This is a genomic window from Mucilaginibacter sp. UYP27, assembly GCF_040547175.1.
In the GTDB taxonomy this organism is placed as follows: Bacteria; Bacteroidota; Bacteroidia; order Sphingobacteriales; family Sphingobacteriaceae; genus Mucilaginibacter.
The window spans coordinates 401,834-459,504 of record NZ_JBEPPE010000003.1; the positions used below are offsets into that span (position 1 = coordinate 401,834).

Annotated in this window: 47 protein-coding genes and 1 pseudogene (2 of these 48 running past the window's edge); 21 read left to right on the forward strand and 27 right to left on the reverse strand. The window is 41.5% G+C overall.

Annotated features, from left to right (window positions below):
* On the forward strand, positions 1–991 hold the end of the coding sequence (locus ABIB39_RS13490) for an alpha-2-macroglobulin family protein (RefSeq protein ID WP_354430682.1). It extends 4,631 nt beyond the left edge of the window; only the last 991 of its 5,622 coding nucleotides appear in the window; its start codon lies off the left edge, out of view; it ends in the stop codon at positions 989–991.
* Between the two features lie 111 nt (positions 992–1,102).
* Here ABIB39_RS13490 and gloA2 read toward each other — a convergent pair whose 3' ends face one another.
* From gloA2 to ABIB39_RS13515, 5 genes are all read right to left on the reverse strand, one after another.
* Entirely contained in the window at positions 1,103–1,495 is a 393-nt protein-coding gene (gene gloA2 / locus ABIB39_RS13495) for an SMU1112c/YaeR family gloxylase I-like metalloprotein (RefSeq protein ID WP_354430683.1), read from the reverse strand.
* Position 1,496: 1 nt separating this feature from the next.
* Complete coding sequence (gene purL / locus ABIB39_RS13500; RefSeq protein ID WP_354430684.1) at positions 1,497–3,722, reverse strand: phosphoribosylformylglycinamidine synthase subunit PurL; 2,226 nt, start codon at positions 3,720–3,722, stop codon at positions 1,497–1,499.
* A gap of 229 nt (positions 3,723–3,951) precedes the next feature.
* Positions 3,952–4,773, reverse strand: a complete 822-nt coding sequence (locus ABIB39_RS13505; RefSeq protein ID WP_354430685.1) for an energy transducer TonB — start codon at positions 4,771–4,773, stop codon at positions 3,952–3,954.
* A 175-nt stretch (positions 4,774–4,948) separates the two neighbouring features.
* The gene (locus tag ABIB39_RS13510; protein WP_354430686.1) at positions 4,949–5,530 is read right to left on the reverse strand and encodes a DUF4468 domain-containing protein; all 582 of its coding nucleotides are present in this window, start codon (positions 5,528–5,530) and stop codon (positions 4,949–4,951) included.
* A gap of 71 nt (positions 5,531–5,601) precedes the next feature.
* Positions 5,602–6,660: an outer membrane beta-barrel protein gene (locus tag ABIB39_RS13515; protein WP_354430687.1), complete on the reverse strand. Its 1,059-nt coding sequence runs from the start codon at positions 6,658–6,660 to the stop codon at positions 5,602–5,604.
* A 541-nt stretch (positions 6,661–7,201) separates the two neighbouring features.
* Here ABIB39_RS13515 and ABIB39_RS13520 point away from each other — a divergent pair.
* Positions 7,202–9,376: a glutamine synthetase III family protein gene (locus ABIB39_RS13520; RefSeq protein ID WP_354430688.1), complete on the forward strand. Its 2,175-nt coding sequence runs from the start codon at positions 7,202–7,204 to the stop codon at positions 9,374–9,376.
* A 120-nt stretch (positions 9,377–9,496) separates the two neighbouring features.
* On the opposite strand, the gene ABIB39_RS13525 is transcribed toward ABIB39_RS13520, so the two are convergent.
* A complete protein-coding gene (locus tag ABIB39_RS13525; protein WP_354430689.1) occupies positions 9,497–10,900 on the reverse strand; it encodes a chloride channel protein in 1,404 nt (467 codons plus the stop codon).
* A gap of 116 nt (positions 10,901–11,016) precedes the next feature.
* On the opposite strand from ABIB39_RS13525, the gene ABIB39_RS13530 reads away from it, so the two are divergent.
* The gene (locus ABIB39_RS13530; protein ID WP_354430690.1) at positions 11,017–12,198 is read left to right on the forward strand and encodes an AIR synthase related protein; all 1,182 of its coding nucleotides are present in this window, start codon (positions 11,017–11,019) and stop codon (positions 12,196–12,198) included.
* Between the two features lie 128 nt (positions 12,199–12,326).
* Here the strand turns inward: ABIB39_RS13530 and ABIB39_RS13535 are convergent, their stop codons facing one another.
* Positions 12,327–15,647 carry a TonB-dependent receptor gene (locus tag ABIB39_RS13535; protein WP_354430691.1) on the reverse strand — a complete coding sequence of 1,107 codons (3,321 nt, stop codon included), beginning with the start codon at positions 15,645–15,647 and terminating at the stop codon, positions 12,327–12,329.
* A 317-nt stretch (positions 15,648–15,964) separates the two neighbouring features.
* Here ABIB39_RS13535 and lpdA point away from each other — a divergent pair, with 317 nt between their 5' ends.
* On the forward strand, positions 15,965–17,353 hold the full coding sequence (gene lpdA, locus ABIB39_RS13540) for a dihydrolipoyl dehydrogenase (RefSeq protein WP_354430692.1): 1,389 nt from the start codon (positions 15,965–15,967) through the stop codon (positions 17,351–17,353).
* A 66-nt stretch (positions 17,354–17,419) separates the two neighbouring features.
* Here lpdA and ABIB39_RS13545 read toward each other — a convergent pair whose 3' ends face one another.
* Positions 17,420–19,045 carry a carboxylesterase/lipase family protein gene (locus ABIB39_RS13545; protein WP_354430693.1) on the reverse strand — a complete coding sequence of 542 codons (1,626 nt, stop codon included), beginning with the start codon at positions 19,043–19,045 and terminating at the stop codon, positions 17,420–17,422.
* A 120-nt stretch (positions 19,046–19,165) separates the two neighbouring features.
* On the opposite strand from ABIB39_RS13545, the gene ABIB39_RS13550 reads away from it, so the two are divergent.
* Together ABIB39_RS13550 and ABIB39_RS13555 are read left to right on the forward strand one after the other, a co-directional pair.
* Positions 19,166–19,450, forward strand: coding sequence for an Rdx family protein (locus tag ABIB39_RS13550; protein WP_354430694.1), 285 nt, complete (start codon positions 19,166–19,168; stop codon positions 19,448–19,450).
* Positions 19,451–19,515: 65 nt separating this feature from the next.
* The gene (locus ABIB39_RS13555; protein ID WP_354430695.1) at positions 19,516–19,953 is read left to right on the forward strand and encodes an RrF2 family transcriptional regulator; all 438 of its coding nucleotides are present in this window, start codon (positions 19,516–19,518) and stop codon (positions 19,951–19,953) included.
* 100 nt (positions 19,954–20,053) lie between these two features.
* Here the strand turns inward: ABIB39_RS13555 and ABIB39_RS13560 are convergent, their stop codons facing one another.
* Both ABIB39_RS13560 and ABIB39_RS13565 read right to left on the reverse strand, forming a co-directional pair.
* Entirely contained in the window at positions 20,054–21,526 is a 1,473-nt protein-coding gene (locus ABIB39_RS13560; protein ID WP_354430696.1) for a tetratricopeptide repeat protein, read from the reverse strand.
* An 86-nt stretch (positions 21,527–21,612) separates the two neighbouring features.
* Positions 21,613–22,332, reverse strand: coding sequence for an RluA family pseudouridine synthase (locus ABIB39_RS13565; protein ID WP_354430697.1), 720 nt, complete (start codon positions 22,330–22,332; stop codon positions 21,613–21,615).
* 128 nt (positions 22,333–22,460) lie between these two features.
* On the opposite strand from ABIB39_RS13565, the gene ABIB39_RS13570 reads away from it, so the two are divergent.
* A complete protein-coding gene (locus ABIB39_RS13570; RefSeq protein ID WP_354430698.1) occupies positions 22,461–23,030 on the forward strand; it encodes a hypothetical protein in 570 nt (189 codons plus the stop codon).
* A gap of 55 nt (positions 23,031–23,085) precedes the next feature.
* On the opposite strand, the gene ABIB39_RS13575 is transcribed toward ABIB39_RS13570, so the two are convergent.
* The 3 genes from ABIB39_RS13575 to gatB all read right to left on the reverse strand — a co-directional run bounded on the left by ABIB39_RS13575 (position 23,086) and on the right by gatB (position 26,466).
* Positions 23,086–23,772, reverse strand: a complete 687-nt coding sequence (locus tag ABIB39_RS13575) for a response regulator transcription factor (RefSeq protein WP_354430699.1) — start codon at positions 23,770–23,772, stop codon at positions 23,086–23,088.
* A gap of 103 nt (positions 23,773–23,875) precedes the next feature.
* The gene (locus tag ABIB39_RS13580) at positions 23,876–24,991 is read right to left on the reverse strand and encodes a redoxin domain-containing protein (RefSeq protein WP_354430700.1); all 1,116 of its coding nucleotides are present in this window, start codon (positions 24,989–24,991) and stop codon (positions 23,876–23,878) included.
* A gap of 5 nt (positions 24,992–24,996) precedes the next feature.
* Positions 24,997–26,466: an Asp-tRNA(Asn)/Glu-tRNA(Gln) amidotransferase subunit GatB gene (gene gatB, locus ABIB39_RS13585; RefSeq protein WP_354430701.1), complete on the reverse strand. Its 1,470-nt coding sequence runs from the start codon at positions 26,464–26,466 to the stop codon at positions 24,997–24,999.
* A gap of 180 nt (positions 26,467–26,646) precedes the next feature.
* On the opposite strand from gatB, the gene ABIB39_RS13590 reads away from it, so the two are divergent.
* Positions 26,647–27,318: a hypothetical protein gene (locus tag ABIB39_RS13590; RefSeq protein ID WP_354430702.1), complete on the forward strand. Its 672-nt coding sequence runs from the start codon at positions 26,647–26,649 to the stop codon at positions 27,316–27,318.
* 171 nt (positions 27,319–27,489) lie between these two features.
* Positions 27,490–27,969 carry a hypothetical protein gene (locus tag ABIB39_RS13595; protein ID WP_354430703.1) on the forward strand — a complete coding sequence of 160 codons (480 nt, stop codon included), beginning with the start codon at positions 27,490–27,492 and terminating at the stop codon, positions 27,967–27,969.
* Between the two features lie 136 nt (positions 27,970–28,105).
* Here the strand turns inward: ABIB39_RS13595 and alaS are convergent, their stop codons facing one another.
* The 4 genes from alaS to ABIB39_RS13615 form a co-directional block, all read right to left on the reverse strand.
* On the reverse strand, positions 28,106–30,859 hold the full coding sequence (alaS, locus tag ABIB39_RS13600; RefSeq protein WP_354430704.1) for an alanine--tRNA ligase: 2,754 nt from the start codon (positions 30,857–30,859) through the stop codon (positions 28,106–28,108).
* Positions 30,860–30,983: 124 nt separating this feature from the next.
* Positions 30,984–33,194, reverse strand: coding sequence for a DUF3858 domain-containing protein (locus tag ABIB39_RS13605; protein WP_354430705.1), 2,211 nt, complete (start codon positions 33,192–33,194; stop codon positions 30,984–30,986).
* Entirely contained in the window at positions 33,191–34,216 is a 1,026-nt protein-coding gene (locus ABIB39_RS13610) for a DUF3858 domain-containing protein (RefSeq protein ID WP_354430706.1), read from the reverse strand. Before ABIB39_RS13610 ends, ABIB39_RS13605 begins: the two co-directional genes overlap by 4 nt.
* On the reverse strand, positions 34,185–35,069 hold the full coding sequence (locus ABIB39_RS13615; protein WP_354430707.1) for a hypothetical protein: 885 nt from the start codon (positions 35,067–35,069) through the stop codon (positions 34,185–34,187). Before ABIB39_RS13615 ends, ABIB39_RS13610 begins: the two co-directional genes overlap by 32 nt.
* A gap of 152 nt (positions 35,070–35,221) precedes the next feature.
* Here ABIB39_RS13615 and ABIB39_RS13620 point away from each other — a divergent pair, with 152 nt between their 5' ends.
* The 6 genes from ABIB39_RS13620 (at position 35,222) to ABIB39_RS13645 (ending at position 39,695) form a co-directional block, all read left to right on the forward strand.
* The gene (locus ABIB39_RS13620) at positions 35,222–35,557 is read left to right on the forward strand and encodes a MerR family transcriptional regulator (protein WP_354430708.1); all 336 of its coding nucleotides are present in this window, start codon (positions 35,222–35,224) and stop codon (positions 35,555–35,557) included.
* An 81-nt stretch (positions 35,558–35,638) separates the two neighbouring features.
* The gene (locus tag ABIB39_RS13625) at positions 35,639–36,757 is read left to right on the forward strand and encodes a ComEC/Rec2 family competence protein (protein ID WP_354430709.1); all 1,119 of its coding nucleotides are present in this window, start codon (positions 35,639–35,641) and stop codon (positions 36,755–36,757) included.
* 292 nt (positions 36,758–37,049) lie between these two features.
* Entirely contained in the window at positions 37,050–38,696 is a 1,647-nt protein-coding gene (locus ABIB39_RS13630; RefSeq protein ID WP_354430710.1) for a DNA methyltransferase, read from the forward strand.
* Positions 38,697–38,722: 26 nt separating this feature from the next.
* Positions 38,723–38,908: a hypothetical protein gene (locus ABIB39_RS13635; protein WP_354430711.1), complete on the forward strand. Its 186-nt coding sequence runs from the start codon at positions 38,723–38,725 to the stop codon at positions 38,906–38,908.
* An 83-nt stretch (positions 38,909–38,991) separates the two neighbouring features.
* Positions 38,992–39,255, forward strand: a complete 264-nt coding sequence (locus tag ABIB39_RS13640; RefSeq protein WP_354430712.1) for a hypothetical protein — start codon at positions 38,992–38,994, stop codon at positions 39,253–39,255.
* A 185-nt stretch (positions 39,256–39,440) separates the two neighbouring features.
* Positions 39,441–39,695 (forward strand): hypothetical protein, encoded by a 255-nt coding sequence (locus ABIB39_RS13645; protein ID WP_354430713.1) that lies wholly within the window; start codon positions 39,441–39,443, stop codon positions 39,693–39,695.
* 48 nt (positions 39,696–39,743) lie between these two features.
* On the opposite strand, the gene ABIB39_RS13650 is transcribed toward ABIB39_RS13645, so the two are convergent.
* Complete coding sequence (locus tag ABIB39_RS13650; RefSeq protein ID WP_354430714.1) at positions 39,744–39,992, reverse strand: helix-turn-helix domain-containing protein; 249 nt, start codon at positions 39,990–39,992, stop codon at positions 39,744–39,746.
* A 487-nt stretch (positions 39,993–40,479) separates the two neighbouring features.
* On the opposite strand from ABIB39_RS13650, the gene ABIB39_RS13655 reads away from it, so the two are divergent.
* From ABIB39_RS13655 to ABIB39_RS13665, 3 genes are all read left to right on the forward strand, one after another.
* On the forward strand, positions 40,480–40,953 hold the full coding sequence (locus ABIB39_RS13655; protein WP_354430715.1) for a hypothetical protein: 474 nt from the start codon (positions 40,480–40,482) through the stop codon (positions 40,951–40,953).
* 40 nt (positions 40,954–40,993) lie between these two features.
* Positions 40,994–41,968, forward strand: coding sequence for a fibronectin type III domain-containing protein (locus ABIB39_RS13660; protein WP_354430716.1), 975 nt, complete (start codon positions 40,994–40,996; stop codon positions 41,966–41,968).
* A gap of 107 nt (positions 41,969–42,075) precedes the next feature.
* Positions 42,076–43,041: a hypothetical protein gene (locus tag ABIB39_RS13665; protein ID WP_354430717.1), complete on the forward strand. Its 966-nt coding sequence runs from the start codon at positions 42,076–42,078 to the stop codon at positions 43,039–43,041.
* A 19-nt stretch (positions 43,042–43,060) separates the two neighbouring features.
* On the opposite strand, the gene ABIB39_RS13670 is transcribed toward ABIB39_RS13665, so the two are convergent.
* Entirely contained in the window at positions 43,061–45,139 is a 2,079-nt protein-coding gene (locus ABIB39_RS13670) for a tyrosine-type recombinase/integrase (RefSeq protein WP_354430718.1), read from the reverse strand.
* A gap of 124 nt (positions 45,140–45,263) precedes the next feature.
* Here ABIB39_RS13670 and ABIB39_RS13675 point away from each other — a divergent pair.
* Both ABIB39_RS13675 and ABIB39_RS13680 read left to right on the forward strand, forming a co-directional pair.
* A pseudogene (locus tag ABIB39_RS13675) lies at positions 45,264–46,274 on the forward strand (ComEC/Rec2 family competence protein); the annotation flags it as partial.
* A gap of 67 nt (positions 46,275–46,341) precedes the next feature.
* Positions 46,342–46,989 carry a DUF4412 domain-containing protein gene (locus ABIB39_RS13680; protein WP_354430719.1) on the forward strand — a complete coding sequence of 216 codons (648 nt, stop codon included), beginning with the start codon at positions 46,342–46,344 and terminating at the stop codon, positions 46,987–46,989.
* Positions 46,990–47,062: 73 nt separating this feature from the next.
* Here the strand turns inward: ABIB39_RS13680 and ABIB39_RS13685 are convergent, their stop codons facing one another.
* Genes ABIB39_RS13685 through ABIB39_RS13700 form a run of 4 tightly spaced genes read right to left on the reverse strand, consistent with a single transcriptional unit; the run spans position 47,063 to position 50,347 of the window.
* Positions 47,063–47,668 (reverse strand): hypothetical protein, encoded by a 606-nt coding sequence (locus ABIB39_RS13685; RefSeq protein WP_354430721.1) that lies wholly within the window; start codon positions 47,666–47,668, stop codon positions 47,063–47,065.
* A gap of 3 nt (positions 47,669–47,671) precedes the next feature.
* Complete coding sequence (bioA, locus tag ABIB39_RS13690; protein ID WP_354430722.1) at positions 47,672–48,937, reverse strand: adenosylmethionine--8-amino-7-oxononanoate transaminase; 1,266 nt, start codon at positions 48,935–48,937, stop codon at positions 47,672–47,674.
* Positions 48,934–49,380 carry an NUDIX domain-containing protein gene (locus tag ABIB39_RS13695; protein WP_354430723.1) on the reverse strand — a complete coding sequence of 149 codons (447 nt, stop codon included), beginning with the start codon at positions 49,378–49,380 and terminating at the stop codon, positions 48,934–48,936. The genes bioA and ABIB39_RS13695 overlap by 4 nt, the downstream gene beginning before the upstream one ends.
* On the reverse strand, positions 49,373–50,347 hold the full coding sequence (locus ABIB39_RS13700; RefSeq protein ID WP_354430724.1) for a cation diffusion facilitator family transporter: 975 nt from the start codon (positions 50,345–50,347) through the stop codon (positions 49,373–49,375). The genes ABIB39_RS13695 and ABIB39_RS13700 overlap by 8 nt, the downstream gene beginning before the upstream one ends.
* Positions 50,348–50,562: 215 nt before the next feature.
* Between ABIB39_RS13700 and ABIB39_RS13705 the strand changes: the two genes are divergently transcribed.
* Positions 50,563–51,756 carry a pyridoxal phosphate-dependent aminotransferase gene (locus tag ABIB39_RS13705; protein WP_354430725.1) on the forward strand — a complete coding sequence of 398 codons (1,194 nt, stop codon included), beginning with the start codon at positions 50,563–50,565 and terminating at the stop codon, positions 51,754–51,756.
* A gap of 143 nt (positions 51,757–51,899) precedes the next feature.
* Here ABIB39_RS13705 and ABIB39_RS13710 read toward each other — a convergent pair whose 3' ends face one another.
* The 4 genes from ABIB39_RS13710 to ABIB39_RS13725 form a co-directional block, all read right to left on the reverse strand.
* Entirely contained in the window at positions 51,900–52,454 is a 555-nt protein-coding gene (locus tag ABIB39_RS13710; protein WP_354430726.1) for a hypothetical protein, read from the reverse strand.
* A 398-nt stretch (positions 52,455–52,852) separates the two neighbouring features.
* On the reverse strand, positions 52,853–56,032 hold the full coding sequence (locus ABIB39_RS13715) for an efflux RND transporter permease subunit (protein WP_354430727.1): 3,180 nt from the start codon (positions 56,030–56,032) through the stop codon (positions 52,853–52,855).
* A gap of 60 nt (positions 56,033–56,092) precedes the next feature.
* Positions 56,093–57,223 (reverse strand): efflux RND transporter periplasmic adaptor subunit, encoded by a 1,131-nt coding sequence (locus ABIB39_RS13720; protein ID WP_354430728.1) that lies wholly within the window; start codon positions 57,221–57,223, stop codon positions 56,093–56,095.
* Between the two features lie 60 nt (positions 57,224–57,283).
* Positions 57,284–57,671, reverse strand: partial view of a TolC family protein gene (locus tag ABIB39_RS13725; protein WP_354430729.1) — the final stretch only. It continues 992 nt past the right edge of the window; only the last 388 of its 1,380 coding nucleotides appear in the window; its start codon lies beyond the right edge, outside the window; the stop codon is at positions 57,284–57,286.

The following is a 57,671-nucleotide window of genomic DNA, read 5'->3' on the forward strand; positions in this document are numbered from 1 at the left end:
GGCACTATCTGGTTCGCCCGAATTAGGTGCGATGAACCGCCTGCGCGAATACCAATACATTAGCGTCGAAGCCCGCTGGAGATTGGCGGCCGCTTACAAACTGGCAGGCCAACCAGAGATAGGTTTACGCATGATAGCAGGTTTACCAACCACCATCAAACCTTACAGCAGCATGTACGGTACTTACGGTTCCGACTTGCGCGACGAGGCCATGATACTGGAAACCCTTACCCTGCTGGACCAGCAGCAAAAGGCATCGGGCATGGTGCGATCAGTAGCGGCCAAACTATCGCAGGATAGCTGGTACAGCACGCAAACCACGGCCTATTCGCTCATCGCGATAGCGCAATATTGCGGTGTAAACAAAAGCGGCGGCAAATTGTCGTTCAACTACAATGCGGGTGCTGCTAAAGGCGATGTAAATTCGGCATCATACTTATGGCAGCAGGAACTTGCAGCTAACGGCGGCAAGGTTACCATGAAGAACACCGGCAGCAATAAGCTTTATGTAAGGTTGATACAGCAAGGGCAACCTTCCTCCGGGCAGGATGTTAAAACTTACGTGAACCCCGATGTGATGCAGATGCGTATAGCGTACTTTACCTTGGGCGGCAAAAACATCGACCCTACATCTCTTAAACAAGGCAGCGATTTTGTGGCACAAGTAACCATCAAAAACCCTGGCAAACGTGGCAGGTATGATAATTTAGCGCTAACGCAAGTCTTCCCGTCGGGATGGGAAATATTAAATAGCCGCATGCTAAATAATGATGAGGCATTTAAATCATCGCCATCCGATTACCGTGATATTCGCGATGATAGAGTGAATACTTATTTCAGCTTAGCCGAAGGTAAAGAGGTTACTTACTACGTAATGCTGAACGCCGCCTATGCAGGTAAATATTACCTGCCTGCCGCGTATTGCGAAGCCATGTATAACCATGATATTAACGCACTGATAAAAGGGCAATGGGTTGAAGTGGTGAAGTAATACTTTCACACGTTATTGCGAGGCACGGAGCAATCTCTTTGCTTTACAGGGCCGCTCTGCCTATGTAGAGATTGCTTCGTACCTCGCAATGACGACTTTTAATAACGCTTCTTACTTCTCATACAACTCCAACGGCAAACCGTCCGGGTCGGTGAAGAAGGTGAAGCGTTTGCCGGTGGTTTCGTCTATGCGGATTGGCTCGGTTATTACTTGGTATTCGTTTAGGTGGAACACGGATTCTTCTATATTATCCACCTCGAAAGCCAAATGTCGCAGACCAAGGGCTTCGGGTTGGGATGGGCGGGCTGTTGGCGGGCCGGGGAACGAAAAAAGCTCGATCTGGTATAGTCCGTTGACTTCCAGATCGAGCTTGTATGATTTGCGGGCTTCGCGGTAAACCTCGCGGATCACCTTAAAACCTAATACTTCGGTGTAAAATAGTTTAGACTGCTCATAATCCGAACAGATGATAGCAATGTGATGTATCCTGTTCAGCTTCAGCATATTATTCGCCTAAAATTACGTGCAATACGTTATTGTGTACCATTTTGATGTCCGTGATGTTACCAAATAGCTCATCATCAATATTTGTGTTACCGGTACCATTTACAGTACCCAGCATGCTAAATTCAATTTCGCTGGTGGCCATCATTTCAATAAAACGTTCCTGATCATCGGGTGCAACAGACACTACTACCCTGCCCTGCGCTTCACCGAACAGGAAAGCATCTTTACGCACGCTGCTATCGCTTTCGATATCGAAACCTAAACCATTTGGCATAGCCGACTCAACTAAAGCAATGTATAAACCGCCATCGGCAACATCATGCGCCGACTGTACAACTTTATGCTTTATCAATTCTTTTACGACTTGGTGCATAGCGTATTCCTCATCTATATTAAAATAAGGCGCAGGTGCTTTAGATATTTTATGATATGATGCGAGGTACTGCGATGATGCAATATCATTTTGTGATGCACCAACCATATAAATTAAGTCGCCCGGTTGTTTAAAATCAAGGGTCATTAGATTTGATTGATCATCCATCACACCCAGCATACCAATGGTTGGCGTAGGGAATACGGATCCACCATCTGATGATTGGTTGTAAAAACTTACATTGCCACCTGTTACCGGGGTTTCGAATTTCAAACAAGCTTCGCCCATACCTTTAATGGCGCCAACAAACTGCCAGTAAACTTCCGGCTTGTATGGGTTACCAAAGTTAAGGCAATTAGTTATTGCAACCGGTTCGCCACCTGCGCAGGTAATATTACGTGCTGCTTCGGCAACGGCAATGGCCGTACCTTTTTGAGGATCGGCATATACATAGCGCGAGTTACAATCGCACGTTAAAACAATAGCTTTATCGGTATCCTTAACCGCGACAACAGCCGCATCGCTCGGGCGATTGGTGGTCATGGTGGCGGTACCTATCATAGAATCATACTGGTCGGTCACCCAACGTTTCGATGCCAGGTTAGCGTGGCCTATCAGGTGCTCGGCCACGTCAACTAAGTTGGCAGGCTCGGCAACATCTTCAATTTTAAATTTCTGGTTCTCGGCAAAGTAAGCAGGCTCGCGATATTCACGTTCGTAAACCGGGGCACCACCACCTAACACAAGGTCATCGGCTGGCACATCAGCAACCTTAACGCCGTTCATAAAGTACTCCAGGCGCTGGGTATCGGTAACCTCGCCAATAATAGCGCAGTTAAGGTCCCATTTATCAAACACAGCCTCAACCAAAGCCTCTTTACCTTTTTCAACCACAATAAGCATGCGTTCCTGAGATTCGGAAAGCAAGATCTCGTATGGTTTCATGTTCTCCTGACGCATCGGTACACGATCAAGGTGGATGATCATACCATGCTCGCCTTTGGCGCTCATTTCTGAGTTAGAGCAGATGATACCTGCCGCCCCCATATCCTGCATGCCAATGACGGCACCGGTTTTAATTACTTCAAGCGTAGCTTCTAATAACAATTTCTCCTGGAACGGGTCGCCTACCTGTACGGCCGGCAAATCGTTTACAGAATCTTTAGTGATATCTTTTGAAGCGAATGCCGCGCCGTGGATACCATCTTTACCAGTGGCAGAACCAACAATGTAAACCGGATTGCCAACACCGTATGACGTAGCAGAAACGGTTTCGCCGGCCTTAACAATACCTGCCGAGAAAGCGTTTACCAAAGGATTAACGTTGTAGCACTCATCAAAGAAAAGCTCGCCGCCAACGGTAGGGATGCCAAAGGCATTACCGTAATGGCTGATGCCTTTTACGACGCCTTTAACCAGCCATTTGGTTTTATCCAAACTAAGGTCGCCAAAGCGTAAGGAGTTCATTTGCGCGATAGGCCTTGCACCCATCGTGAAAATATCGCGGTTGATACCGCCCACACCTGTTGCAGCGCCCTGGTATGGTTCAAGTGCTGATGGGTGATTATGTGATTCAATTTTAAAGGCACATCCTATGCCGTCGCCAAGGTCAACCAGCCCTGCGTTTTCCTCGCCTGCTTTGGCCAGCATGCGCGGACTATCTTTAGGAAGCGTTTTTAGCCAGGTGATAGAATTTTTGTATGAACAGTGCTCGCTCCACATTACCGCGAATATCGAAAGCTCGGTAAAGTTGGGTACGCGGCCCATTATCTCTTGTATACGTGTATATTCTTCGGGTAAAAGTCCCAGATCGCGGGCGGTTTCAACGGTGGTTAATTCCTGGTTCTCCAATGTGTTGTTGTTTATGTTGAAAGGATGCGCAAAATTAGGAAAAAAGCGCAAAGCACGAAAGGAAAAAGGACTTAAAAGGCCGCAGGAATAAGGGTAAATGGCGAATGCTAAAGGTAAAAGCCGGTAATGTTTAAATTATAATTATAAATCATAAAAAATGGCGATGGATATGATCCATTGCCATTAAAACACATTTACCACAAATCACTATCTTTCTCACAACACTACTTTATTCTTCATTCATCTGGAAGTTTAACGGAATGGTGTACCTAACCCTTACTGCCGATTTGTTCTGCATCCCTGGCTTCCACGGCTTGGCAAGCTTTAATACACGCAAAGCTTCTTCATCCATACCATACCCGGCCCCTTTAATAATGGTTATATCGGTTAGGTGGCCGTCTTTTTCTATTACAAAACTAACGATTACCCTTCCGCCTTTACCGGCTTCCTGTGCCTGGGCGGGAAAGTGCAGATTTTTACTTAGGAATTTGCTCCATGCCGCATTGCCGCCAATTGGTTCTGGCATAAACTCAAGGCCAAAGGTATCGTGAACGGTCTTATCCTCTACCGGGGCAATACCTGTACCACCGGTAACTGGTGCAGGGTCTTCAATTTGCGGCATTGTACCTTTACCTTCGGTAGTTTTAGGCCCTATTTCTCCGGTAAGTTCAGTTATTTTGGGTGGATCAGTGGTAACAGGGGTATTGGTTACAACCGGCGTCAAAAACAGCTTGGTTGGGGCGGCAGGCATTTGCTTTGCAGGTGATGAAGCCTTAACCGGCGGTTCAATTTTTTTGGGCGGTTGCATAATGGTTGGTGGATCAGCCAAAGTCACTGTCGTGGTTTTGATAATTTCTCCCGGCGTTTTACCAACGATGTAAGTGTAGGATGCGGCGGCAGTAACAATTGTTGTAAACGCTATTAACATAGCCTTTACCATTGTGCTCCCGTAATGTTGCCTCAGTTCGAAAGCGCCATAAGATTTGTTCCTGTTGGCAAATACAAGCTCGATCCAATCGGGATTGTATAAATTAAGTTTTGTGTTTAGCATAGCGTTTAAAATTTTATTTTACTAATTAACGCATTTGCCAAATAATATATTGTATTTATTTTAATTTTTACAAATTAATGAATTGAATATCCTATTAAATACAATTTTTATATTGCAAATAACAGTTTATTACAAATTATATTTGGTTAAGATAGAGCAATGTGATGACGGGTGCTTACCAGTTTTGGGTTGAGATCTTTTTAACAGGCTCGGTTTTCACTGTTGCAGGCAGTTTATCCATAGCTGCTTTAAGTTTTGCACCTGTACTGGCACCGAAAGCGGCAATTTGATCGAGGTAAGTTTCAGTTTCTTTTTTGCCGTATTTGGCTTCCATTTTCTCCAACGGAACTTCTACCCCGGGAATGGGTACCATATTGCCAAATCGGTCGCGCTGGTAGGGTTTAAATATAAAATTACTGATGCGGTAACGGTAGCGGCTATCTTTAGTTTGGATGTTTAACGTGTAGCTTACCTCGCCGCCCTCCTTACGAATTAATGATACGCCGTTGTACACCAAAAGCTTGCCAGATATATTCAGCGTACTCGCGGCTTGCCCTTTGGAGGGCCTTGTAGCTTTATTAAAAGAAGTTGCAAAAGCCCATGCCCTGTTATATAAGGTATCAGCAGTTACGGCAGGTTTATCAATAACCCGGTAATAGATGTAATTGTTGCCTTCGTCAAAAGCTAACGAATCTTTTTGTGCCGATGCTACCTGCACGCAAAACAAACAAACCAGGCTAAAGAATATTTTTTTCATGTTATAAAGATAAGCCATCCGCAGGTTATACGGATGGCTTAGATAAAATCAGATCGTTTGAAATCTAATAATTAGAATGCGTATACCGCAGCAAGTACAAATTGTGATGCATTTTTAGTTGGAGCGCCGCTTTTATTTATAAAGCCATCATTGATCTCTTTATTGTTATCTAACCTAAATTCGGGGATAACAGTAAGCGGGCCGGCTTTAATGTTAGCAGTTACAGTTGTGGCAAACACCGAGTTGCCCGGTGATGGGCCCAAAGTTGTATAGCTACCTGTTTTAGTTTTAAAATATTCGCCTCTTAAGCCGAAGGTTACATCTTTAGATACAGCCAATTGCGGGTATAAGGCAACGCCTGTAAAGCCGCCTGTACCAACTGCCTCGGCGGGTTTAAATGTAGCCGCGTTCAGGCCTAACTTAAAGGCATCGGTAATTTGGTAGCTGGTTGTTAAATCAAACTCGGTGCCTGATAGCTTACCGCTTAAAACGTTTAAATAGGCCGTCCAGCCTTTAACAGGGGCTACCATTAACTGTGCACCGAAAGTATTTACCTGGTTTACAGAAGTATAATAGTTCCAGCTATCGTTAAAAATACCCGCCATTAAGCTAACCTTGCTTGTAAATGCATAAGTTGCTTTAAAGCCGGGGTTTTGGAACGGGCCATTTGTAAACAGGTACGAAGTTGAGTAATTAAAGTTACCCACAGGGCTAATTACTTCGTAACCCATAAAGGTTGCCATATAACCACCTGTTAAATTGAATTTATCTGTTACATCATACGATACATATAAATTCTGGATGTGGAAACTGTTGTTAGTTTCGTCATAAGTACCCGCAGCTGTAGGGATAGATTGTGCCTGGCCACGCGGGCCGAAAGACAATTCGCCTACAAATGAAGCTTTACCTACTTTTTTCTTTAAAGCCAAATCTATCATACCAACCGATATAGAGTTATTGTCTGATGCGAAACTGGTAGGGATATTACTATGTTTAGAAAAATCGTACTTGTAATAAGTATCAACCGAACCCGAGATAATAAGAGGCGGATCGGCCTTGGTCGTGTCCTGCGCACTGGCTGCTAAAGCTGAAATAGCAAAGAAAGATAAGAGTAAAAGTCTTTTTTTCATGATAAGGATTTAGTTAGTGATTATTTATTGTTAATTGATTGTTTGCTTATCTAATAAGTATGGTATTATTATCAATAACCATAGCTAAGAACGTCTATATAAATACTATACTTTTTGCATTTATTTAAAAAGTATGTAAATAAACTAACGAAACATTGTAAATTTTGGCAAAAATTTACCGTTCTATTAATTATTTACTAAATACATCAAAAAAAATTAAAAAAACAAACATTATTTTCAATAAAAAACTAAATCAATTGACGTTTTATTAATATAATTAGGTTTTTAACCATATTTACGCAATAAAAAAGTTAATTTTTTATCTTTTGGAAATTAAAATGACTTTTAAGGCGGTCACAAGCGAGTATTTAAACATAATAAGCAAATCATCATAATATTTAATTGATATTTTTTTAGCCGCTAACTCCTACTCGTTATTTTCCTGGCTATCGGATTTTTTAAGTTCGAAACATAAATCTTTGTAAAAGGCCTACTATTTTAAATGATTTCATAATTTTGGGCTGAACCAATTATAATTGCCATGCCTAACATCCGTTTTCAGGCCATAGCGGCCGTATTAAATCGCGAAATACCTGAAACAAAGCTGCCATCAGCCAAAATATCCGACTACTTTGGGGTAAATGTTTTTGATAAGCTAAAAATGAAGGAGTTTCTTTCAAAAGATGCTTATACCGTAATTATCGATTCGATAGATAACGGCGTACCTATCCCCCGCGATATGGCAGAGCAGGTGGCCTCATCTATGCGGTCATGGGCAATGGGCAAGGGTGCCACCCACTACACCCACTGGTTTCAACCATTAACCGGCACTACTGCCGAAAAACACGACGCTTTTTTTGAGCCTACCGGCGATGGCGGTGCAATTGAACGCTTTAGCGGTGACGCCCTGGCACAACAGGAGCCGGATGCATCCAGCTTCCCGAGTGGTGGCATCCGTAATACTTTTGAAGCCCGCGGCTATACCGCCTGGGACCCATCATCCCCTGCTTTTATTATAGGCCGCACGCTTTGCATCCCAACGGTATTTGTATCGTACACGGGCGAAGCACTTGATTATAAAGTACCGTTGTTAAAGGCCCTGAGCGTTTTAGATAAAGCCGCTGTTGACGTTTGCCATTATTTCGATAAAAGCATTGAGAAAGTAAATGCATCCTTAGGCATCGAGCAAGAATATTTTTTGGTAGATACGGCATTGTTTAACGCCCGCCCCGATCTGTCACTCACCGGCCGTACGCTTTTTGGGCACATGTCGGCTAAAAACCAACAATTAGAGGATCATTACTTTGGATCGATACCGGCACGGGTTTACGCCTTTATGCAGGAAATGGAGACAGAGGCCCTGCAATTAGGCATCCCGTTAAAAACCCGCCATAATGAAGTTGCGCCATCGCAATTTGAGTGCGCCCCGGTATACGAGGAGATCAACCTGGCTATAGATCATAACCAGCTACTGATGGATATTATGGACCGTGTAGCTAACCGCCATCATTTTAAAGTATTATTACACGAAAAACCGTACGCCGGTATCAACGGATCCGGCAAACATAACAACTGGTCGCTGATAACCAATACAGGTAAAAACCTGTTATCGCCGGGTAAAACACCAAAGAACAACCTAATGTTCCTGACGTTTTTTGTTAATACCATTAAAGCCGTGCATGACCATGCCGACCTGCTGCGTGCATCTATCGCATCGGTAAATAACGACCACCGCCTGGGCGCTAATGAGGCCCCTCCTGCTATTATATCTATCTTTTTGGGCAGCCAGTTAAGTGAGTTGTTAGATGAGATTGATACATCGCGCCTGAGTAAAAAAATTAAAGAAGAGAACTCGCTTTGGCAGGGTATCCCTAAGATCCCGCAGATCCTGAAAGACAATACCGACCGTAACCGTACCTCTCCATTTGCCTTTACAGGTAACAAGTTTGAATTACGAGCGGTAGGTTCGTCGGCAAACTCGGCCAGTCCCATGACAATATTGAACCTGATCATGGCCGACCAGCTGAAGAAATTTAAGATAGACGTAGATAAGCTGATCAAAAAGGGAGAGAAAAAAGACGTAGCCTTGATGACCATCCTTAAACGCTATATTAAGGAATCGCGCAACATCCGCTTTGAAGGAAACGGTTACAGCGAAGAATGGGAAAAGGAAGCGGAAGCACGCGGCTTAGCTAACATTAAAACCACGCCCAAAGCGCTCGATGCTTTTATATCAGAAAAAGCAGAAATACTTTTTGCCGAAACAGGTGTGTTCACCAAACGCGAGGCACATGCACGCCACGAAATATTGCTGGATAGCTTTTACAAGAAGTTACAGATAGAAGCCCGTGTAATTGGCGAACTGGTAATGAATATTATTATCCCGGCTGCTATCGAGTATCAATCGAGGCTAATAGCAAACGTAAAGGGGCTAAAAGATATAGGCATGGAGCCGTCAACCTACGAGGCGCAGATGGATATCATTACCCAGATTGCGGGCCACATCAACTTCACCAAAACCAATGTGGAACAAATGATAAACGCACGTAAACTGGCCAACAAAATTGAAGACCTGCGCCAGCGTGCTATTGATTACGATGAAAAGGTAAAAAGCTATTTTCAACCCATCCGCTACCACGTAGATAAACTGGAGCAGTTGGTTGACGATTCGTTATGGCCGCTGCCTAAATTTAGGGAGCTGTTGTTTATTAAATAAAAGAAACGCCCGGGCAAATTGCCCGGGCGTTTCTTTTTATATTATCTCGCGAAAATGTCCGCTTGATTATGCTCGTTAATAATCACCTCCCTGTATTTATTTATTATTTCCCTATTCGGTTTAAACTTCCCCGATAGCGTCATTGCTTTTTAATATTATGGGGTCTTTTTTGGATATCGCATCCATAGCTTCGATATCTCTAATATACTGAGTTTTTAGATGATCGTAAAGGGAATGTTTATCAATAATTATAGATACAAGACTGGCTATCATACCAGCCAATATCAAGTGGAAAATAACGCTGTGCCTGTCGGTCATTTCAAGCACTAATATAACCGACGTGAAAGGCGACCGGGTAACACCTGTTAAAAACCCAACCATGCCTGCCAGTATTAGCAGGTTTGAGTTTGTTTCTGACAAATGAAACCAACCCGAAACCAGTGCACCAACGCTTGCGCCAGCGCCAAGGGCCGGTGCAAAAATCCCGCCCGCTGCACCCGTTGTAAACGACAATAAAGGGCCGGCTATCCGCAGTATGGGCATATACCAAACCGAATATTTCTCTGGCGTAAAAAGGGCAGTTTGCATTAACTCTTTACCCGAGCCCAAAATCCCGGTACTAACAAAAAATGCCAACAAAGCCATTATAGCCGAGCATCCAAAAACATACAATACGTGATCCCTATTTAGCTTAAATTTAGCCTTCCATGCAAATAAAACCAATATAACTTTTGACATACCGCTACCTAATAATCCAGATAACACCGCAACTAATGCCACGCCTAAAAATATAAACGGAGATAAATTATCAATTTTTGGATAACCCAAGTAAAGATAAGGGCCCAATAATGCTTGTGCCGACAATCCGGCTATAATAACTGATGAGAATATTGCTGTCTTAAAAAAACTAAAGTGTGTTTTTGTAAGTTCTTCTATAGCAAATACTATCCCCCCGAGTGGAGTATTAAATGCGGCGGCAAGCCCAGCGGCAGCCCCGGTAACTATCATATTACGTTTGGCAATTTTTGGCCACCATTTTGGCAATATGCTATAAACAATTTTAAATACCGATGCAGAAATCTGTATCGTTGGGCCCTCTCTGCCAATCGCGCCGCCCCCTAATGCCATCACCAAGCTCGACATTACTTTTATAATGATAACCCTGATGCCTAAAAACCGGTTTACTTTATCGCCATTTTGAGGGCTCATAATTTGTATTGATGCCATAACCTGCGGTATCCCACTGCCTTTTGCATAAGGGGAAAATTTTTGCACCAACCACCACGCAGTTAAAAAACAAACCGGCATCAAAATAAATATTAGCCAGGTATGCATGCCTATGATATAGGCTGTTAAGTTTTCGGCTGCTAAAAACAACTTAGTGTATAAAACGGCTATCAACCCTGTTATTATTGACGCTATCCAAAAAGGGATAGCTGTTAGCAGGTTCTTTTTTAGGTTTTCATTACGAATCCTGTCAAATGTATTTTTTAGATGAAGACGAAGCCAGTAGATAAATGCCATATGCGTTTTGGTAAACTGTTGATACAAAAGGGGCCTTTTGATACATATCAGCCAAGATTTTGCCCAAAGATAGCAATCATATTACTAACAAAAGTGTTTAAGCAGTATATTTGCCCATGACTTCTCCGCAAAGATACGATCAACGGGGCGTTTCTGCATCAAAAGATGATGTACATAATGCCATTAAAAACATTGATAAAGGGATCTTCCCAAAGGCTTTCTGCAAAATCGTACCCGATATTTTAACCAACGACCCCGAGTATTGCAACATTATGCACGCCGACGGCGCGGGTACAAAATCGTCATTAGCTTACACCTACTGGAAAGAGACCGGCGATATCTCTGTATGGCGCGGGATTGCGCAGGATGCCATTATCATGAACCTGGACGATCTGCTTTGTGTGGGCGCTACAGACAACATCCTGCTATCATCAACCATCGGCCGTAACAAAAACCTGATACCAGGTGAAGTTATTGCAGCCATTATTAATGGTACCGAAGAGATTTTAGCCGAGTTGCGTGATGCAGGCATCGGCATCTACTCTACCGGTGGCGAAACCGCCGATGTGGGCGACCTGGTGCGCACCATCATTGTTGACAGCACTGTTACCTGCCGCATGAAACGTGCAGATGTAATATCAAACGACCGCATTAAACCCGGCGATGTGATAGTTGGCCTGGCATCATACGGGCAAGCCACTTACGAGAAAGAATACAACGGCGGCATGGGCTCAAACGGCCTAACATCTGCCCGCCACGATGTATTTAATAAAACCATCGCCAATAAATACAGCGAAAGCTTTGACCCTGCCGTTCCGCAGGATTTGGTTTTTAGTGGCAGCAAAACCCTTACCGATAAAATTGACATCGGCAATGGCGAAACTATTACCGCGGGTAAATTGGTATTATCGGCAACGCGTACCTACGCCCCTATCATTAAAACCATTTTAGATAAATACCGCGCCCAGGTAAACGGCATGGTACACTGTAGCGGCGGCGCGCAAACCAAGGTGCTGCACTTTATAGATAACCTGCATATCATTAAGGATAACCTGTTCCCTATCCCACCGCTATTTAAACTGATCCAGGAAGAATCAAACACCAGTTGGCAGGAAATGTACAAGGTATTTAACATGGGCCACCGCATGGAACTTTATGTATCGCAAGAGATTGCTGACGATATAATAGCCATATCAAAGAGCTTTAATGTAGACGCCCAAATTATTGGCCGTGTAGAAGCCGCCGATAAAAAGCAGGTAACGATAACATCACCTTACGGCGAGTTTATTTATAACTAAGGCTTCAAAATATTTCTATACAAAGAAAGCCACCCGAATTGAGTGGCTTTCTTTGTATAGAAATATTTAAAATTAATAATAAAAAAACCTCCCGAATTGGGAGGTTTTTTTATTAAGCCTAAGCCGTATTAGTTAAAGATGTAACGAACACCTATCTGCGCCTGGAAGCGAGAAGCAATGTTAATATCATTTTTGTAAGATGACTGCAAAGGCACAGCGTTATTAGCATCTAAGTAAGGGAACGCATAAGTAGTCCTGCCATCGGCATTTGTACCTGCATACCTTAACACTGTTGATGCACCGTTGCTAAAGCCTGTGAATGAAGTTTGGTATGTACCCCAGTTCCTGTTAAGCATGTTAGCAAAGTTGATAACATCAAAAGTAAACTCTAACGTGTTTTTGCTTTTACCTACGTTGATATAAAAGTCTTGTGCAACGTGCAAATCAAGTCTTTTGTAAGTCGGTAATATAGCACCGTTTCTTTCAGCAAATTTACCCCTGTTAGCGTTAAGATATTTATCCTGGCTAATAAAGTTATTTAATTGGGTCCATAACTGGCCAGGTGTACGGGTATCCTGGGCATTGTTAGGTACCAATATAATGTCTGCAGATGTTTTAGGAATGTACATCAAATCGTTGGTAGCACCGTCGTTATTAGGGTCGCCACTGGTGATGTATGATACCGCACCATTGTTAGATGCTTCAAACACTAAACCAACAGTAGTAGCAGCATTTTTCCAGTATTGTTTACGGTAAGATACTGTAGCTATGATACGGTTTGGCTGTACGTATGAGCTGTTAGAAAGGTTATCGCCGTTAGGGTTACCTGCAACATAACGTGAACTCCAGATAGTACCTGCGGTTGATCCACCGTCGTTAACATCTTTAGATTTTGTGTATGTGTAGGCTGCACTTGCTGCAAAACCGTTTGTAAAGCTTTTTTGTAACTGGCCCGTAATAAAGTATGAGAAACCTTTATTAGTGTTCTTAAGGTAGTATAAGCCGGTAATATTAGGGTTTGTAGCGGTTGTTGGGTTAGCTACAGTACCCACAGTGGTATTTTTTGAATCGTAACGGATCTGACCTTCCGGACCTTTAAGTGTAGTAAAATTATCAGACAGAACAAGATTCTGGTGATAGATAGCCTGAAGATCTTTAGTGTAAGCACCTTCAATTGTACCTATAACACCACCAGGTAATTTCTGATCGATTGCAAGGTTTGTTCTCCATATTTTTGGATAACGCAAGTTTGGGTCTGTAACGTCTAACTCATAAGATGAGTTGGCAGCACCTGCAGCAGGGCGGTTAGCGTTAACGTCCGGTTTAAAGATCAACTGAGCGTTTTGTGCCGGTGTGTTTGTGGCTACACCTTTAGCAATGGTGTATGAACCAAATAACAAACCGTTGTTTGATGCCTGGTTAGAGATCCATACAAATGGAACCTGGCCGGTAAACAAACCTGTACCACCACGTATTTGGGTAGTTTGGTCGCCTTTAACATCCCAGTTAAAGCCGATACGTGGAGATATCTGGATACGGTTTTTAGGAAGTTTAGAAACATCAACATGTGTACCACCCTGGAAGGTTAACGCAGCTGCGTTAGCATTAGGGGCTAATGAATTAGGGAATGCCGCATAATCAGCCCTTATACCATATGTTAACCTAAAGTTATCAGTAACAGTGTATTTATCCTGTAAATAAACACTGTATAATGATGCCTTGATTTTTGCATAAGGGAAATCATTACCTACCGCAGAATAGCGTAAGGTATAAGCAGCAGCCGGTAAACCATTAATAAAATCTGATGCTGAATTATAAGTGTATAAGCCGTTGTAATCTGGTGCGAAACCGTTCACGTAGCTTTGGATCTGATTGCTGGTACCTAATGTAATTTCGTGCCTGCCTTTGTAAACAGTGAAATCATCAGCAAACTGCCAGATATTTGTACTTAGCAGGTTACCTGCGGTAAATAACTCCGAACCAAAACTTGTAGCGGTCGCGTTAGCACCGGTAATGACTGTACCATCAGCAGCAGAAGTACCGTTACCGATATCAACCATTGGTACCGATCCGTTACCTAAAAAGCTACGATAATCTCTCAATGCAGAGTAACCAACAGTTAACTTGTTAGACATGGTATTACTTATCCGGGTGTTTAACTCAACTATACCTATGTTAAAGTTGTTGTTGATAGTGTATCCCGAACCAATGAACGGCAATGAGTTCTGGCCCGGTGCACGGGTTGTGCCAAAACCAACACCAGCGTTAGTAATACCTGAGTTACTTGCCGGCTGATCCCTGAATGATTTAAGGTAAAAATATTTTGCGCTTAAAGTATTGTTTTTGTCGATGTTCCAGTCAAGCTTTACGGTTACCTTATCACTTGATGTTTGGTAGTTGTAACCTTCGTAAGCACCCGGATCGTAACCAAGGCTTGTTAATTTGGTTTTGATGGCATCGAGCGTAGCGGCTTGTACGTTAGATACGTTTGCGCCACTTAAGCCCGGACGGCCAGCTACCCATACAGCGCTTGGCGGTTGGGTGATTCTTTCCTGCTCGCCGGATACGAACAAGAACAATTTATTCTTGATAATTGGCCCACCTACTGCAATACCATCTGTGTGATAGTTAACAGGAGTTACACCAAGGTTGGTTGGGCCAACATGGTAACCCTGTAATTTCGAACCACGTGCAAAATAGTAAGCAGTACCTTTTACAGTGTTTGTACCAGACTTTACTACAGTGTTGACACCCGCACCTGTAAAGTTACCCTGGCGTACGTCATAAGGTGCAATGTCAACCTGGATCTGGTCAATAGCATCTAACGAAATTGGCTGTGAGTTGGTTTGGCCACCTAAAGTACCCGATAAACCAAATGAGTTGTTGAACAATGCACCATCAACAGTAATGTTGTTATAAGTGCTTGAACGACCACCAAAAGATAAACCATTTGCAGACGGGGTAAGTTTTGTAAAATCCTGCAGTGAGCGGCTAATTGTTGGCAAATTTTCAATTTGTGAACGGGTAATGGTTTCGCGGGCACCTGTGCGGGATGAGTTGATAACCTTACCCTGGCCGCCGGTAATGGTTACTTCTGCTAAACTTGTAGTGTTGTCTTCAAGCTTGGTAGAGATCCTTTGATCCTGGCCAATAGATAATGTGATGTTTTCCTGTACATAATCCTTAAAGCCAATAAAGCTTACTTTGAATAAGTACGGACCGCCAACCCTTAAGTTAGGGATGTTATAGCGGCCATCAGCCCTTGTAACTGTGGAATACACAGTACCTGTAGGCTGATGCGTAATGGTAACTGTTGCACCTGGTATACCACCCTGTTTATCGGTGACAACACCGTTAACAGATGCTGTGGTAACACCTTGTGCATTCACATTCTTTTGTATAAAGAGCGTGGATACAGTAAGTAATAATAAGAGTAAAAACTTCCTCATACTTGTTTTTTTAAATTTAACTGTTAAGTGAATTAATGATGCAAAGATATATATTGCCTTCATTTAGTATATTAAGTTAATGTTAACAATAATTATATATTTTACAACACTTTACATGTTATTTAAGCAATAATGAAATTTTGATGAATTACTGGTGTAATATTTACATTACATGTGTCATTTTTCCAATAAACTTTTTGATTGACAGCTATTTATATTATATTATCTGCTCTGTTTTTAAATCACTTTCCAATTTTTCATTTCCACCGCTTTTTAATTAGCTTTGGCATTCCAAAATCATAAAAGATACATACTATATGGATTACGATTTAATTGTTATTGGTTCGGGCCCGGGCGGCTATGTTGCCGCTATCCGCGCATCGCAATTGGGTTTAAAAACCGCTATTGTCGAAAAAGAATCACTTGGGGGCATCTGCCTTAACTGGGGTTGTATCCCTACTAAAGCCTTATTAAAAAGCGCACAGGTTTTTGAATATTTAAACCACGCTGCCGATTACGGTATTAAAGTTGATGGCGGCGAAGTTAATTTTGAGGCCGTTATAAAACGTAGCCGAGGCGTAGCCGATGGCATGAGCAAAGGCGTTCAGTTTTTAATGAAAAAAAATAAGATCGACGTTATAATGGGTTACGGTTCGCTAAAATCAAAAGGGACAGTTACTGTTAAAATAAGCGACGGTTCTACTAAAGATTTTACCGCTACCAGTATCATAATTGCAACAGGTGGCCGCTCGCGCGAATTACCAAATCTTAAACAGGATGGTAAAAAAGTAATTGGTTATCGCCAGGCAATGATACTGCCTAAGCAGCCTAAATCGATGGTTGTGGTAGGTTCGGGTGCCATTGGTATCGAGTTTGCTTATTTTTACAACGCCATAGGTACAAAAGTTACCGTGGTTGAGTTCCTGGATAACATCGTGCCTTTAGAGGACGAAGAGATCTCAAAAGGTTTGCTGCGCATCCTTAAAAAACAGGGCATCAATATCATGACAGGCTCTACTGTAGAATCTGTTGACACCAATGGCGAAGGTTGCCGCGTGAATGTTAAAACGGCAAACGGCAACCAGGTGCTCGAGGCCGATGTGGTATTGTCTGCAATTGGCATTTCTACCAATATAGAAGGTATCGGCCTTGAAGAAAACGGCGTTAAAACTGATAAAGGCAAGGTATTGGTTGATGATTTTTACAAAACCAACGTTGAAGGCGTTTATGCTATTGGCGATATTGTTAAAGGGCAGGCCCTTGCCCACGTGGCATCTGCCGAAGGGATCATCTGCGTTGAAAAGATAGCGGGTAAAAACCCCGAGCCTTTAGACTATAACAACATCCCGGGCTGTACTTACTGCTCGCCGGAAGTTGCTTCTGTAGGTTATACAGAAAAAGCCGCTAAAGAAGCGGGTTACGAGGTTAAAATTGGTAAGTTCCCATTCTCAGCATCGGGTAAGGCAAGTGCCGCCGGCGCTAAGGATGGGTTTGTAAAACTGATATTTGATGCCAAATACGGCGAGTTCCTTGGCGCGCACATGCTAGGCTTGAATGTTACTGAAATGATTGCCGAAGTGGTTACGGCGCGTAAGCTGGAGACTACCGGTCATGACATCATCAAATCTGTACACCCTCACCCTACCATGAGCGAAGCTGTAATGGAAGCTGCTGCTGATGCCTACGGCGAAGTAATACACTTGTAATATCCACCACATAAAAAAGCCGCTCTGAGATATTAGAGCGGCTTTTTTATGCTTTTAGGCGAATAGCTATTTCGAATACTCGCCATCCAAAAATACATATCTGCCTTTAAGTTGCGGGCTTTCTTTTTCCTGCATACTTTTTACATTTAAATTCATGAAGTTTACCGGGCCGCCTTTTAGGTTAGCATCCCATTTTGGCAAACCTTTTCCATTAGGGTTTCCTGTTTTTATAAAGTTGGCGAAATAACTTTCCATCGTGGCCGATACTTTGTAGTCTTCGGCAGTCCAGGCGTACATCTTATTGGTAGCAAGGTTGCCCATTGCATATTCTATCTCAAACGCATGTGGTGCACCATTATAGGGTTGCGGGCCTTTTGTTTTCGCGGCGTCGGTAGTCTTATTAACACCGCCTGCAAGCCCGGGGGTTAAATTGGCCATTGCAGCAGTGACTGGTGGTTTGGCTTTCGAAAACACATATCTGTAAACCGGCTTTCCGCTGGTTTTTGCATGGGTATCGGTCCATTTCCAGGTAGCATATACAATAAACCTGTCGCTGGCCAGTTCTGTAGCCGACTTAATTACCTCTTCTTGGGTGCTACCGGGGTAAAGCTTTAAAACCTCATCGGATTTTTCAGCATATAACAATTTCACTTGGCTTGCATAATTTTCGGGGTTTGGCGTTTTACCATACATTACCGCCTGGTAGGGTATCTCGGCCGAGTTCCATCCTGCCAGCAAAGGCACTTTAGCCTGCTCGCCTGCCATAAACGTTTCTGATGGCATTTTGTCGAAAAAATAGCCATCCATAACAAAGCTCGTTGGCGGGTTGCCGGGCTTTGAAGCCAGGTCCAACAACTGGTCGGCCGGAATAGCGCGTAATGCTGCCAAAGTATTAGCCTCTGCTTTTTCGCTAAACTTAACGCCATTGCTTTCGGCAATGTTAAGTGCGACAGGTGCCAACGGTTTAAACATAGCACCACTTTCGCCAATCGCGCCGGATATCAGCTCTTTTGATAATGGCGACACCATTTGTGCCGATACCGACATAGAGCCTGCCGATTCGCCCGCTATGGTTATCTTATCAGGATCACCGCCAAAGGCAGCAATATTTTTCTTTACCCAGCGCAGGGCGGCATTCTGATCCAACAGACCATAATTACCAGATGCATGGTGTGCAGATTCTTTTGTCAATTCGGGATGTGCCATAAAGCCAAATACGCCAAGGCGATAGTTTACTGTTAAGGTGATAATGCCGCGTTTAGCCATGCTCTCGCCATCATAACGCGCCTCAGAACCATCGCCGGCAACAAAACCACCACCATAAAAGTAGAGCAATACTGGAAGTTTGGCTTTTGATACTTTTGCAGGCACCCATACATTAAGGTACAGGCAATCCTCGCTCATGCCGGGCGTACGGAAACCCATATCACCGAATACCTTTTTCTGCATGGCATTGTAACCAAAGGCATCACACTTACGCACGCCGGTCCAACTATTTACTGGCTTGGGTTCTTTCCAGCGTAATTCTCCAATTGGTGGCTGTGCAAACGGGATTCCCTTAAAACTGTTTACGCCCGATTTTTCGGTAACGCTCTCCACTGTGCCGTTCTCGATTTTAACTTGTACTCCTTTTTGAGCAAACAATGGCGCACAAGCAACTTGCAGTAGCAGAAAAAATGTTATTTTTTTCATGAAATATGTTTTATAATTGGTTGGTGTTTGATTGTTGAAATTAACAAAAAATATCCACCAACCAACTATTGTGTCTAATTGACGTATTGAATACAAATATGTTACATTAACCCCACTCGAATGAAACCCACCATTACTATAGAATATTGCCCAAAATGCAACTGGCTTTTGCGCGCTGCCTACATGGGCCAGGAACTACTCACCACCTTTACCGATGACGTGTACGGCGTTACCCTGCAGCCCAGCGAAACACCAGGCAAATACAACATCAGGATAGCTGAGGCTGTAATTTTCGACCGTAAAGAACATGGCCGATTCCCCGAAATAAAGGAACTTAAACAACTGGTACGTGATGTAATTTGCCCGGATAAAAACCTGGGACATTCTGACAGATCCACTACATAAATTACTATGCATACATATTATGTAGTATTAATTTGTTTATGTAATTTTGTTCGTTATATTTATAAATGCTATCCAAAAAAACTAAATACGCGATAAAGGCACTGGTTGTCATGGGCAAAAACATGGATAAACCGCCAATGCAGATCTCAAAGATTGCTGAGATGGAAAAGATCCCAAAAAAATTCCTGGAGCAGATCTTGCTTGATCTTAGGAACGCGGGTTATCTGTACAGCAAAAAAGGCGCTGGCGGTGGCTACAGCCTTAATAAAGACCCTAAAGATATTTACCTGGTTAGCATTATGCGTATTACCGATGGCCCAATTGCCATGGTTCCCTGCGCCAGCCTAAACTTTTACCACCGTTGCGACGAGTGCCACCAGGAACATACCTGTGGCATCCGCGATGTATTTATTGAAGTGCGCGATGCTACACTTAAAATATTATCTGAAACCAGCGTTGCGGATATTATTGGCCGCGAAACCACTTTGATAAGTTTAGATTAAACAATCTCTCAATCTAACCGCTAAATTCCAAATAAGTCAAATTTTAAACTTCGAATAAAATCCCTGATTTTGAGTTCTCTTGTAAATAGGGCGTAGCCCCCTATTCGTCGTTTAGCTTTTCGGAGATATTTTTGATCGATTCATCCAGTAGGGATGCCGATTTTTGCAGGTATTCTTCCATCTGCTCGTATTCCTCCAGCTTATTATCAGTGTGTTTAAGGATGTCTATTATCCCTAAAATATTAGTAAGGTGTCTGCGTACCTCGTGCGAGTTGATAAAGGCAAGTTCTTCGCGTTTAGCGGCAAACAACAATTTTTCGTAATGGCGTTTTTGTGTTACGTTGCGATAAATAAGCGCAATGGCCGCAATAATTAACGCCGCCACTACAACCGTAAATATCAGCCACAACCGCTCGCGTTTGTAAGCCTCCGTGCGTTGAATGTATGAGTTCTCCGTTTCATCTATCTTCATTTGCGAAGAGATGTCACCCACCTGCGTTATCCGGGCATTATTCTCATGCGATTCTTTCAATGCAATTTTATAGTTATTTGCCGCCCCATTTGCATCGCCATTTTTTTCAGCTATCTGGGCCAGCAATTCATATAAATGAAACCTTATTTCGGGGTGGTTATTACCGGTGCTATTAGCCAATAACTTAATGATAAGGGCTTTTGAAGAATCTAACTGGCCGTTCCTAAAGTAGGCGTCAGCCAGGTATTGGTTCTCCAGCTCGTTGGCCACATATCTTGCATCGGTTTTTAATTCATTGATCTGGTTAATGGCAATAGAGTAATTGCCCATAAGTAAGTTTAAATAATAAGCTGTACGGAGTCTATAAGTGTATATTTTGTAAGATCTATTGCTTGTATCACTCAATTTATCGTGGTAAGCTTTCAACGAATCGTAATTACGCATCCTGAAATAGTTTTCAGATTTATTGTATCTGATAATGGTGGTAAGCGGTGCTCTGCGGCTTGGGGTTTCATTACTTAAGAGCTTTTCCGCTTCATTAAGGTAACTTATAGATTGATTATAGAAGCTCGCCTTATAATACAGATCTGATATGTTAACATCAAGCAAAGCCTGAAGGTAATCATCATTTAATATCAGCGCCTCCCTTTTCGTCATCCTGTAGCTATGCACAGCGCCGGTAAAATCCCCTTTGTCCGTTTGTATAAAACTAAGGTGGCTTAAAAATTGATAAAGCAGGTAACTGTCATTTTGCCGGCGGGCTACCTCAACAGCCTTATGCATATACGCTTCGGCACCTGTAAGATCATGCGTTTTGTTGGAAGATAGCCCCTTTATAAAGTTTATAAAAGCGTCTTTTTCGTTTAAATTATACCGATTAAATAAACTTATAATAGTGTCCGTTCCGCATGTTGCAACATCCGGGGTTACACCCTGGATATAAGTTTTTATAAACCTTACGAGGCGTTTATGCTGTGCTTGCTTATCTTGCTGTTGAATAATGTTTACGAGCGTATCTTTATTAATACTTATCTTTTGCGCATGCAAAGCACAGGTAGTTAAGTAGATAAAAGCTATAATGAGGTAAAGCTTTTTGTGCATACGGTTTATTTCCTATAAATCTACTACAGAGAACCGTAAATACAAACAATTGCGTAATATAAATTTTACAAGTTTAAATGCCTTTTTTAGCTGTCAAACTTCTCTAATAATTTAAGCAGCGTTTCAAAATCTTTAGGGTACGGCGCGTGCACAGTGATGTCATTGCCAGATGGCAGTTTAAAACTAACCTCATAGGCGTGCAGGGCAAATCGTTTCATGATAGGTAGTTCCTCTTGATCTTTACCTAAAATGTATTTACGTTTTAGTTTAGAAAGGAAAACAGGCAGGCCTTTGTACATCTCATCTCCTGCTATCGAAGCGCGTTGGGTAGCCAGGTGGATCCTGATCTGGTGCATGCGGCCGGTAACCGGGCGGCATTCAACCAGTGTATAATGTTTAAAATATTTTAAGGATTGGAACCATGTTTCGGCACGCTTACCCTCTTGGCGGCTAATAGTAACGTTACCCTTACCTACATTCAGTATAGGTAGATCTATAAGTAACTCCTCGAAAACATGGGTACCATCAATAACCGCGTGGTAAACCTTTTTCACCTTACGTTTTTCAAACTGCATAGATACTGTACGGTAAGCTTCAGGATTTTTGGCTATAATTAGCGCCCCGGAGGTTTCTTTATCAAGGCGGTGGCAGATCTGTGCATCTTCGGTATATTGTTTGGCCAGGCGCAGCATATTTATTTCGCCGCCCTCGCGCTCATCTAACGAACTGATGAACGGCGGTTTATTCACCACAATTACATCTTCATCTTCAAACAGTATCAGGTCGGCAAACTTTGGAAACTTCATAGCCGGTAAAAATACAGTTAATAATTTAATTGCGACGGCCTTACTAATGTTACCCAAGCGAGAGGCTCAAACAAATTTTATTCCTCAATGTTAAATATCTAACAATCATATACCTAAATAAAAACAACATGAGCACAAAAAAAACACAGCCCGAAGAAAAAGGCTTTTTCGAGAAGATAAAAGAAACCATTGAAGAATTTTGGGACGGCACCAAAGAAACTGCCGAAGACCTGAAAGACAAAGCAGAAGATAAGATAGAAGACATTAAAGAATCCGTAACCACTAAAAAGCCTACTGCTACTAAAAAAGTTGCGTCAGCTAAAGCTACCGTAGCCAAAAAAGTTGCTGATACTACCGACAGTGTTAAAAAAGAAGCGGCTGCTGTAAAGGAAACGGTAGCTAAAAAAGTTGCTGATACTACCGACAAAGCTAAAAAAGAGGCAACTGCTGTAAAAGCTACTGCCGCGACCAAGGCTAAAGCGGTTACCGATAAAGCTAAGGTTACTACTGCCAATGCTAAAAAAACTGCTACTGAAGTAAAAGCTAAGGCGGCTACAAAAGCAAAAGCCGTTACCACCGAAGCAAAAACCAAGGTTGCTGCGGTTAAAAAAGCAGCAGCACCTAAAGCAACAGTGGCGAAAGCTAATACTACCAAAACTGCAGCAACTCCTAAAAAGAAAGTTGCTGCGGCTAAATAAGCCCCTCAGCCATTTTAAACAAAAAAGCCTCCGTTTATCAACGGAGGCTTTTTAATTATGCTTCAAATTTGTAACCAACTCCTTTTACGGTAGATACACAATCGTCTCCAAGTTTTTCGCGCAGTTTACGTACGTGTACATCAATGGTGCGGTTGGTAACCACTACCGAGTCTTCCCAAATATTTTTCAGGATCACCTCGCGAGTATAAACCTTGCCTGGCTTTGAGGCCAGCAGGTATAGTAACTCAAATTCTTTTTTGGCTAATACAACTTTAGCACCTGCTTTATAAACAAGGTAAGCTTCGCGATCTATCACTAAATCGCCAATTTCAAGTTTATTGTCGGTAACTTCTTCCGGTGGTGCGTTTCGGCGAAGAATGGCGTTGATGCGGCTAACTAATGCACGTGGCTTAATTGGTTTGGCTATATAATCATCGGCACCTACGTTAAAACCGGCAATTTCCGAGTACTCTTCGCTGCGGGCGGTAAGGAAAACCATGAAAGTGTTTTTAAACTCGGGCATGGTGCGCATAATACGGCATGCTTCTATGCCATCCATTTTGGGCATCATTATATCTAAAACGATCAGATCGGGCTGAGTACGCTTGGCTTCGGCAACGGCCTCCTGGCCGTTACGTGCCGAATATACCTGGTAGCCTTCTTTCTTAAGGTTATACTCAATCAGTTCTAAAATATCGGGCTCGTCGTCAACAATTAATATCTTCTGTTTGCTGGTGCTCATGTATATTTAATTTTGCATAAATGTATAAGCTTAATAGAAGCTAACGGTTAAGCCAATATTAACAAATTGTTAAATAGTATCATAAGTTAACCTTTAATTCAGGTTATTTAAATGTTTTCTTTAAAAATTCTTCAAGATCAGCACCCGTAACATTTTTTGCAACGATATTTCCCTGTGGGTCTATAATGAAATTTGAGGGGATAGCTTCAATATGATAGAGCTTTTCTGTAGGTCCTTCAAAACGCTGTAAATCTGATACATGCGTCCAGCTTAAGCCATCGGCGTTGACAGCCTGCTTCCAGTCCTTTTTCTCGATATCCAACGAAACACCCAGGATATTAAAGCCTTTATCTTTGTAAATTTTGTATTGCTTTACCACATTAGGGTTTTCCTGGCGGCAAGGCCCACACCATGACGCCCAAAAATCAAGCATCACATATTTACCTTTATAGTCGGATAGTTTCACTTCCTTATCATCAATGCTCTTGATGGTAAACTCCGGTGCTTTGTGCCCTACCGAGATCGGTTTTACAGCAGCCATTTGGCGCAAAAAGGTTTGCACGGCAGGGTTATCTTTAAATTCGTCCTTAATATCATCGGCGTAAGCAACCATTTGCTGCTCGTATTTGTACTGATCTAATGACGTTGCTGCATAGAAACCTGCAAGCGATTTTTTATTATCGCCAACAAATTTTAATATCTCTGTGCTGTAATCAGCAATATTTTTCTGGAATTGCGGGATATATATCTTCAACAATGAATCCGACTCTTTACCCAGCGCTGCGGATTTGTTGGTGTACTCGTCAGATAGTTTGCTGTTTTTAGCACCATACATGTTGCTTATTTTATTAAACTCCTTGATTTTTTCGGAAGTTTCGGAACCGCTTATCTCGTATTCGTGATTAACATTTGCGATATCTGTCTTAAAAGTAATGGCATCCCCGTTCTTGGCAACGAAATCATAAATATTACCGCCAATTCGCAGTTTATACAAATTAGCGTAAGGTGCCGACCGTTTAAAGGTGAAATCTTTACCAGCGCTTACATCCGTTGAATCTATTATACTTACCTGTGCGCTATCTGCAGCTAACAGGTACACTTTTTTAATACTGCCCGGGTTATCTAACTTACCCGATATAGTAAAGGTAGTAGCTTCCTTGCACGACGAAATAGCGAACGCTGCCACAAATGCCAGGCAGGTAACAATACGGTTTTTCATGATCTTTATTTAGATTCTAATTCTTTTATCAAAAGCTGATTGGTTTTTTGCGGGTCTATCTTTCCTTTAGATAGCTTCATCACTTCGCCCATAAACAAGCCTAAAACGCCTTTTTTACCCTTTTGGTACTCTAAAACCTTGTCGGGGTATTTTGCTATCGCCGCGCGGATAAATCCGTCAACCTCGCCGGTGTCTTCGCTAATCAGCAAATTCAATTCTTTAGCCAATTGGTCGACAGTTTTATTATTTCCTTTCAACATTTCGGGAAATAATTTCTGGGCGGCAACAGAATTATTTACTTTGCCTTTATCAACCAGTTTTATAAGCCCGGCTAAATTTTGTGGCAGTAGACCAAAATTAGCTATACTGATGCTATTATCGTTGATGTATGAGCGTATAGCCCCCATAACCCAGTTAGCTGCCGATTTGTAGTTGGATGTATGTTTTATAACCGCTTCAAAGTAAGCGGCAAAATCCTTATCAGCAATAATTACCGCGGCATCATAATCTGACAGGCCAAGTTTGGTGGTGTATTTTTCGAATAACTCATTTGGCAATGCCGGCATTTTACTGCGGATCTCGTCCAGTTGAGCTTCTGTGATTTGCACAGGCAATAGATCAGGCTCCGGGAAGTAGCGGTAATCGTTCGCCATTTCTTTTGAGCGCAGTACCGACGTTTCGCCGGTATCGGCGTTAAAATTTAAGGTATTTTGGTCGATATGGCCGCCTGCTTCTATCACTTCGATTTGGCGGGTAAATTCATGCTCAATGGCACGCTGCACATTGCGGATTGAGTTAAGGTTTTTCACCTCGCAACGGTTGCCGTATTGCGCCGCGCCCCTTAAACGTACCGATATATTGGCATCGCAACGCATGCTGCCTTCTTCCATGTTACCGTCACAAATATCAAGGTAACGCAGTAAACGGCGAATTTCGATCAGGAACTGGCCGGCTTCTTCGGCACTGCGCAGGTCTGGTTCAGATACAATCTCGATAAGCGGTACCCCTGCCCTGTTCAGGTCAATTAGGGAATAATGATCGTGCTGATCGTGCGAGCTTTTCCCGGCATCATCTTCCATATGAATGTGATGGATGGCAATGGTTTTTGAAGTGCCATCAGCCAACTTTACGGTAACACCACCACCAAGACAGATAGGTTGCTGATCTTGCGTGGTTTGGAAACCCTTGGGCAGATCTGCATAAAAGTAATTTTTACGTGCGAAGGTGTTTTGCAGGTTGACAGAACAATTACAGGCCAAACCCATTTTTACTGCATACTCTACCATGCGTTTATTGATGCGCGGCAACGTACCGGGGTGACCCAGCGAAACCGGACTTACATGATGGTTTGGTTCGGCGCCAAATGCTGCCGAATCTGATGAAAAAGCCTTACTTAAAGTAGATAACTGCGCGTGAACCTCTAACCCAACAACCAACTCGTACTTATCACTCACGCCGCCTTGTAGAACTGCCATAGTATATATTCAGCTGTTATTCAGCATTGATGAAACATGCCAAATATAGTTTATATATATGTTTTTCATAGCTATTTTTTAAAATGCATGCCGCTTGCGGAAACAATTTGTTAAACCTTTTATTTAATGAGGTGTCTGTTACATTAGCATACAGAATTACATGCACTTACAACAAATACCATGAAAAGAACAATTTTAGGAATGCTTGCCTGGATGTTTATCCTGGCGGCATCAGTAACCCCGGCAAAAGCGCAGGTAAGCGTAAACCTTAATTTGGGCACCTGGAGCCCGCCGACAGAATATTCTGACGCGAATTATTATTACCTGCCGGATGTTAACAGCTATTATTATGTACCAACGCACCAGTACGTTTACCTTAACGGCAACAACTGGGTATGGAGAAATAATTTGCCCGCACGTTATAATTATTACAATATTAACGATGGTTACAAAGTGGCTGTTTACAGGCCAAACCCATATCGCTATTATAGTTACGACAGGACACGTTATGCCCGTTACCGGGGTGTTAAAAACGTAATTGTGCGCGATAGGTATTACCGCCCGCGTACTGTAGTAGTAAACCGCAACCACTACGTTAACCGCCCGGTAAGGGTAGTAAACCATACAAGATATGTTAACAGGCCGGCAAGGGTTGTAAACCATACAAGATACGTTAACAGGCCAACAAGGGTTGTAAACCATACAAGGGTTGTTAACCGCCCGGCACGCGTTGTGAACCACACCCGTGTTGTAAACAGGCCATCGCGCACAAATGTGAGGACTGTTACCCGCGTTAGCCGCCCGGCGGCGCATCATGAAGGTGGTGGCGGCCATGGACGCGGCAAGCATTAACCAAAATTTCATATAATAAAAAAGACCGCCATTAAAGCTGTCTTTTTTATTATGCACCCTTTTGGCCAATTAGGCGTTTGTGTAATTATCGAGGTAATTAAACATTTGCAACATTTATATGTCTATAGTTTGTACCTATTAATGCACACTTAAATTTTATTTGAAGAAATCATGAAAAAGTTAATCTTAGGGGTGTTTGCAAGCCTTTTTATACTTGCAGCATCCGTTAATACAGCTAAAGCACAAATAAGTGTCAATTTAAACATCGGCAGCTGGACACCTCCCGCAGAGTATTCAAATGTAAATTACTATTACCTGCCGGATGTAGAAAGCTATTACTATGCACCCAAGAAACAATTTGTTTACTTAGACGGTGGCCGCTGGGTTTGGAGAAGCTCCCTGCCGGCAAGATACAGCGACTACAGACTTGATAATGGTTATAAAGTTGCGGTAAACAGGCCAAGGGCTTATACTTATTTTGAAACCGACCGCGTGCGTTACGGCAAATATAAGGGCTCAAAGGAAAAGGTTGTGATACGCGGTAACTCTTACAACGCACACAATAAAGTAAAATACGTTAAGGTAAAAAGCAACAACGGAAACGGACATGGCAATGGACACGGGAACGGAAAAGGCCACGGGAAACACTAAATAAACTCCTCTATAAAACAGAAAGACCGCTTTATGAGCTGTCTATCTGTTTTATAGAGTTTGCATTTCCTACAAGGCAGCCTGCCCGAACATAAATCCCACCCGTCACAGCAATGGCGCGCGGAGATAATCTGGCTTATTGCACAAAGCTTTTGGCTTTTGCCAAAGCATTATCAATACCGCTAACATCGCTGCCGCCGGCAGTAGCGAAGAATGGCTGACCGCCGCCCCCACCTTTAACTTCTTTAGCTAACTCTTTTACAATGTTACCTGCATGCAGGCCTTTATCTTTTACCAAAGCCTCATCTATCATTACCGTGATACTTGGTTTACCGTTAATATCTGCAGCCAGTACCAGGAACAGGTTAGGAACGATATCTTTAAGGTGGTAAGCCAAGGTTTTAACGGCATCGGCAGTTGGTAATTCCACCCTTTGGGCGATGAAGTTGATGCCGTTGATATCTTCGGCGGTTTTAGCCAACTGGTCTTTTAAGCCTGATGCTTTCATCAGTACCGCTTTTTCCAGTTCCTTTTTCATACGGTTATTATCCTCTATCAGGCTTTCGATGCTTTTAGAAAGATCCGCAGGGTTTTTAAGGAGCTCTTTTAGGCCTTTGATCTGCCTTGCCTGGTTCTGGATATAATCTTGCGAATGATAGCTGGTGATGGCCTCGATACGGCGAACACCCGCGGCAACAGCACTTTCGCCTGTTATTTTAAAGAAGCCAATTTCCGCAGTGTTTTGCACGTGTGTGCCACCGCAAAGTTCCTTGCTAAATTTATCATCAAAGGTTATTACGCGTACCCGGTCGCCATATTTTTCGCCGAACAGGGCGGTAACGCCGCTGGCAATGGCATCGTCATAACGCACACTGCGTTCTTCTTTTAATGGGATAGCTTCGCGTACTCTTTGGTTTACGATGCGCTCTAATACTTCTATATCATCATCGGTAACTTTCTGGAAGTGCGAAAAATCGAAACGCAGCTGATCCGGGTTTACCAATGAGCCTTTTTGGTTTACGTGTTCGCCCAAAGTTTCCTTCAACGCGGCATGCAGCAAGTGCGTAGCCGAGTGGTTGGCATTGGTCATGATACGGTTCCCCATATGGATGGCAGCCTGGAAACGGGTTGGCATAGGGTTTGGCAATTCCCATTCTTTATATTCATTTGCTTCTACCGAGTAATACGGCAGCAGGTTTGCATAATGAATTATCAGGCCGTTCTCTTTTTTTGTATCGTTTACTTCGAATCCCAGGTTGCCCTTGGTTTCGTCGTACCATTCGCTCATGAGGTTACCGGTATCGCCTACCTGGCCGCCACCTTCTGCGTAAAACGGCGTACGGTTAAGCACGATTTGGTATTGCTCTTTACCCTGCGCGGTTACCTTGCGGTATTTCAAGATCTCGCAATCGGTGTACATTTCATCGTAACCCACAAACTCGGTATTATCGCCAGCTCTAAGTACTACCCAATCACCGGCGCTTACCGCTGTAGCAGCACGAGAACGGAGTTTTTGGCCTTGAAGGGCTTGATTGTAGGCCCCGATATCAACTACCCAGCCCTTTTCTCTTGCCATTAATTCTGTTAAATCAATTGGAAAACCATAGGTGTCCGAAAGTTCGAAAGCAAATTCTCCAGAAAATACTTTATTTTCTATCTCTTGAGGTGTAGCAGTTGGATCAATTGAAAAAACCTGATTGTAAAAATTTACTGTTTGATATTCTTCAAATCTTTTTATACCAGCAGATAACGTCCTCAAGAAAGAAACCTCTTCCTCCAAAATCACCTTCTGTATAAAATCTTTCTGCGCATATAATTCATCGAAAACACCTTTAAATTGTTCGGCCAGCAATGGCACTAATTCGTTAAAAAATGGTTCTTTAAAATCTAATGTTTGGTAGCTGTAACGTACCGCGCGGCGTAGTATCCTGCGGATGACGTATCCGGCCTTATTGCTTGCAGGCAACTGCCCGTCTGCAATAGCAAAACTAATGGCACGGATATGATCTGCCAATACGCGCATAGCTACGGCATCGTTCCAATCGGCATCACCGGGTTTGGCGGCACTGTTGTATTTTTTACCGCTTTTTTTCGCGATGAACTGGATCATCGGCTGGAAAACATCCGTATCGTAATTAGAGGTTTTGCCCTGCAGCACACGCACCAAACGTTCAAAGCCCATCCCGGTATCTACATGCTTGTTTGGCAATGGCTGTAACGAGCCATCCTTCAACCTGTTAAACTGCATAAAAACGTTATTCCAGATCTCTATCACCTGGTCATGGTCGGCATTTACTAAAATAGCACCGCTAACTTCGGAACGCTCATTATCCGGGCGACTGTCAAAATGGATCTCCGAACACGGTCCGCAGGGGCCTGTTTCGCCCATTTCCCAAAAATTATCTTTTTTATTGCCCGGCAAAATGCGGTCTTCGGGTACAAACTGTTTCCACAGGTCGTAAGTATCGGTATCTTTTTCAAGGCCCTCTTTATCGTCACCTTCAAAGTAAGTAACATATATGCGGCTTGTATCAAGCTTGTAAACTTGGGTAAGCAGTTCCCAACTCCAGGCAATCGCTTCTTTTTTAAAGTAATCGCCAAAGCTCCAGTTGCCCAGCATTTCGAACATGGTGTGGTGATAGGTATCTATACCCACCTCTTCCAGGTCGTTATGCTTGCCGCTAACACGCAGGCAGCGTTGGGTATCGGCAACGCGCGGGGCTTTAGCAGGCGCTTCGCCCAAAAACACATCTTTAAACTGGTTCATCCCTGCGTTGGTGAACATCAAGGTTGGGTCGTTTTTTACAACAATAGGTGCGCTTGGCACAATAATGTGGCCTTTAGAAGCGAAAAAATCAAGAAAAGCCTGGCGTATTTCTTTAGCGGTCATAGTGTGCAAAGGTAAAAAATTGTCTGAACCCGAATTAATAGAATTTTGGAATAAAAGGAACTGAGTAAAAAACAGAAAAGGCGATGAATTTATCATCGCCTTTTCTTATCTAAACGCCACCGGCTTATTTCTCCAGCAAAACTTTTAAATTATTGAGGGCAAAGGCGGCATCTACCACTTCAGCAACTAATGGCCAATCGGCGGCTTTCTCAAAGTTGTTGGCGTAAACGCGGTTAACCACTATAGTTAGCAAATTGCCGTTAACGGTAGCTGTTGATGTGAACAAGCCTGTTTTGTTTGCCTTTTTAGTATTAAGTTCTTCTACCCCTTTTATCTTATATCCTTGCGGAATAGCTAAGTTTATAGTGTATTTTAGACTGCGTGCAGCAGGCATGTAAATATCAAGTGTGCGTTTCCTATCTTTCTCCTCAAGCTGCATAAAGCTACCTGTAAGTTTCCCTGCATCTATAATATAACTATTACCTGCTTTTTTTACCATGTTGTTAAGGGTAACGGTTGAGGCAAACTCAAACACAGGGCTGCTATTCTCAAGCGCGGGGTTTATCACCTTATAATCGCTAATTTGCAATGGCTCCTGCCCAAACTGGCTTCCGGCTTCGTCCATAAAACTTTTACGTATCTCCGCCTGCGATTTACCCATGCCGCTCAAAAACGCATCAGCTGATTTTTTGGTTTCATAATTTTTTGACAGGCGCTTTGCAAGCGGTTCGCCTTTTACGAGCTGCATCAGGCCGTTATCAATATCCATAGCGCTTAATAAACTCTTTTGGTCGTCGTGGCGCATATAGCCGGTTTGTTTAACCGAGCGCTGCACTTTTAATTTTTGCATATCTGCAAGTAGCGAAACATCTACTCTTTCTTCAACATGGTTTTTATCGGCAGCAACAACAGCGATGGTTGTGCTCGTTTCATCAAACACATATTTAGACGCGTTTTTACGCTTAGGCACCAGGCTGATGGCCTTCTCGCCCTGAAATTTCGCCGGGATCTCGTTAAAGTGGGTTAAGGCATCGTCAAAACACATATACAGTGGCTTGTTACCGTTATAGATCCGGATAAGAGCATCCATGTCAGAAAAATTGTAAACATTATCCAGGGAACTGGTATTGCGGGATGATACCAGCAACACCTCATGTACAATATCCATTTCTGTTAAAATACGGCTCATGTTAATGGTCGCTATAGTACCTTTCGCAGTGCGGTAGTTCAGGCCTTTTAAATTATCGACATCGTCCTTATCAAAATTGCCAAACACGCGCAGTTTCCAGGCATCGTATAACACCTTCATCGAACTATCAAGCGGTGCGGCCTTCAGGTTTTTTTTACTGTCGAAATAATCCTTCATTATTTTCCTGGGCTCTTCGTCAATAGGGTTATTTACCTCGCTAAAATAGGTTTGGAAAAGGTTTTTGTTATCGGTGATGCCCCCTGCCCTTGCAGCAGGGTTATTCATGGTCATCATTTTTGATTTGGCAGCGCTGCTTATTTCAATATAAGGGTATTGGCGGTAAACCGACACCCATTTTTGGCTTTGATATTTTGGCAGTTCTTTCTTGTTCATTTTAAACACCAGATCGCCGTTGGGTAAAACACTTTCCTCCAGCCTTGGGGCGCCATTTGCAGGGATGTAATAAACCGATGTTTTGCTGTTGAATTGAAAATAAAGCGAATAATTAAGTATGGGGTACTCATCTGCCAACACGTAAACCTGGTCGTTCTTTTTGTAAGAATCTTCCATTGCGTTTTCGGACAGATCGTTGCTGCTGATGTAGTAATCCAATATATCGCCAACCTGCAGGCCCGGAATCGCAAGTTTGCCTTTTTGGTCTTTACCGGTATTTTTCAACAGTACTTCTTCGCCGGTATTAACCACGTTTTCCTGGCCGTTGGGTTTAATTATTTTGGCACCGATATATGTATTATGCACATCGTTCATCTTGGCAATTAAGAACGAAGTGCTTTTGTCCAGTTTTTTTTGATACTCGAGGGTTGTGTAACGCTCCAATGCCGATTTATCGTTGATCTTAACACGTTCGTGCAGGGTTGAAACCCGTGTAACCCGGTTGGCAATACCGGCCGTTATAATCATAAATTTGAACTTAAGATTAGATGTGCGCTGGATGTTATATGATTGCGCGAGTATCACCGCGCTTTCGTTTGCGTATTTGGCAGGCACTTCTTTCAAGGCAAACTCGGGAGAAGCTACGCCCCATACCGTTTTTTGGATCTCGGCGGCTTTTTCATCATAGGTTTGCGCATAAACGGTACTGCAAACCGTAATTAAAAGTGATAATAAGAGTAAAGGTTTTTTCATTCAGAAATAGGTTTTATGGTAAGGGCGTCGTTATATGTTTTCATCAGTTGTTCAACATCTGCGTTCCATTGGGCAAAGCTTGTTTTTGGCAGGTAGGTGTTTTTGATAATGATGCTTTTTTTATAAGTGACCTTATCGGCAGTGGATGCATACTGCACATGAAATTCGTAGTTGGCGTTTACTAAGTTTAAAGCGGCAGGCAGCGAAGCAACTTTATATCCCTGTGGGATAGCAAGCTCTGCGGTATGCGTTAGGTTTTGTTTATGGCTAAACCAATAATCTTGTTTGCGCTCATCGGTTTTAATTGTACCGTTCATAAACTCCTTGGTATTATCCAAATCTATGTAATAAGTTTTGCTGAATAATGAGATGCCATTTTTGGTGGTCACGGCATAATTAGCAACCAGATCTTTATCGGGATTACTTGTGCCTGATAAGGCAAGGCCGGTTACGTTGTAATCATTATTATCGCCGGATAAGAATCTGATCATGGCATCTTCGGTCTTTTCACGCTTAATACTGTTTATGCCGGATAGGATTTCTTCCTTATCCTCACCCTTCCACACATAGTTGACAGTGCCGGCCAACGCTCCGCCACTAATGGCCAATTTTGCAGTTTGGATGTTTGCATTTTGCCCGGATAGCGCAGTGGGGACTTTGGATAATATGTATTTTTCACCATCTTCGATCAATACCTGCCTGCCCTGGATGCGCTCGGCATATTCATCAAAACCAAGGTAGCTTTCTGTAGCATCTAAAAAGTAAGTTTTTGCCTTGTAATTAAGGGCACATATCATGTGGTTATCTACCGCAAGGGAAGGTGTTTGGTAATCGTAAGCGATGTGTTTTGTACCCAGCCAGCAAAGCCTTGCATCGTACCCAGACGCAGTAAGCAAAGCCTTTGTGAGGTTAGCCATCCCTTTACAATCCCCATACTTTTTGCGCAGCACCTCGTCTGCGTTCTCCGGTTTAAAACCAGCCATCCCATCTTCAAAAGCGATATACCTGATATTGTCCTGCACGTAGTAAAATATAGCCTTTATCTTTTCTATGTCGGTATTTAAGCCGCCGGTAAGTTTCTTTTGCCTTAGCTGTTATTGCGGCCTGGTCGGCCACGTTGTTTTTAATGAGGCTGTGGTACCATTTGTACTGATCGTCAAGTGTGTTAAAATACGTAAAGGTTTTACCACCGGCAATTGCCGATTTGCAAAGCACCATTAGATGCGGGTAAATGTATGTTGGGCCGGGGCTATTACTTTCCTGTTTGGTAGCCGGCAAATTTTTGATGGTGTAAGTAAATACATCTGCATCTTCGCCGCTAATGTATTGCGTGGTTTTTACAATGTTAAATCCGTTAAAGTTATACTCCTTTAGCTCCAGTTTCATCCAGCGCGGAACCTTTACCACTATCTGCTTTTGGTTTACCGGGTAGCTTTCAGAAAAACCGATGCTGGTAAAATAACGCGGATCATTAACAGTTTGGTCAAAAGTAACTACCCCAAACCCACCCTTTTTAGGTATGGTTAAAGGGAAATAACAGATCTTTTGATCGGAGTAAAAAATATCCTCGCCACCGTAGTAGGAGTATGTTGGTTTAAAGCCGAACGGCGTACGCCCGTCAACTTTACATTCGACATTGTTAATGGCAAAGTGATTGTTGTAGCCTTGTACAACTGGGATAGTGGCCTGGAAATTATTAGCGATGTAGGTGGTGGTAAGCTTTTGCTTAACCTCTACCGATCCGGTTTTGGTGTTGTAAATAAACTGATAGCTTTCTGCCGCCGAATTAATAGTTACAGCAGAATCGGCCGTATCGCCAAAGGCAATTTTGACACAAAACATGCCTATTGCACACAGAATAAAGGATTTAATCATAATTAATTAGGTTACTAAAATAACATTTTTTCTGATTTTGCTAAATAGCTTTTTGAAATACAGCCACTTAAGGTTGCGTTTATGCCCATATAATTAAATAATTTACACCTTCAGCACTTGCAGACTTACCTACTAAAACTTTACATTTGCATATGCCTTACAAAGACCGCGAGATCAGCAAGATGTATTATACAATGGGCGAAGTTTCGGCCATGTTTGAGGTAAATCAATCATTGATACGTTTTTACGAGAAAGAATTTGATTTACTGACGCCTAAAAAGAACAAAAAAGGCAACCGCTATTTTACACCCGAGGATTTAGAAAATTTCAAGATCATCTTCCACCTCATAAACGACAAAGGCTACACCCTGCAAGGCGCTAAAGACCATCTGAAGACCAACATGGGCGATACCCGCGATAACCAGCGTGTGATAGATTCGCTCGAGAGTATGAAAAAATTCCTGCTGGAAGTGCGCGACCAACTGTAATTATTCTATTTTTATTCCGGCCCACCAAAACCCTCCCCCCGAAGGAGAGGGCTTAACTAAAAGGGGCTGATTAATAAACCCATGATTGCTAAGCACAAGGGCGAGATCCCCGTTGTTGTATTACTCTTACCCTTTTTAGCAGGCATCACCGGCGGGTTTTTCTTTTTAGATACATCCAACAATTACATTTTAGCAGGGCTGATAGCATTAACGCTATTATTTATCAGTCTTAATTTAGCCTATAAACCGCTACGCATCTACAAGGCACGCTGGCTTGGCGGGTTGCTGCTATATCCAATATTGTTTTTGCTGGGGTGGTTTGTCACAACAGATCATAATGAACTTGGCAAAGCAAGCCATTTCTCGAAAGCCAAAGCCCAAAAACTGGTGGCCATAATTACGTCTGAGCCGAAAGTAAAAGATAGCGTTGTGCGCTTTACGGCGGAGATCAGGCAGGTGATAGATAGCGGTAGATCTGTCAAATCCAGCGGCACTTTGCTCATCACTATTAAGGACGAACTGGCTAAGAATCTGTTTTATGGTGAAGCCTTGCTTATACAGGCAAATTACACATCGGTCGACCCGCCGTTTAACCCCGGCGAATTTAATTACAAGCAGTACCTGGCTAATAAGAACGTGCACTACCAGGCATTTTTTTATCCGGGCCAATATAAAGTTATTACCGCCGGGCAAGCTAATCCGTTAATTGTGCATGCGCTTCGCATCAGGCAGAACCTGGTAGATAAGTTTAAGCGCAACATGCACGACACCACGGCCATCGCGGTTGCATCAACCTTAATACTGGGCTACAAGGCCGACTTGAGTAATGATGTATTGCAGGCTTATTCTAAAACAGGCACTATTCATATCCTGTCGGTTTCGGGCGGGCATGTGGCTATTATTTATTTGCTGTTGGGCTGGGCACTAAGCTTTCTCGGTACTACACGACGGGGCAAGATCTTGAAAGCGGTATTGATTATCGTGTTGATCTGGGTGTATGCTTTACTTACTGGCTTGTCGCCAGCTGTTTGCAGGGCAGCGGTGATGATCAGCCTGGTGATAACGGGCAAAACCTACAGCAAGTACATCAACACGTTAAACCTGTTGGCCGCATCGGCCTTCGGGCTGTTGTTTTACGATCCTTTTTTGGTGTCGGATGTTGGTTTCCAACATGTATATTTAACTGTAAAAATCGGTTAACTAACTCTATATTAAAACACTTGATTTGTAACATTCTTGTGGTGTCTCGACATGGTGTCTTCAAAAAATGGTGTCTCAATTTATCCCTATTGTCAAATTCATATACTCAATCTATCTTTGTATCGTCGAAAGACATATACATAATCACACATTAAATAGCGCTGTTCACTGTGTGATTTCGAGATATAAAAGAAGAACTCTCGGCACGGCTTGACCATGCAAATCCCTACTTCTATTTTTTTAATCACACTTACTTTAAATTACAACAAGTGAGTGTTCAAAAATTTAGAACATGAAAACATCTTACATTCAATCAAACGCAGTAGTTAAAGTAAAAACATCTGACTTATCAATTCACCCAGTACTATCTACAATCTACACTTATAGTGATGTAGATGCGATTGAAGAACTGGGTCGGTCTATGTTAGAAGTGGGGCAATTACAGCCTGTTACCGCTGATTCTCAAATGAGAATTCGTTCTGGTGGGCGTAGATTCAAAGCTGCTTTAAATGCAGGTATTGAGTTTTTGGATGTGATAATTGTTGACACTGACAATTCAAATGAAGCTCTTGTAACTGTGTTCAGTAATCAACACAGAACAAAAACATTGACAGAAAAAATAAACGAGGCTGAAATATTACTTGAACTTATAGGTAAGAACCAAGGCAAGCGAAATGACTTGTTAAAAGAGTATGATAATGTTTTGGGTAAAGGTAACCGGTTCGATAAAGCGGCTCGGGTTATAGGAGGAATTTCTGAATCATCGTTGAGAAAACTATTTGCAATTGTTGAATTTGAAAAGATCTCTCCAGCACACAAAGAAGTTGCTTTAATCGAAAACATGATCACAAAAGATATTTCGATTGACAGAACCCATTCAATGATGGAATCTGTCAAACCAACGTTAGCAGCTCAAAAAATAGTTGGAAAAATTATCTCCTTGAGTAATGTTATAGAGCCTCGATTAACTTCATTTTTAGCTCCTAAAAAGGAGACAAATAATGAAAATGCGACAGTTGTATCGCTACCAGTTGCTGACAGAAGACGACCATTTATTACAGAAAATGTTAGACTTTATAATCAATCTTGTATTGACCTGTCTGTGATTGAACCGGAGAGCTTACAGGTTGTTTTCACTAGCCCGCCATATTCGGGCCTAAGGAATTATTCTAATGGGCCAGATGAATTGGGATTAGAGAATTCAGTTGACGAATATGTTAAAAATCTACTTAACCATTTAAGAGATGTTAAAAAGGTACTTAAAAAAGATGGTTCATTCTTCTTAAACATTGGTGAGTCGTACGAAGACGGATGCGCCCAGATGGTTCCTACAAAAGTAGTACTGGCTTTGGTTGAAAAAGAGGGCTGGAAATTAATAAACGAAATCGTATGGGCTAAAACCAATTCAATTCCAAACTCAAACGATAAAAGATTGAAACCAACTTGTGAAAAAATATTTCACTTGGTACTTGACACAAAATCATATTACTATAATGAATTTAAGGTATGGAATGATAGTGAAATTAAAATTGTATCTGCTCCGAATGACCGTAACACTAAAGAGACTGGCAAAAAGAAAAGTGGTTATACTTTAACTAAACCATATTTTAAACTAAAGGATTTTATGGATGGACAGAATGTTGAAAATGTGATCAAAGGTCATAATGCCTCGATGCGCCAAAAGGAATGCAAAAAACTTGATAGTACTAAAGATCATCCAGCACTTATGCCTACGTACTTACCTATCATTCCAATTCTATTAACCTCACGCCCTGGAGACGTAGTACTCGACATTTTTAGTGGGTCGGGTACTACTGGTGTTGCCGCTTTGGCTTTGGATAGAAATTATATCGGTATAGAACTTAACCCTGACAATTTTGATTTGAGTATTAAACAGTTTACTCAAAACAATTACGCTGCTATTAAAAATGCAGCTTAAAATTAATTACAATAAATAATTAAGACATGAAAGATATCCACTTTTATTTTGATGATATGTTAGTTGGGCAAGACGGGTTAGAATTAAGTGAAGATATAATACGGCTACAACGGGAATTTGATGATGCTGAATTTAATAAGGCATATATGCTCGTGGATGAGTCCGTTAAAAATAGAGACCTTCAAATTCTATGTTATGATACCTTCATCTAACCACATGATATAACTATCATTATAATAAGATATCCCAGTCGAAAAAATGGGCATCATGATAACAAACAAATTTAAAAGATAATATGACAGATATTTCAAAAGACACAAAAGTAGATTTCTTACCATCAAACTCTGAAAATTCACCTAAACTTATTGAAAACGGAGATCTTTATTTGCAAGTGATGTGGCCTCAATCAGGCATCCTTTATATCGCTTCAAAGCCGACCGTTGTCAATAGAAACGGTATGGCCAAGTTATCAATTGCGAAATCAATGCAATACAATTTCTATAAGTCTAAAAAGAATCCACTTGGGTTGTATCAGCGGATACATTACTTGAACAAATAATAATAAACATAAAAACTTCCAGTAGACTTAAATAAAGAGAACCCTTTATTGAGCTAAATAATTAATAAACTCCTTATCCTAATAAGAATGTGGGCATCTTTTTTATTTAATCATGCGGCACGGAATAAAAAACATCCTTACTATTGGCTTATAATCAATAAGTTAATAACTAAAAAAAAGAAATCATGCCAACAATTAAATCCGAAAAAGAAACAAAATTATTATTAGAGTCAAGAAAAGGTGGAGCTAACAAACCTATACTATTTGCAACCGAAATAGAAGGATTGAAAAAAAATGAAAGCTTAATGATAACGTTAGCCGAATTTCCTTTAAAGACCTCGATTCCGGCTTACTATTATGCCAAGTATTCTAAAGGTAAAGAAGTTAAAACCTTATCCATCTCTAAAGTAGAAGGAGGTTATCTACTTACCAAAATTTAAAATCTCAAGTATCAGGCTTCTATTCTCTCGAATAGGAGATTTGGTATGCTATAAAGATTCGTAATCCAAATCTTTAAGAAGGTTTTCAACATTAACCTCTAAAACCACACAAATTTTCTTTAATAATAAAATTGTAGGGTTTGTATTACCAGCCTCAATTCTGCTCATATTCGACTTCTCAATATCTAAAAGCGAAGCTAATTCAACTTGGAGCATTCCCTTCTGCTTACGTAAGGTAGATATTCGTTCTCCCAATTTTTTCAAGAAAACAACATCATCTTTTTTCCTCACTTCCATTGTGGGGAAATTGTAAATAATAAGTCCACTTGTGGTTATCATATATGATAACTTTGCCTTATTTTAGCTCAATAAAATTATATCTCAACCAAAATCATGGAATTATTTAACAATGGAAAAATCTTCGTTTCAGATAGCGAAGTAAACATCAAAGGATTAATAAGCACTACTAAAATTCAACGTAGACACATTAAAAATATCTCGTATATCAAAGGATTTTCAAGGGTCGTGTCCGGTATTATAAACTGCTGTCTTATAGTGAATATGGTTAGAGGCATTCGTATGTTATCAGGTAAGATTTACACTACGATATGGCTACACAATGGCGATAAGTATAATTTTTGGTTGACAGAAAGTGAGTATAATAATTTCTCTAACATAGTTTAATAATAGCATTATGAATATGGAGAATTCTATCAGCTGTTTTGGTGATCTAAATTGTCAAATCATTATTAAGAAACTTATTATTAAATAAAATCATTAAATCATGTTTAACGGAAGTTGTGAAAACTGTGGTAGAGATATAATCCACGAAAAATCATTAAAATTAGGGGGCACTTATTGGATCACTACATCAGGCAAATGGTTTTGTAGCAGTCGATGTAAAAATCAATTTGTAAGTATGACTAATGCTAACAATCAAGTTCCTGAAATAAATACTGATGTCATTAATCGGGTACAAGCAAGCGACAATAACGAAAATGAGGCCGAGCTGCAACGTTTAAGATTAGAACGGGAACAGGAAGAACAATCTCAAAGAATGATAAAAGGTCAACGGTTTCGAGATAAAGGTCGTCCAGTTGCTGCCTGGCTGACAGAATTAAACCCGGTGTATTCCTCATGTATTATTTTAGGAATATTAGTCTCATTTATTATGGATGGGGTTTACCCAGTTATTGGTTCGATAGCACTAATTGTGTTTTCATTTCTATTAATACGTGAAGCAGTAAAAAAGTCATAATCCATAAAGTTCATTTACAAACAACTAAACCTTATAAACAATGTCATTATCAAAAATCGGGATAAGTACGTCTATCCCACAAATGAAGTACAAAACAACATTATTAATTAGTTTAATTGGGATAGGTTCTATAATAGGATGTAGTAAAAGTAGCGACCCGGGAACAAGTTCTAATAATCAAGGTCAAAACTCCAATCCTACTACACCAACAATAACAATTCCTTTAGCACCCTCAAGTTTGATAGTCGATTCTGTAAGTAATTCAAAATATTCCTATCATAAAGTTTATTTATCATGGACTGATAACTCGACCACAGAACAAGGGTTTAAAATAGAAAGAAAAACGCTATCGACTAACTTTACATTGGTCGGAACGGTAGGAACTAATGTTATTGGTTTTATTGATAGCACGGTATCTCCTAACATACAATATTCTTATAGGGTATATGCTTACAATACAGCCGGGAGTTCAACCAACTATTCGAATGTTGACACAGCCAATGTATTTGGACTTGCTATAGGTCAATCTTATCAAGGCGGTAAAATAGCCTACTTTCTTCAATCAGGTGATCCGGGTTATATTAATAATCAAGTTCACGGCTTAATTATTCCATCCAGTGACCAATCAGGTAGTACCGGAACTGCTTTAAAATATACAGGTCAAACTTATACTGAACCATGGGCGGGAAGTACTCCATTTTTGGCGACTTCCACGGCGATAGGAACTGGTGCTAAAAACACCAGTCTTATGGTTCAATATGGATATTATCAGGCAATTGGAGGAAAATTAGGCAGGCCAAGTGGATCAATCGAGAATGATAAATCATTTTTAGAAAAACCTAAATCTTTGCAGATTATGAAAGGTTTACGAAAAGGATTGACAATACGTGAAATTAGTAAAGTGAATTCCGTTTCTTCTTCAACGATTATGAAGGTTAAATCGTTGATGGCAGGCAGCATTACATCTGCGATTTTACAATTCATTTTTACAATTTCTGTAGTTACACTTCTTTAATTGCATTTATTTTTCAGAAGTATATAATAAAAAAGTGCACCTCCCTTTTAATTTAAGTTAAAATAATTTAAAAGACTATCTTCGATGTTCAACGATAACATTACACAATGAAACTATCTTTAAATAAATTATCGAAAATCATTGCACCACTTATTATAACATTCGCCATTGTATCTTTCTTGAATTGTGAAGCACAAAACCTAAAGACATTTCACGGCAAATACGACAATGGTTTAGCAGATTATACCTATTACGAAAAAGACTATGAAAGATTTTATGAAGGTCCATTTTCGTTCAGTCAAACATTGAGTATCACAAATGATTATAAAGAAATTACAAAAGTTTCGGGCAAGTTTCACCAAGATTTAAAACAGGGTTTGTGGAAATATACTTTTACAAGAATCTCGAAAGGTAAAAGTTCTGTCGAAACTGTTTCAGGTTCGTATGTCAATGGAGAAAAGGTTGGACAGTGGATAGATATTTTGCTATCAAAAACGGGAAGGGCAGTAAAGAAATCCTTGGTTAATTTTGCGGCAAATAAATTGGTTGGTCATTTTTTATATTCATATGATTCAGATGAAATGTTTGTACCACCAAACACAAATTATGTTATCGAAGGTAATTTAACTGAAAACGGATTGTTAGATGGTACCGTTATAATGAATTACACGGAATATAATAAAAACAAATTTCAAACAATTTATAAATACCGAAAAGGCCTATGCTACTGGAATTTAAGCAGAAATTTAAGCACTGGAGAAATAACTAATAAAACAGACAGAACCGATTTAGTTGAAGACATTTTTAAAAATTCAAATTTAGACCAAGTTTTAAAGTCAAATAAATCTGATACCTCAATAGTTTACAAGAATCAGAAATACAATATATCGTTTTACAGAAAAGTTGATTTTAGTATCCTTTCTGACATATTTGAATATTGGGAAACCAAAACATCTTTTGGATTTGACGAAGGCTTTTCAAAAAACGACTTAACATCTGCACTTCAACACGGCAGCAAGCCTGTAGAAAACATTAATCCTCTTGTATTTATTGCTGTATTACTTGAAAAGTAATTTATGTACTTATTGTAAATTATAAGAAGTTCTTACCATAAGTGATTGAACCCTTGATTGACTTGTTATCAACTGAATCCTTTTTCCTGATATTTTCAATATCATAGCTATCATTTAAGCTAGCCATTGACTGATTAGCCTTATGGGCTAAATATCTTGGCAGATACCTATCTGTAATACTCACAGACGAATGACCTAACAACCTACTGATGGTGTAGATGTCAAAGTTCTTTTCAACCATAAGGTAAGTAAACGTGTATCTGGCCGTGTGTGTTGAAATTGGTATCTTAAAGTCAAAGTGAGTTCTTACTTTCTTCAATAATTCATTGTACCTTTTACTTTGATTCATATATTTAAGGTACTGTTCAGGAGAAATTTTATGAAAATCATTCTCTTGATTTACATCTTTGAAATCTTCATCTTTCAGCATCTGAAATATAAATGAGTTGGGTTTTGTGCTTGAATATTTATCAAATACCGCAATCAGATGTTCATTCTTACTTTTGATATAACGCAGTTTTATACGCTTCAATGTTTCCAAATACGCTACAAAAGTTTCTTTATGGGCATTGAAAGTGTTTAATCGCTCATCTGATTTGTCTTGGTAATATTTGTTAAAATAATCATCAATTTTGATCCGGCGCTTATTTTCAAAGTAGGAATAAAATGCTCTATAATAATCGTTCCTTTCTTCATCAGTAATGTCTAACCTGTCATTTCTTAAAAGGTCAAAAAACACCAAATACTTAATAGTACTGGTTTCAATGATGTTTTCTAATTCAAGTATCTCATTGTTCAGTTCATTAAAATAGATGTATCCAGTGTCTTTAAACTTCTGATACAACGATGTTTTTAAAGGTAGCGACCGTTCTAATCTTGACCTTCTTAAATCAATCGGTAAGTTTTTAGAACCATCATCAAATTGTTCTAAATTGAAACTTAACATTTCGGTTAGGATCACTGGCTTTCTTTCAGTCTTATTGACGTTCTGAAAAGTACGGTTACAATCTTTGCATCGAAGTGTGAGTTTAATTCCATTACCGTTATTGTAATGTCCACCAGAGATAATATTTTCAGATTCACAGTTTGGACAGGTCACTTTTTCTGCTGGTCGGAATTCATCCTCAAATCTGTCATCAGTATCAACGAAGTGTTGTAGTAGCCAGATAAGATTATTAGTAAGATTGAAACCCATCATTTCCTTGGTTTTGTACATCCTGTATTTAATCTGCGGATGTTTATCTCTAAAATCTAGATTGTTCCATCTTAAAAAAAGAATGTCTGATACTCTCATACCATTTGAAAATATTTGAGTGATAAACATCAGTCTTGCTTTCTCAATGGGTTGTAAAGACAGGCAGCCGTTCTTATCAAATTCCTGATAGTGTCCACGTACGGGGTTAGTCAAAGCTTTTGATGTTATCAGTTTTTCAACTTCTTCTGGTAACAAGAAGCCTTTATCAGTTTTACTACCTTCGAACTTTCTTTTGTAAAAGACATTTTTAGAAGGTAGGTAAATATCTTTAGCAATCGCCTTTTCGTAAATTGCTTTAAACTTATACATACGTACACTGATAGTACTTTTCTTTAAATTCCTAACACCGGTCAAGTAAGTTTCAAAGTCATCAACAAACTGTGTAGTGACATCAGGAAATAACATTCGGGTCCGACCATTATCTACTAAAAATGCTGTGAGGTCTTTCTGCAGTGTTATGTAACTATCGCGGGTACCGTACTTTTTAAGTACCATCAGTTCATCAATCTGCTTTTGCAAAAACCCTAAAAAATCATATTTGGTCAACACGCCATTGTTATGGCTTAACCTTGTGATCCGTTCTAATTCAAGTGAGAATGATAGATTAACCTTTTCAGCATCTTCAATATTAGATTTTACATATTGACCTTGTGAACGTAGAACCTCTAATTTTCCTTTTTCTCTTTCATTTTTACCGCCCCAGTTAATATGACTTAATCGAAAGTTTTTGTTCAATGATTGAAGTTTGACCTTTTTCTTATTGTCTTCAGTCACTGAATACTTAACATAGGCATAGTATTCTTCACCGCCATTCTTGTTTTTAAATATGATACTTGGTTTCATGGTGTCTCGAAAGTGTCTTGATTGATAGGTTAAATCAGGCAATTGTTGTTGATAACTTTATTACAAATCTAAATTTTCGACTATAAATCAAAGATAATAAAATTATACATACGTCGGGTTTCAGCTCTCCTACCTTGCTGTTGGCGGCCTGGTGATTTTCCAACCGATCGTATATCAATGGTTCACCTTCAAAAATAACATTGCAGATAAAGTATGGCTGGCGTGTTCGGTATCTATCGCGGCGCAGGTAATTACCTTCCCGCTAAGCGCGTATTATTTCCACCAGTTCCCTGTTTATTTTTTAGTAAGTAACCTGTTAATCACCATCCCCATATTTGTTATCATGTATAGCGGGCTGCTGCTTTTATCGCTGCCACAGATACCTTATGTATCCTTAGCGCTGGGTTATTTACTGGAGCAGAGCATCCTGCTGATGCACAAAGTGCTGGCTTTTATAGAACAATCTCCATATGCAAGCATTGGCAAGATCTGCCTTACAAAGCCTGAACACTTGTTACTGTACGCAATAATTATCCTGCTATTTTATTACCTGCATGATAAACGGAAGTGGAGGATAAAAGCCACGCTGGTTTGTACACTGGTGTTCAGTATAAGTATAAGCTTTAAAAAGTTCAGGGCCGATGAAACCAGTTCCGTTACATTTCTTAACCTGCGCAAACACACGGGCATCGTTTTTAAGAATGGAAGCCGGGGTGTGGTAATTACCGACTTGCACGAAACGGACAAGAACTTTCAGTACGCCATACAACCGGGATTAGATAGCAGCCGGATAACCGTTTATAAAGTTTACAATATTGCCGACGCAGTTAAATTGCCCTGGCTGGTAAAACAGGGTGGCCTTGTAGTGTTTGAAAATAAAAAACTGCTGTTATTAAACGATGGCAGTAATATCCAGTCTATCCCGCAGCAAACAGGTATTAAATATTTAGTAGTGAGTAATAATACATTTTTAGATACCCCGATGTTAAGAGACAGAACTGTTATTATTAACGCCGATAACTCGAATAACTACATCGAAAAATTTAAAGAAAATGTAAAAGGGATCAGCGTTAATTACAAGATACTAAAACGTAACAAATCGGTCAGTATCGTATCTAATCAGCATGAATATTAAAAAAATATCCTAAAAAGCTTGCACACGAATTAATTACACACTAAATTGTATCAATTAAATTAAAACTATGAAGAATAAACTATTTACTGTTGCCTTTGGTATTGCACTTACCGCAACAGCTATGAGCGCAAGCGCACAAAAAGCTTATAAAGAAGGTGTTGCTACCATCAGCATGAACGCTATGGGACAGGCTATCGAGGCGAAAAATTACTTCAGCGTAGATTCGTCTGCTGTTTCTTTTACCACCGGCCCGGCAAACATTAAGGTTTTAACCGATTCAAAAGGCACTTATATGGCCGTATTGGTTGATGTAGCCGCTGCCTCAATGAAAAAGGCAGCTATTTCTACACCTGCAGAAATTGAAGAAGCAATGTCTAAAATGCCAATGTTTGATTTCAAACCCGGCACCGAAACCAAGGTGATCAATGGCTTCAATTGCAAAAAAGTTATCGCAACCGATCCTAAAACCAGCAAATCATACGACATATGGGTTACCAATGACGTAACACTGCCGGTAAATTCAGCATCTAAATTTTATGCTAAAGCCGGTGGTTTCCCTATCCAGTATGTAACTTTTCAAAACGGACAAGCATCTGAAGTAACCATTAAAAGTATTGTTGAGCAAAAAGTACCTAAAGGCACTTTCAGCGTTCCTGCTGATTTCGACAAGATCACGATGGATGATTTAAAATCAATGAGCGGCGGCGGTAACTAAGCCAACCGTTTTATAATATTAAAGCCCGATAGTTGTAGACTATCGGGCTTTGTTTTTTATGTGGATCGAGATCTTAATTCAATTCTGATGAAAGGCTGTTAACCCATTGCCCAAACAGGCGGGTTTCCATATCAACGGCTTTTTGCGCGTGGCCCTCCCAATCCGGCGAGAACTTTTGCAGCTGGTTTATCATTTCTTCCAGGTGGCCTTCTTCTTCTAAAATAATAGATTTTACGTTGACTTTACTGTTTACCGCATCCAGCGCGTCCTGGTAAATTGGGTAAAGTTCATCGGCACGTACTTCAATGGCATAGGTTACTAAAAGGTAGGCCGCAAAACGCAGTTCGGCGCCCGTTAGGTGCAGTTCCTTTTTCAGGTAACGGCACACATCGATATCCAATTGGTTCAAATAGTATTTACTGAACGCGGGGGCAATCAGGTATTGCGCAGCATAGGTTGGTAATTCTTTACCTGTTTTTTCTATCTGCTTTTTTAGGTAGAACGCATGGCGATGTTCTTCGGCAGCGTGTTTTAGTATGATGTATGTAACCGTAGCCGGGTCTTCGCTTGCAGAGATCTTACGGGCACCCGTGTTCTCCATTAGCGATAGTGTATTTAACCAACGCGCGTGCAGCTGGTTATCGGCAATTATCTGAGGTAATATTGTGTTTAGTTCCATAGTTTAGATCTCATCAAGGGCTTGCCCAATGGTGGTGTAAATGTAATCGAGTTCGGTATCAGTTATGCAATATGGGGGTAAAATGTAAATAATGTTACCCAAGGGCCGCATAATTATGCCTTTGTCTAAAAAGTAATGGTACAGCCTATCTCGCAAGCCGCTAAAGTAAGATGTATTGTTACCCGTTTCCCATTCCAGTGCCAGTATGGTACCTGTTTGGCGGGTGGTACGTATGGATTTATGGCCTTTAACCTTCTCTGCAAAAACCATGTGCATAGTAGCTATCCTGTCAATATTTTGTTGGGTTGTTGGCTCCAGGAACAGGTCCAAACTTGCCAGTGCTGCCGCACACGCTATGGGGTTGGCTGTGTAAGAATGCCCGTGAAAAAGGGTCTTCATTTTATCATCAGACAAGAAAGCATCGTAAATTGCCTGCGTACAGGTTGTAAGCCCGAAAGCCATAGTACCACCACTAAGCCCTTTAGAAAAGCACATGATATCCGGCTGTGCTTGCAGATGGTTGCATGCAAAAGGTTTCCCGGTGCGGCCAAAGCCTGTGAACACCTCGTCATCAATTGTTAGCACACCTTCTTTTTTGCAATGGGCCAATAACTCATCCAGGTATTCCGCCTCATACATGATCATCCCTGCTGAGCCCTGCACCAATGGCTCGAATATAAAAGATGAGATCTGAGATTTGAGATCCGAGATCTGAGCTTTCAGCGCCTCAATGTTATCGGCGGTTGGTAAGTCAATAAACTCAACTTCAAACAAAAGGCTGTCGAAAGCTGCGGTAAAGGCACTTCGGCCGCTTACCGACATGGCGCCAAAAGTATCACCATGATAAGCATTTTTAAACGCCATTATCTTAGTACGCTGCTCGCCTTTGTTATGCCAGTATTGCAGGCACATCTTTATGGCGACTTCGATAGCGGTAGAGCCGTTATCCGAGTAAAAAGCCTTGGCCTGGTTATTTGGCAAGATAGTCAGTAAACGCTCTGCCAGTTCAACCGCGCCTTGATGGGTAAAGCCCGCAAATATGGCATGCTCCAAAACTGTTAATTGTTCTGCAACTTTTTTGGCGATGTATGGGTGCGAGTGGCCGTGAATATTTACCCACCAGGATGATATGGCATCGATATATTTTTTACCATCCTCGCCGTACAGGCAGGTGCCCTCGCCCCTAACAATGGGGACTGGCGGCTGTGCCGTTTGCATTTGGGTGTAAGGGTGCCAGATAACTTTAAGATCGCGTTCGGCTAAGCTCATATTGTTTTTAATAACAGGTCGGCAACGTATTGGTCGGTTGGGAAGGTAAAGGCATCAACGGTAAGATCGCTCAACTTTACCCAACGGAAAGATTGTAGAATATCACCCTCTCCCTCAAAATCAAACACCTCCGTTTTTGTATTAAAACGTAAATCGGAAACTGCTTTAACAAGATAGTAAACGCTGATGATCTGCGAATCGTTAAAGGCCGATTTTACAAAAAAATCGGTCGTGTAAAAATGGCTGATCACTTCAACTTCGGTATCACATTCCTCAATAAACTCGCGCTTAAGGCCTTCGATCAATCCTTCGCCATACTCCAATCCCCCACCGGGGAATTTGGTGAATTGCATACCGTATTCTTGCTCATCGCTGATCAATACCTCATTAGCATCGTTTATAAGCAACCCATAAACCCGTACGTTGAAAAATTTCTTACTCATAGTGCTTTTTGTTGCGCATCACTTTATCCATCGTCCAGGGGATATCCTCTGTTTTGGCCTCACTCCTGATGGGACAATTAGGCATACTGCAGTAGTGGCAGCAATACGGCAGGCACGGGTCGGTGTGGATAAAAAATTCGGTTACGATTCCGGCGTTTTTATTTACCAATTGCTCTACCAGTTTAACCTCCTCGTGCACCCGGTTCAAATCGAAATAATTGGGTAACGTAAGGTGGCAATCGATATGCAGTTCGTTACCATATTTTTGGGCGCGAAGATTATGGATATCTATCCACTCTTCGCGGCGTTGTTCGCCTAAAACCCGCACTACATCACTTACAATAATAAAATCGGTCTCGTCCATTAACCCGGCTACCGACCTTCGGATAAGCTTATAAGCCATATATAAAATATACGCACCAACAAGTATAGACAGCGCGCTATCCAGCCAAAGTATCTTTGTAAAATGTATCAGCAACAGGCCAACAACCAGGCCGCTGCTGGTAACAGTATCAGTTAGCAAGTGATGCCCGTCGGCTTCTATAGTAATAGAATGCAGCGATTTCCCCTTACGGATCATATAGTACCCTAAGCCGCCATTTATAGTACCGGTTATGCCTATAATCACAGCACCCAGTAACAGGTCGTGAATTACCTCGGGATAAAAAATACTGTAGGTAGATTTGATGATGATGATAAGACCTGCTATACCAACAAGCGCACCTTCAATAAACACTGAAAAATACTCAACCTTACCGTGGCCGTAAGGATGGTTCTCGTCCCGTGGTTGCGATGCCAGGTAAATGCTGAAGAACGCGAACGAACTTGCTACCACGTTCACAATGCTTTCGGCGGCGTCAGTTAAAACAAAATTGGAGTTTGTTAAAAAATAGGCGCCAAATTTCATCACCATGAGGACTGCCCCGGTAATTAGCGACATTAAAATTATCCTTTTATGCTCCTTCAAAACCTAACCTTTTTAGAGAGGCCAAACTTACGATTTTTAACTTTTACATCCGGTTAAAATGTAACATGTTTGGGTTGAATTAGTCTGGCACCATTTATTTTATTGTAACACATTGGTAATTTATCCTTCAATACATAATAGATATAGTTTATAGGATATCGCAAAAGGTGTGCAAACAAATTTTCTATATTTGCCGCATCAACAAAAACAACAATATGAGCGCATTAAGTAACAGGATAAACAACCTGTCAGAATCCCAAACCATTAAAATGGCTAAAATGGGCCGCGAATTGGCTGCTAAAGGTGTAGATGTAATAAGCCTTAGCTTTGGAGAGCCCGATTTTCATACTCCCGAGCATATTAAAGAGGCCGCAAAAACAGCTATGGATAAGAACTTTACTTACTATACCCCTGTTGCCGGCTATCCTGACCTGCGCAAGGCTGTTGCTGGTAAGCTGAAGAACGAAAACAACCTGGATTATACAGATACGCAAATTGTAGTTTCTACCGGTGCTAAACAAGCCCTTGCCAACACGGTTTTGTGTTTGGTTAATCCCGGCGAGGAAGTTATTATCCCTACCCCTTACTGGGTTTCATACTCCGAGATCGTAAAACTTGCCGAAGGTGTTAGCGTTTTTATCGACACCACTGTTGAAAGCAACTTTAAAATAACTGCCGAGCAATTAGAGGCTGCCATCACACCGAAAACTAAATTGTTCATGTTCTCTTCGCCATGTAACCCTACGGGCAGTGTTTACAGCAAAGAAGAGTTGGCGAGCCTTGCTAAAGTATTTGAAAAATACCCGGAGATTTACATCCTGAGCGATGAGATTTACGAACATATCAACTTCATTGGCGGACACGAGTCAATCGCCCAGTTCGAGAGCATTAAAGACCGCGTGGTGATAGTTAACGGATGGTCTAAGGCGTTCGCCATGACCGGCTGGAGAATTGGTTATACCGCATCTAACAGCGAAATTGCTGCCGCTTGCGATAAGATCCAGGGCCAAATAACATCGGGTACTTGTTCAATCACCCAAAAAGCCGGCGTTGCAGCTTACACCGGTGGTTTAGAAACGGTACATCAAATGCGCGAACAGTTCCAAAAACGCCGCGACCTTGTTTACGGTTTATTAAAAGAGATACCGGGTGTTAGTGTTAACCTGCCCGATGGCGCTTTCTACTTCTTCCCTAACGTTACTTCATTCTTCGGTAAAAGTTTTAACGGTAAAACCATTAACGATGCTGATGAACTAAGTATTTTCTTATTGGAAGAAGCACATGTTGCAACGGTGGGCGGTGATTCATTCGGCGATAAAAAGTCGATCCGTATATCTTACGCCGCCGCCGAAGATAAATTGATAGAGGCTGTAAAAAGGATAAAAGAAGCGCTGGCTAAATTGGTCTGAACCCCAATCAATAATTGATTGATTCTGTCGAATTCAGCTGTTCAGTAATTGTTTAATTCTCTAAATTCCTATTCAGACAGAAGCATAAAAAAGCCCCTCGCCAAATTGACGAGGGGCTTTCTGTTAAGTAGAATACCGGAATATTATAAACCGAAACCGTAAGCTAAACGAAGACCAATAGCGCCAAAGTTATTGCTTTGACCAGAATAGTTTTCATAACGAACACCTACATCCCATGATTTGTTAGCCCAACCTACACCTGGTGATGCCAATAATTTTGTATTAGTACCACGATCAGGGCCACCTTCATACTCAGCATAACCTGATGTTTCAAATGCAGCACCTACTTCACCGCTAAAATATATGTTTTTGTTAACAAATGCTTTAATACCGGCCTTAACTGGTATCATGCCATATGATTTGCGATTAATACCTGAGTTTTCAACTTCTTTACCAAAAAAGTTTAAATAACCAGATGTTAGGGTAAGGCCAATATTATCTGCAACGCCATATTGTAAACGCGGTGTAATACCCACACCTACATTTGAAATATCGCGTAATCTACCAGTTGGTAATAAACCTTCTACACCTATACCGAAACGTAAACCGCTTCCGATAGTTTGTGCATTAACATTTGTCCCGATAAATAGAGCTGCTACTGTAAATGCTGCTGCTATTAATTTTGTCATTTTTTTCATTGTTGTGTTTTTTTGTAATACAATCATTAATTGTTATACATCGCCTTGTTCAAATACTTTGCCATTGTGCAAAAAACACTCAAATCATTGTTTTTATACCGTCATAAAATTTGGTATGACAAAACAAGGGAAGGCTTACGTGCTGATAGTCAACGAGATTTTTGCTTATTATTTGTCCTAAAAAAGCTGTATTAAATTTACGTTTTCGACATTTGTTAATAACATCATGACATATTAGCAGATTATAGAATGGTATTATTGGCAATAATTAATAGGACAATTGACAATATTACATCTATTTATCACCCTAAATTTCATCCGTTTTTCATGCCATTTTTATCTGTGCGATAAAATTTAATAAAAAAAGCCCCCGTTGGTTAAACGAGGGCTTTGTGAAATCATGATTGGGGGTCCGTCTCCGCGTCGGGTTTATAATCCTTCTCCATTTCGGCGAGTTTAGCGTCGCCATAAGAGAATTTAGTGATGATGTAATATAATACCGGCACTATAAATATGGCAAGCGATGTTGCCATAAGCATACCGCCAAACACGGTCCAGCCAATGGTTTTGCGGGATTCGGCACCTGCGCCTGATGCAAACAGTAACGGTAGCACCCCCAATATAAACGCCAACGACGTCATAATGATCGGCCTTAAACGAAGCCTTACGGCTTCAAGGGTTGCTTTCTCGAGGTTCATGCCCCTATCCACACGTTCCTTCGCAAACTCTACGATCAGGATGGCGTTCTTGGCCGCCAAACCTATCAGCGTTATTAAACCAATTTGCGCGTAAACGTTATTTGTTAAACTTGGTTTAAACCATAAGAACAAGATAGCGCCAAATGCACCCAGTGGCACGGCCAGCAATACCGAAAATGGTACCGACCAGCTCTCGTACAGCGCAGCAAGGAACAGGAACACAAAGCCTATAGAAAGGGCAAATATGTAAATGGTTTTTGAACCCGATAACAATTCTTCGCGGCTTAAGCCAGAAAACTCGTACCCATAACCCTGCGGCAATGTTTCGGCAGCAACTTCTTTCAAAGCTGTAATGGCGTCGCCACTACTAAAGCCCGGTTTGGTACTACCATTTATCTCAGCAGAACGGAACAGGTTATAGTGTGAAATTAGTGGCGCGTTCTCGATAACCTTATAACTAGTTAAAGTACTTAAAGGCACCATAGCACCTGCCTCGTTACGTACAAAGTACTGGCCTATATTGGCAATATTGGTACGGTAATTTGTATCGGCCTGCGCCACTACCCTAAAGTTACGGCCGTAAACGGTAAAGTCGTTTACGTAAGCACTACCCATGTAAGTTTGCAGGGTGGCGTTCACATCCGAGATCTTGACGCCCAATTTTTTGGCTTTCTCCCTGTCTATGGTTAACTGATAAGCCGGTGTATGCGCTCCAAAGAAAGTAAATGCTTTTGCAATTTCGGGGCGTTTATTAACAGCGGCTACAAAGGTGTTCAGTACCTTTTCAAAGTTCTTGATATCGCCACCTGCTTCTTTTTCCTGTAATATGAACGAGAACCCGCCCGTGTTACCTAAACCCGGGATGGCCGGCGGAGATATAACAACCACGCTGGCCTCTTTAAATTTGGCCAGTTTTTTTTGTATCAAAGCGATAACACCATTTAGTTTGTCTTCATCTTTTGTACGTTCTTCCCAAGGTTTAAGCTGCACAAATATGGTTGCACTGTTACTTTTGGTAGCAAAGTTAACCGCGTTCAATCCACCTAATGCCGCGTAATGGTTAATAGCCTTTACGGTTTTAAGCGTATCCATCATTTCGTGCAACACCGCTACAGTACGCTCGGTTGATGAACCCTCAGGTAAATCATAAGTAACATAGATACGCCCCTCATCCTCTAAAGGTAAAAAGCCCGATGGTTTGCTTCTGAATAACAGGACTGTCCCTATGACAATACAAACCAATATAATTACAACGAATTTAGAGTTTTTGATCCCCTTATCAACCGTGTTACGGTAACGGCCGGTAACCCGGTCAAACCATTGGTTAAATTTGTAGAATAACTTATTTAAGCCGGTTGATTTTTCGTCAATTTTATGCGGACGTAATAGTATGGTACACAATGCTGGTGTAAGTGATAATGCCACAAAAGCCGAGATCAGTACCGATATGGCGATGGTTATCGCGAACTGCTGGTATAAACGGCCAACAATACCCGGCACAAAACCTACCGGTACAAACACCGCCGCAAGGATCAATGCGATAGCGATAACCGGTGCCGAAATATCTTTCATGGCATGGTGCGTTGCATCTTTGGGCGACATGCCCTCTTCGTCCATATAATGCTGTACGGCCTCAACAACCACAATTGCATCATCTACCACAATACCAATTGCCAGTACAAACCCGAATAAGGTAAGCGTGTTAATGGTGAACCCTAATGGAATGAAAAAGATGAAGGTACCCACAATAGATACCGGGATAGCCAGTACCGGGATAAGTGTTGTACGCCAGTTTTGCAGGAACAAGAATACCACCACAATTACCAGCAGTAATGCAATCCCCAAAGTTTCGATAACCTCACGCAATGATACCTTTACCACAGTAACCGACTCGAACGGAACTACGAAATCGATATCTGCCGGGAACGATTTTTTAAGCTCGTTCATAGTAGCGGTTATATTATCGGCAGTTTGGATAGCGTTACTGCCCGGTGCCTGGTATATTAACAGGTATGATGCCCTTTTACCATCAACAAACGAGTTACCCGCGTAATTAAACTTACCCAGCTCTACACGTGCAATATCTTTTAAATGTACTACAGCGCCAGTTTGTGGTATAGTTTTAACCACCACATTCTCAAATTCCGATTTATTAGTTAAACGGCCTTTTACCAATACCGAATACTCAAAGGTTTGCCCCTTCATTTGCGGTGTAGCACCTACCGTACCTGCAGCTACCTGGGCATTTTGCTCGGCCAAGGCAGCCGTAACATCTGCCGATGTCATATTAAGGGCAGCCAACTTATCCGGCTTAAGCCAGATACGCATACTAAAGTCATCGGCACGCGTAAACACGTCACCCACGCCTTTGGTACGCAATAGCGCATCCTTAATAAATACGTTGGTATAGTTGTCTGTAAACGTAACATCGTGCGATCCTTTTGGCGAGTACATGGCCACCAGCATCAAAATACTTGGGTTACGCTTACGTACTATCATACCCAAACGCTGTACTTCTTGCGGCAGGGTTGGCAGGGCTATACCTACACGGTTCTGCACATCAAGCGCGGCATTATTAATATCTGTACCAACTTCAAAGTTAACGGTCATGCTCATGGCGCCGTTACCTGTACTGTTACTTTGCAGATAGGTCATACCGGGAGTACCGTTTACCTGTACCTCTACGGGGGTGGCAACGGTTTGCTCAACCGTTAGGGCATCGGCACCGGTATAGGTACCAGTTACCTGTACGGTAGGCGGTGTAATTTCGGGGTATTGCCCTATGGGCAGGCTCGACATGGCCAGCAACCCAACGATCAGTATAACCAGTGAAATTACTATAGCGGTTACCGGGCGTTTTATGAAAGTATCTGCGATCATTATATATGTCTTTTGCTTAAAATATTTGGGGCGGGCCCCATTTTAAAATTATCCCTTAAACTATTTTGCAGGGGCAGCACCCGGCGCTGCAGCCGGAGGGCCAAGCGTTATTTTACCACCATCGCGTAAGCGTTGGAAACCTTCGGTGATGATCTTCTCGCCCGGTTTAACACCTTCCATAATAACTACGTTGCTTTGTATGCGGGGGCCTAATTTTACCTTAACCTGCTTAGCAATGGTATCCTGAGATACAAACACGAAAAACTCGCCCATTTGCTCGGTAATAGCTTTGTAGGGCACCTGTACACGGTCGCCCGAGTCATCATTCAATACCTGTAATACGCAGCTCATGCCGTCTTTTAGCTGGTCATCAGCATTAGGGAACTGCACCCTTACTTTAATTGTACCTGTCTGGTCGCTAACGCCACGGTCAATAGCGAATACCTTGCCCGGTTTGTTAAAGGTTTGGCCATCGGCAGTCTGTAGTAAAAAGGTGGTGTCTGTACTTGCTTTCTGTAGTTTGTAAAAGCGGTTAATATCCTGTTCGTTTACTACCACATCAACACCAATTGGGTTCCCTGTTGATATGGTGTTTAACAAGGTAGTACCCGGCGATACCTGAGCGCCTAATTTTACTTGTGAAATACCTATACGGCCCGTGAACGGCGCCCTGATGGTCGCGTAAGATAGATCGGTAGCTGCCGATGCTACCCCGGCCTGTGCCACAGCAACCTGGCTGCGGCTGGTTTCAAAAGAAGCGGTAGCCTGGTCAACCGTTTGGCGGGCCACAGCGTCTGCCTTTAACAACATGTTGTAACGGTCGATATCTTTTTGTGCTTTGCTTAAGTTTGCTTTGGCGCTAAGCAAGTTTGCTTTGGCCTGATCATAGGCAGCTACATATTTACGGCGGTCAATTTCGTACAAAGGGGCGCCTTTAGTTACCACGTCACCTTCTTTAAAAAAGATGCCGGTGATAAAACCACCAACCTGGCTGCGCAGTTCAACAGAGTTAAGCGCGGTTACAGTGCCCTGGTATTTATCGTAATAAAGGGCGTCAGATTTTTTGGCCTCTACTACATTTACAGGTGTAGGCGGCAAAGCGGCGGCGGCATCCTTTGGTTTTTTGTCACCGCATGACGATATGGTTATTAATGCGATGGCGGCGATGCAATAGGTATATCTATTTTTCATTATGAGTGTGTGTCGAGTGATGTTCGTGGTTATCTTATTAATTCAATAAAACTTAATATATTATTGTACAGTTTCAGGTTGTAACGTACCCAGCGACCTCTGCAGATCTATCTTGCTGGATAACAACTGGAACAACGCGTTATAATAATTAAGCTCCGCGGTACGCAGGTCGGCTTGCGATACAATTACATCCAGATAAGTTTTGATACCCTCCCGGTATTGCAGGTCAACCACCTTATATACATCCTTCGCCAATGTGACGTTCTCGTTCAGGATTATCCAGTTGTTGTAGTTGCTTTTATAATCTGCCAGTGCCTGTGCATATTCGGTATTAATAGTGTTACGGCTGTTGATCAGGTCAAGGTCGCTGCGCTCTACCTGTAAACGTGCTTTGGCAAGGTTTTGCAAACGTTTACCACCCGTAAAAATCGGGAAAGTTAACGACAGG

Coding starts and splice junctions, on each gene's coding strand:
- gloA2 (WP_354430683.1), bottom strand. CDS start 1,495: ATGCTGAAGCTGAACAGGATACATCACATTGCTATCATCTGTTCGGAT.
- ABIB39_RS13505 (WP_354430685.1), bottom strand. CDS start 4,773: ATGCTAAACACAAAACTTAATTTATACAATCCCGATTGGATCGAGCTT.
- ABIB39_RS13510 (WP_354430686.1), bottom strand. CDS start 5,530: ATGAAAAAAATATTCTTTAGCCTGGTTTGTTTGTTTTGCGTGCAGGTA.
- ABIB39_RS13515 (WP_354430687.1), bottom strand. CDS start 6,660: ATGAAAAAAAGACTTTTACTCTTATCTTTCTTTGCTATTTCAGCTTTA.
- ABIB39_RS13520 (WP_354430688.1), top strand. CDS start 7,202: ATGCCTAACATCCGTTTTCAGGCCATAGCGGCCGTATTAAATCGCGAA.
- ABIB39_RS13525 (WP_354430689.1), bottom strand. CDS start 10,900: ATGGCATTTATCTACTGGCTTCGTCTTCATCTAAAAAATACATTTGAC.
- ABIB39_RS13530 (WP_354430690.1), top strand. CDS start 11,017: ATGACTTCTCCGCAAAGATACGATCAACGGGGCGTTTCTGCATCAAAA.
- ABIB39_RS13535 (WP_354430691.1), bottom strand. CDS start 15,647: ATGAGGAAGTTTTTACTCTTATTATTACTTACTGTATCCACGCTCTTT.
- lpdA (WP_354430692.1), top strand. CDS start 15,965: ATGGATTACGATTTAATTGTTATTGGTTCGGGCCCGGGCGGCTATGTT.
- ABIB39_RS13545 (WP_354430693.1), bottom strand. CDS start 19,045: ATGAAAAAAATAACATTTTTTCTGCTACTGCAAGTTGCTTGTGCGCCA.
- ABIB39_RS13550 (WP_354430694.1), top strand. CDS start 19,166: ATGAAACCCACCATTACTATAGAATATTGCCCAAAATGCAACTGGCTT.
- ABIB39_RS13555 (WP_354430695.1), top strand. CDS start 19,516: ATGCTATCCAAAAAAACTAAATACGCGATAAAGGCACTGGTTGTCATG.
- ABIB39_RS13560 (WP_354430696.1), bottom strand. CDS start 21,526: ATGCACAAAAAGCTTTACCTCATTATAGCTTTTATCTACTTAACTACC.
- ABIB39_RS13565 (WP_354430697.1), bottom strand. CDS start 22,332: ATGAAGTTTCCAAAGTTTGCCGACCTGATACTGTTTGAAGATGAAGAT.
- ABIB39_RS13570 (WP_354430698.1), top strand. CDS start 22,461: ATGAGCACAAAAAAAACACAGCCCGAAGAAAAAGGCTTTTTCGAGAAG.
- ABIB39_RS13575 (WP_354430699.1), bottom strand. CDS start 23,772: ATGAGCACCAGCAAACAGAAGATATTAATTGTTGACGACGAGCCCGAT.
- ABIB39_RS13580 (WP_354430700.1), bottom strand. CDS start 24,991: ATGAAAAACCGTATTGTTACCTGCCTGGCATTTGTGGCAGCGTTCGCT.
- gatB (WP_354430701.1), bottom strand. CDS start 26,466: ATGGCAGTTCTACAAGGCGGCGTGAGTGATAAGTACGAGTTGGTTGTT.
- ABIB39_RS13590 (WP_354430702.1), top strand. CDS start 26,647: ATGAAAAGAACAATTTTAGGAATGCTTGCCTGGATGTTTATCCTGGCG.
- ABIB39_RS13595 (WP_354430703.1), top strand. CDS start 27,490: ATGAAAAAGTTAATCTTAGGGGTGTTTGCAAGCCTTTTTATACTTGCA.
- alaS (WP_354430704.1), bottom strand. CDS start 30,859: ATGACCGCTAAAGAAATACGCCAGGCTTTTCTTGATTTTTTCGCTTCT.
- ABIB39_RS13605 (WP_354430705.1), bottom strand. CDS start 33,194: ATGAAAAAACCTTTACTCTTATTATCACTTTTAATTACGGTTTGCAGT.
- ABIB39_RS13615 (WP_354430707.1), bottom strand. CDS start 35,069: ATGATTAAATCCTTTATTCTGTGTGCAATAGGCATGTTTTGTGTCAAA.
- ABIB39_RS13620 (WP_354430708.1), top strand. CDS start 35,222: ATGCCTTACAAAGACCGCGAGATCAGCAAGATGTATTATACAATGGGC.
- ABIB39_RS13625 (WP_354430709.1), top strand. CDS start 35,639: ATGATTGCTAAGCACAAGGGCGAGATCCCCGTTGTTGTATTACTCTTA.
- ABIB39_RS13630 (WP_354430710.1), top strand. CDS start 37,050: ATGAAAACATCTTACATTCAATCAAACGCAGTAGTTAAAGTAAAAACA.
- ABIB39_RS13635 (WP_354430711.1), top strand. CDS start 38,723: ATGAAAGATATCCACTTTTATTTTGATGATATGTTAGTTGGGCAAGAC.
- ABIB39_RS13640 (WP_354430712.1), top strand. CDS start 38,992: ATGACAGATATTTCAAAAGACACAAAAGTAGATTTCTTACCATCAAAC.
- ABIB39_RS13645 (WP_354430713.1), top strand. CDS start 39,441: ATGCCAACAATTAAATCCGAAAAAGAAACAAAATTATTATTAGAGTCA.
- ABIB39_RS13650 (WP_354430714.1), bottom strand. CDS start 39,992: ATGGAAGTGAGGAAAAAAGATGATGTTGTTTTCTTGAAAAAATTGGGA.
- ABIB39_RS13655 (WP_354430715.1), top strand. CDS start 40,480: ATGTTTAACGGAAGTTGTGAAAACTGTGGTAGAGATATAATCCACGAA.
- ABIB39_RS13660 (WP_354430716.1), top strand. CDS start 40,994: ATGTCATTATCAAAAATCGGGATAAGTACGTCTATCCCACAAATGAAG.
- ABIB39_RS13665 (WP_354430717.1), top strand. CDS start 42,076: ATGAAACTATCTTTAAATAAATTATCGAAAATCATTGCACCACTTATT.
- ABIB39_RS13670 (WP_354430718.1), bottom strand. CDS start 45,139: ATGAAACCAAGTATCATATTTAAAAACAAGAATGGCGGTGAAGAATAC.
- ABIB39_RS13680 (WP_354430719.1), top strand. CDS start 46,342: ATGAAGAATAAACTATTTACTGTTGCCTTTGGTATTGCACTTACCGCA.
- ABIB39_RS13685 (WP_354430721.1), bottom strand. CDS start 47,668: ATGGAACTAAACACAATATTACCTCAGATAATTGCCGATAACCAGCTG.
- bioA (WP_354430722.1), bottom strand. CDS start 48,937: ATGAGCTTAGCCGAACGCGATCTTAAAGTTATCTGGCACCCTTACACC.
- ABIB39_RS13695 (WP_354430723.1), bottom strand. CDS start 49,380: ATGAGTAAGAAATTTTTCAACGTACGGGTTTATGGGTTGCTTATAAAC.
- ABIB39_RS13705 (WP_354430725.1), top strand. CDS start 50,563: ATGAGCGCATTAAGTAACAGGATAAACAACCTGTCAGAATCCCAAACC.
- ABIB39_RS13710 (WP_354430726.1), bottom strand. CDS start 52,454: ATGAAAAAAATGACAAAATTAATAGCAGCAGCATTTACAGTAGCAGCT.
- ABIB39_RS13715 (WP_354430727.1), bottom strand. CDS start 56,032: ATGATCGCAGATACTTTCATAAAACGCCCGGTAACCGCTATAGTAATT.
- ABIB39_RS13720 (WP_354430728.1), bottom strand. CDS start 57,223: ATGAAAAATAGATATACCTATTGCATCGCCGCCATCGCATTAATAACC.